Source organism: Micromonospora sp. LOL_024, from assembly GCF_048060415.1.
In the GTDB taxonomy this organism is placed as follows: Bacteria; Actinomycetota; Actinomycetes; order Mycobacteriales; family Micromonosporaceae; genus Micromonospora.
In genome coordinates this window covers 56,641-103,561 of the sequence record NZ_JBHMIS010000019.1, presented here as the reverse complement: position 1 = coordinate 103,561, position 46,921 = coordinate 56,641, and the positions used below count along the sequence as shown (strand labels likewise).

General features: G+C 65.8%; 30 protein-coding genes. 11 read left to right on the top strand and 19 right to left on the bottom strand.

Annotated elements, in window-relative coordinates:
• The first annotated feature begins 152 nt into the window (after positions 1-152).
• Entirely contained in the window at positions 153-317 is a 165-nt protein-coding gene (locus ACFHWY_RS19360) for a hypothetical protein (protein WP_416581623.1), read from the top strand.
• A 266-nt stretch (positions 318-583) separates the two neighbouring features.
• Positions 584-1,468: an SAM-dependent methyltransferase gene (locus ACFHWY_RS19355; protein WP_416581622.1), complete on the top strand. Its 885-nt coding sequence runs from the start codon at positions 584-586 to the stop codon at positions 1,466-1,468.
• A 36-nt stretch (positions 1,469-1,504) separates the two neighbouring features.
• Here the strand turns inward: ACFHWY_RS19355 and ACFHWY_RS19350 are convergent, their stop codons facing one another.
• From ACFHWY_RS19350 to ACFHWY_RS19315, 8 genes are all read right to left on the bottom strand, one after another.
• A complete protein-coding gene (locus ACFHWY_RS19350) occupies positions 1,505-1,654 on the bottom strand; it encodes a hypothetical protein (protein ID WP_416581621.1) in 150 nt (49 codons plus the stop codon).
• A gap of 721 nt (positions 1,655-2,375) precedes the next feature.
• Positions 2,376-4,304, bottom strand: coding sequence for an AAA family ATPase (locus ACFHWY_RS19345; protein WP_416581620.1), 1,929 nt, complete (start codon positions 4,302-4,304; stop codon positions 2,376-2,378).
• Positions 4,301-4,873: a hypothetical protein gene (locus tag ACFHWY_RS19340; protein ID WP_416581619.1), complete on the bottom strand. Its 573-nt coding sequence runs from the start codon at positions 4,871-4,873 to the stop codon at positions 4,301-4,303. Before ACFHWY_RS19340 ends, ACFHWY_RS19345 begins: the two co-directional genes overlap by 4 nt.
• The gene (locus ACFHWY_RS19335; RefSeq protein ID WP_416581618.1) at positions 4,870-6,207 is read right to left on the bottom strand and encodes a hypothetical protein; all 1,338 of its coding nucleotides are present in this window, start codon (positions 6,205-6,207) and stop codon (positions 4,870-4,872) included. The genes ACFHWY_RS19340 and ACFHWY_RS19335 overlap by 4 nt, the downstream gene beginning before the upstream one ends.
• A gap of 337 nt (positions 6,208-6,544) precedes the next feature.
• Entirely contained in the window at positions 6,545-6,793 is a 249-nt protein-coding gene (locus ACFHWY_RS19330) for a hypothetical protein (RefSeq protein WP_416581617.1), read from the bottom strand.
• A 3-nt stretch (positions 6,794-6,796) separates the two neighbouring features.
• Positions 6,797-6,937: a hypothetical protein gene (locus tag ACFHWY_RS19325; protein ID WP_416581616.1), complete on the bottom strand. Its 141-nt coding sequence runs from the start codon at positions 6,935-6,937 to the stop codon at positions 6,797-6,799.
• A 19-nt stretch (positions 6,938-6,956) separates the two neighbouring features.
• On the bottom strand, positions 6,957-7,619 hold the full coding sequence (locus ACFHWY_RS19320; RefSeq protein ID WP_416581615.1) for a DUF433 domain-containing protein: 663 nt from the start codon (positions 7,617-7,619) through the stop codon (positions 6,957-6,959).
• 267 nt (positions 7,620-7,886) lie between these two features.
• Positions 7,887-8,378 (bottom strand): hypothetical protein, encoded by a 492-nt coding sequence (locus ACFHWY_RS19315; RefSeq protein WP_416581614.1) that lies wholly within the window; start codon positions 8,376-8,378, stop codon positions 7,887-7,889.
• Positions 8,379-9,190: 812 nt separating this feature from the next.
• Here ACFHWY_RS19315 and ACFHWY_RS19310 point away from each other — a divergent pair.
• Entirely contained in the window at positions 9,191-10,381 is a 1,191-nt protein-coding gene (locus ACFHWY_RS19310; RefSeq protein ID WP_416581613.1) for an IS110 family transposase, read from the top strand.
• Between the two features lie 625 nt (positions 10,382-11,006).
• On the opposite strand, the gene ACFHWY_RS19305 is transcribed toward ACFHWY_RS19310, so the two are convergent.
• The gene (locus tag ACFHWY_RS19305; protein ID WP_416581612.1) at positions 11,007-14,039 is read right to left on the bottom strand and encodes a hypothetical protein; all 3,033 of its coding nucleotides are present in this window, start codon (positions 14,037-14,039) and stop codon (positions 11,007-11,009) included.
• A 368-nt stretch (positions 14,040-14,407) separates the two neighbouring features.
• Here ACFHWY_RS19305 and ACFHWY_RS19300 point away from each other — a divergent pair, with 368 nt between their 5' ends.
• Positions 14,408-16,186 (top strand): SIR2 family protein, encoded by a 1,779-nt coding sequence (locus ACFHWY_RS19300; RefSeq protein ID WP_416581611.1) that lies wholly within the window; start codon positions 14,408-14,410, stop codon positions 16,184-16,186.
• A 644-nt stretch (positions 16,187-16,830) separates the two neighbouring features.
• Here ACFHWY_RS19300 and ACFHWY_RS19295 read toward each other — a convergent pair.
• Positions 16,831-18,447, bottom strand: a complete 1,617-nt coding sequence (locus tag ACFHWY_RS19295; RefSeq protein WP_416581610.1) for a hypothetical protein — start codon at positions 18,445-18,447, stop codon at positions 16,831-16,833.
• Positions 18,448-19,284: 837 nt separating this feature from the next.
• On the opposite strand from ACFHWY_RS19295, the gene ACFHWY_RS19290 reads away from it, so the two are divergent.
• Positions 19,285-21,222 carry a DNA cytosine methyltransferase gene (locus ACFHWY_RS19290; protein WP_416581609.1) on the top strand — a complete coding sequence of 646 codons (1,938 nt, stop codon included), beginning with the start codon at positions 19,285-19,287 and terminating at the stop codon, positions 21,220-21,222.
• A 13-nt stretch (positions 21,223-21,235) separates the two neighbouring features.
• On the opposite strand, the gene ACFHWY_RS19285 is transcribed toward ACFHWY_RS19290, so the two are convergent.
• Entirely contained in the window at positions 21,236-21,703 is a 468-nt protein-coding gene (locus tag ACFHWY_RS19285; protein ID WP_416581608.1) for a very short patch repair endonuclease, read from the bottom strand.
• On the opposite strand from ACFHWY_RS19285, the gene ACFHWY_RS19280 reads away from it, so the two are divergent.
• Entirely contained in the window at positions 21,702-22,013 is a 312-nt protein-coding gene (locus ACFHWY_RS19280; RefSeq protein WP_416581607.1) for a transposase, read from the top strand. The genes ACFHWY_RS19285 and ACFHWY_RS19280 overlap by 2 nt on opposite strands.
• Entirely contained in the window at positions 22,010-22,909 is a 900-nt protein-coding gene (locus tag ACFHWY_RS19275) for an IS3 family transposase (RefSeq protein ID WP_416581606.1), read from the top strand. The genes ACFHWY_RS19280 and ACFHWY_RS19275 overlap by 4 nt, the downstream gene beginning before the upstream one ends.
• A 259-nt stretch (positions 22,910-23,168) precedes the next feature.
• On the opposite strand, the gene ACFHWY_RS19270 is transcribed toward ACFHWY_RS19275, so the two are convergent.
• The 6 genes from ACFHWY_RS19270 to ACFHWY_RS19245 form a co-directional block, all read right to left on the bottom strand.
• Positions 23,169-25,178: an AIPR family protein gene (locus ACFHWY_RS19270; protein WP_416581605.1), complete on the bottom strand. Its 2,010-nt coding sequence runs from the start codon at positions 25,176-25,178 to the stop codon at positions 23,169-23,171.
• Entirely contained in the window at positions 25,171-26,181 is a 1,011-nt protein-coding gene (locus ACFHWY_RS19265; RefSeq protein ID WP_416581604.1) for a PD-(D/E)XK motif protein, read from the bottom strand. Before ACFHWY_RS19265 ends, ACFHWY_RS19270 begins: the two co-directional genes overlap by 8 nt.
• The gene (locus tag ACFHWY_RS19260; protein ID WP_416581603.1) at positions 26,178-28,961 is read right to left on the bottom strand and encodes a Z1 domain-containing protein; all 2,784 of its coding nucleotides are present in this window, start codon (positions 28,959-28,961) and stop codon (positions 26,178-26,180) included. The genes ACFHWY_RS19265 and ACFHWY_RS19260 overlap by 4 nt, the downstream gene beginning before the upstream one ends.
• 57 nt (positions 28,962-29,018) lie before the next feature.
• Positions 29,019-30,494 carry an ATP-binding protein gene (locus tag ACFHWY_RS19255; protein WP_416581602.1) on the bottom strand — a complete coding sequence of 492 codons (1,476 nt, stop codon included), beginning with the start codon at positions 30,492-30,494 and terminating at the stop codon, positions 29,019-29,021.
• 408 nt (positions 30,495-30,902) lie between these two features.
• Positions 30,903-31,892: a hypothetical protein gene (locus tag ACFHWY_RS19250; RefSeq protein WP_416581601.1), complete on the bottom strand. Its 990-nt coding sequence runs from the start codon at positions 31,890-31,892 to the stop codon at positions 30,903-30,905.
• 370 nt (positions 31,893-32,262) lie between these two features.
• Positions 32,263-33,090 (bottom strand): hypothetical protein, encoded by an 828-nt coding sequence (locus tag ACFHWY_RS19245; RefSeq protein ID WP_416581600.1) that lies wholly within the window; start codon positions 33,088-33,090, stop codon positions 32,263-32,265.
• A 286-nt stretch (positions 33,091-33,376) separates the two neighbouring features.
• Here ACFHWY_RS19245 and ACFHWY_RS19240 point away from each other — a divergent pair, with 286 nt between their 5' ends.
• From ACFHWY_RS19240 to ACFHWY_RS19225, 4 genes are all read left to right on the top strand, one after another.
• Positions 33,377-35,167 carry an Hsp70 family protein gene (locus tag ACFHWY_RS19240; protein ID WP_416581625.1) on the top strand — a complete coding sequence of 597 codons (1,791 nt, stop codon included), beginning with the start codon at positions 33,377-33,379 and terminating at the stop codon, positions 35,165-35,167.
• Between the two features lie 28 nt (positions 35,168-35,195).
• Positions 35,196-37,142, top strand: a complete 1,947-nt coding sequence (locus ACFHWY_RS19235; protein ID WP_416581599.1) for an AfsR/SARP family transcriptional regulator — start codon at positions 35,196-35,198, stop codon at positions 37,140-37,142.
• Between the two features lie 355 nt (positions 37,143-37,497).
• Positions 37,498-40,509, top strand: coding sequence for a BTAD domain-containing putative transcriptional regulator (locus ACFHWY_RS19230; RefSeq protein WP_416581598.1), 3,012 nt, complete (start codon positions 37,498-37,500; stop codon positions 40,507-40,509).
• Positions 40,506-41,972 (top strand): hypothetical protein, encoded by a 1,467-nt coding sequence (locus tag ACFHWY_RS19225; RefSeq protein ID WP_416581597.1) that lies wholly within the window; start codon positions 40,506-40,508, stop codon positions 41,970-41,972. Before ACFHWY_RS19230 ends, ACFHWY_RS19225 begins: the two co-directional genes overlap by 4 nt.
• Before the next feature lie 304 nt (positions 41,973-42,276).
• Here ACFHWY_RS19225 and ACFHWY_RS19220 read toward each other — a convergent pair whose 3' ends face one another.
• A complete protein-coding gene (locus ACFHWY_RS19220; RefSeq protein ID WP_416581596.1) occupies positions 42,277-43,116 on the bottom strand; it encodes a hypothetical protein in 840 nt (279 codons plus the stop codon).
• A gap of 22 nt (positions 43,117-43,138) precedes the next feature.
• Complete coding sequence (locus ACFHWY_RS19215; protein WP_416581595.1) at positions 43,139-46,690, bottom strand: CHAT domain-containing protein; 3,552 nt, start codon at positions 46,688-46,690, stop codon at positions 43,139-43,141.
• Positions 46,691-46,921 lie beyond the last annotated feature (231 nt).

Below are 46,921 nucleotides of genomic sequence, written 5' to 3'. Positions count from 1 at the left end.
TCGGGCTTAGACACCACAATGATCACGAAGCTCGTGCCTGCTCTGCTATACACCCCAACCGGTCACTACCCGACCAGCCGCACGACCCCGGAACTTGCAACCGCCCTGACCGGGGGATGGTCGCACACAGCTGTCCTCCGGCGGGCGACGACATGCGGAAATTCTGCGCCCACGCCCGCCTCGTCGTCGCCCTGGGCGCCCCGCAACCCGGCAGCCGCAACGACACCATCGTCTACCGCACCTCCGGCATCGACCAGAAACTCGCAGGTAGGCCGGTCATAGCCGACAGCGCCTACCGCAGCAAAACCCCGACGTGATCATCCCTACCGAAACCCGCAGGCGGCAGCGAACTACCCGACTGGAAGAGAAACCTGAACAGGCATCACCGCACCGTCCGAGCACAGGTCGAACAGGCCCTGGCATGAAGACCCTGTACGGGAAGCCTGTGTCGTACTCCACTGCAGGTCAAGGGTTCGGTTGTTGGGGGCGTTCTGCGAGTTGCCAGACCGATCAAAGGCCGCGTGCTGGGTAGTAGGTGCGTGCGACCCTCCGAGCCGGAGGCCCGCCGTGATAGCTTGCGTCGATGAGTTCGACACCTGAGCGCGTTGCATCTGGCCACGTTGATCGCGTCGCTGACTACTACGACGACAACACCCGTCGGTTCCTCCTGGTTGCCGAGAGCCCAGGCAGTGACGCTATCCACCGTGGCGTGTGGACGCCGGATGTCGCGAACGTGGCAGAGGCTATGGACACCGTCAACCGCCTGATGATCGAGCGTTTGCGCGGGTACGTCCCTCCGGGAAGCGCAAAGGTGCTTGACCTTGGCTGCGGCGTCGGCGGGACGATGGTTCGCTTGGCCCACGAGGTGGACGCGTTCATTTCTGGTGTGACCATCAGCCGAGTGCAGGCCGAGATCGCAGCAAAGCGGTTCGCCCGCGAAGGACTGACTGAACGCTGTGACGTGATCTGTGCCGATTTCGCCGAGCTTCCCGCGGAACCACACTACGACGCCATGATCGCCGTAGAGGCGGTTGTTCATTCGCCGTCGCTGGAGGACCTACTCCCGTCCCTGGTGGATCGGCTGCGCTCTGGAGGCCGCCTTATCTTGTGCGACGACTGGATGACCGACAAGGATCGCGGGCTCGTCGTTCGTGAGCGCTGTCTCGACCAGTTCCGCGCCGGGTGGCGTATCGGAAGTTTGCACACTGTGGCCGAGCTGGTCGTCATGTCTGAGCGAGCTGGCTTGCGCCTGGTCGAGGATCTGGATCTTACTTCATATTTGCGCCTTGGTCGGCCACGCGATCGCGCGATCAAGCTGGCTATGGGCGCCACAGCTGTAGTTCCACGGCTTCGTAACCGTCTTGTTGAAATGCCCTTCTGGGCCAACATGATTGGTGGGTCGGCGTTGCAAGTAGGATTGTCGCGGCGTTGGCTGGAGTACCACTTGATCGTGCTTGAAAAGGCATGAGGCGTTGCTCGATCATTTGTGGCGTGTCAACCCGGCTCAATCGTCCAGATTCTCAATCATCACCTGTGCCCGCAGCCCATCCAACCTGTCCCCGGCCACCTCATCCATGGCGCCGTACAGCGTCGACGACAGCAGATCCCGCAGGCCCGCGACAGCCCCGTAGCCGCCCATTTCTTCCGGATGCATGCCGGCCTGCTTGGGTGTCTCCCAGATGCGGTCGACGTGCTGGTAGAGGGTTTCGAGGGCGTGCCTGTGGGCGGCGAGCTGCTCGGGGTGAGCGTGGCGAGGTACCGCCGGTCGTGGTCGGCGAGCGCGTCCCCGACGAGGGTGGCGGCGGCCTGGAGTTCGATTTCGGTGAGGTGCGAGGTGAAGTCGACGGTCATGGTTGCCCTCTGGGTGGGCGCCATCATCTCTCACCCTGAACTGTATGTGACCGGGTCATCGCTGCAGGGTCATCGCCCCGACCGCTGAGCCTCACCTCGGGCGTCCGACGTAGCCGCGCCGTTCAGTCGTGCACCGTTTGGTAGACGTCGGCCCTCTACACCTCCACCGACAGCGCGCCCTACCCGTACCAGCCGCTATCCGCCAACGCGATGTGCAGCCCACCGGCGGCGGCAAGGTGGTCAAGCTTCACCGCACTTACGCTGCTGATGTTGTACGGCCTTGCAAGGATCAGCGTCGGCTGCCCCTCCGAGTTCCACCGGTGACACGACCTATCCAGCGTCCGAGCGGGTTACACAAGTTGACCAAGCACCGCCCTTTGACCACCACCCCGACCAGTCAACGCAACTCCCCTTGGTAGCGTGGCCTTAGTCGGGCGATAGTTTGATTACTCAAAGTAGCCTGGCTGACGCGTGCTGGTTCGTGTAGCTGGCTCGGATAGATTGCGGTTTTTCGTGTGATAGCTCTACATGGCCTCGTTGTCGTGCATCGTCCGGACAGCGGACGGACCGGGATGATGGATGGTCGATACAGTGGGGTGGTCGTAGTCGAAGTCAATCTCTGAGAACTCGCGTCGCGCCGTGCTAGGCAGTTGGTTGTCGGCGACGATAAACTGCAGCTTTCCCGGGAGTGCGGCTGCAGTGTTCGCGAGTCGCTGGTAGAGGGCTGTCGAGATGTCGGTTGCCGCGTTCAACGCCATGCGAGGGCTATCAATAAGCAGAAATGACGGGAAGTTGGTGTCGCCGCGGGAGACCACCATGTAGAGGATCGAAGTCCAATAGGCTATCTGCGTGGCGGTGATGATGCCGCCGCCTTTGCTTGCTTTCGAGAAGGGCCGCCCGTTCAACAGTGGGAGGTAGTTCGTGGGGTGGATGGTGGCGGTTTCGATGCTCGGGACCCCGATGCTGCGCATTGCTCGGGCGAACTCGGTGTTCAGGTCATCGAGGATGGACTGCCGCCGCTTGTTGAGGTTCGTCTCGCGCTGGGCAAGGTCTGCCCGGACGCGATCGCGTTCAGCGCTGAGGCGCTTCTCGGAGGCGGCGAGGTCGTCCACACGATCCCACTGCCTTAAGATTGTCTCGAGTTCTCGTTGGCGGGCCCGAGCCTCGGCTAATTTGTTGGATGCGTCGGTGTATGCCTGCAGGCGGGGCGTTACCCGCTCTGAGGTACGCGTTTCAATCTCGAGGGTCAGGTGTTTGATCAGCGTTTCACGTTCGTCGACCGCCTCGTTGACGGCGTCGAGTTGACTGTCTAGGGCGTCGAGTTGCTCGTCCATCTCCCGTAGCTGGTCGGTAAGCTGGTGTTGTTCGTACTGATCGTCGTCAGGCCCGGTGGTGACGGGATCGTTCTGTAGGCAAACACGGCATGAACCCTCAGGGACCGGGCGGCTTGCCAGCGACTGTACGCATCGTGGGCATGTAATGAACTCGATATTCGCGATCCTGGCACCGGCGTCGCGCATGCGCTGCAGACGCGCGAGATCTGCCTCGACGCGGCTCCGCTCGCTGGTCAAGTCCCGGCGTTGGCGGGTTAGTGTCGTGACCGCAGCGCGGGCGTCGGCTAGTCGTCGCTCGGTGTCGGTGAGGAGGTCCCGCATTACTTGGGTCTCCCGGTCGGTGACCGGATTGATCGCTGCTCGCAGCACACGTAGTTGTGCCTCAGCGGCGATCTGATCGTTGGTGGCGTCCCCGTAGGCGTCGAGCGCCTCCTCCTTGCCAGTGGTGTTAGTGGTGTGGAGGAAGCTGCGGACGGTCTCGGTCTCCTTCTGCGCTGCGGCTACCTGACCGTGAAGCCGATTTGCCTTTGAGCGCAGCGATAGAATTTCCGCATCAGTGAGTCTGAATAGCAGCTCAAACACAGCCTTGCGCTTGGATTCCAGGTACGTGTCCTGGCTGCGGGCGATGTCACGGTTTATCTCAGATTGGGCGATGTACATGAACGAGAAGATGTCTGCGAAGGATATTCGCGTACCAGCGTTTGTGCTGCCCCCGGTCCGAGCGGCAGCACGCATGTTGTCGGGGAAGCCCAGCGCGCTCATGAGCAGCGAGTTCAGGCTGGGCACGTGATCCAGGTTGACGCTGTGATCCGGCAGCCGCTCCTGTATACGCAGGTCGGTCACTCGTACACTGCCACGCTTGTTGGCGTCGGTGCTACGCACAAGGAGGTAGCGGGCTCTTCCGATGGTCACATCGACGCTGACGTCGGTGACGCTCTCGGTAATGACGGGAGCGAGCATGCCGTCGCCGCCAAAGCCGAATTTGATCGCTTCTAACAATGTGGTCTTTCCGACGCCGGTTGGTCCGGAGAGAATCGTCAGATCCGTAGGGAACGCGTACCGCACCGGTCCTTCGATGGTGTCGAGAAGAACCCTGTTGAGGCGGAAGTTCGTGGTCAACGGATTACCTGCCGGTGGGGTCGGTCCATGAGGTCAGCCAACCTCTGGTAGATGAGTTCCTTCAGAGCGTTACCAGTTAGGCCGATAGACGCTTGCGCGATGGCCTGGCTACGGTCCGCGATCTCCGACCAAGCGGACGAGCGGGCCATCTCATCGGCCATTTCCCGACCGGCGGCTGTGGCTACGAGGGCCACGCTGCCTTTGCGGCCTCTGGTGTAGCGCAGTAATCCGCGGCCCACCAACGCGCCGATGATGGCGTAGTAGCGGTCGTCCCAAGGCCCGTACTTGTAGCGAGTCATCGGCGCCTCTACCGCAGTCGGCTCCCGGCGCTCCTCGTCGTTAAGATGCAGGCGAGGGTCGTCGCTGCCTAATGCGTCCAGAACCTGAGTTGCCAACGCTGGGTATCGCAGTAGAAAATCCAACTTCGCAAGCTTCGTCAGACCGTCGAGCTTGCGATTGTGTCCTGGCTCGGCTGCGGTGGCGGCTACCAGCAGCAGGACGCGTGCCTGGTGGTAGGCCAGATCCTCTCGCAGCAGGGCCAGCTCGGCGGCCTGGAAAGACGTCGTCACAGGCCCGCACCTCGTTCGCCTCGACGGTGAACCACCTCGGCATCGATGTCGAAGCTCTCGCTGAACCACACTTTGCACTCATTCGACAGGTCACACAGACCGCCGAGAGCTAGGTCTACATCGACCTCCTGCGGCAGCGTCGCGGCCTGCTGCTCCAGTTGAGCTTCGAGTTCGCGCCATAGCTCGGCACCCCAACTGGTGGCAGGTGCCTTCACCTTTGATGTTGCGACGTCGCTGATGCGAAGCAGTGCACGCCGTAGCCGCATCTGGTCTACGCGTGCCCGGGGATCGGACGCTGTACGGTCACGCCAGAGATCCTGGTAGTCCAGGCGAAGCTGCTCGGCTCGCTCGACGGCGTTGTCAGAACATCCGCCGACCTGCATCTTGATAGCGAGCCGGCTGGTGCGAACCATCCGTGGCAGCCTGGCGAAACCTGCTGGGTGGGCGATCGCGGTGCGGATGGCCACATCGATATCTCCGAGTGGCACGATCCGGCTCGTAAGTTCCTTCTCGCGCTCGACGACGCTCGGCGCAGCGGCACCCACGGGAGCGACCAGAACTGCTGGTAGGCCGCCTGCCTCCGTTGGTCCACCAGCTCGCATGCGGGCCCGGAACAAGGAAACCACGGCCTGCCACACCGACTCCGCCGCTACCGTGCTGCCAAGGCGGTTGAGTACTGGTTGGGCGTACATGTTGGGGGCCGCGAAGGTGACAACTTCCTTGGTCGGACTTGCTTGATACCTGAACATGGAGAGGAAACGAGCCATCTGCTGCCGGTGCTCAGCGGTCGGGACCGTCTCGCCTAGGCCACTGGCGTCGGCTTCCCACCGATCTGTAAGCCCGTCGCAATGCTTGAGCAGAGCCTTGCCGAAGGCGGTCAGCAGCTCGTCGAACTCGCCCGGTGCGATTAGCTCTCGCCCGGCCAAACGGCGGTCACGCAGCGTCTCTGCCAGAATGCCCAGATGCTTCGGTTGTCCATCACCCAGTCCTGGAGTGGTAACAAGCCGGCAGATCGACTTCTCCTGCATGACCAGCCAACGACCGAAGAGGTGTCCCACACCGCCGTCGTCCGCCAGAGAATTCAACGTGGTGTAAGCGCCGAACGACAGCCCCCAGTGCTTGGCTGACACTAGTTCGGCGTCCTCGCCGCGGAGCGTCACCCAGTCCTCATGCCGCTCACACAGCACCCGACAACCATCCGCTGACACCAGGCGCCCGCTCACGTCCAGTGAGTCGAGGTACAGCCGTAGGCCGTCGGCCGCCGCCATGACCGCCTGCCACTCGTACTGATCGGCAGTCCGCGCACCGGCATCATCCGGCGGCACCTCTGTCACGACCAGCTCGGCAGCCGTAGCCACACTCTCTGCAACCTGCAAACGCCACCCGCCCGGTCATCCGTGGCCGCTCGACCACTTAGCGTTCTGTGATCGTTCCGGAGTCTGCCCGACTGCTTGAGTGCTAACCCGTTCTCTGTCTCGTACTTGACAGCAGAGGGTCTGTCGAGCCTTCGACGGAGCGTTCTTGTCAGACGCCCACGACCACCTGAAACCCTGGCCTCGGCGTCGGCCGAACAACTCATGAAGTCGGCACCCTGCAGGTTGCAGCACGGCTACGGTCAGGCTGACAGCAACGCGTCGCGCGTCGTCGTCATGCCAGGTCGCAAGGGCCCCTCTATGGGCGGCGGCGGGAAATCTCAGCGAGGCGATCCTCGTAGCTGGTCACGCTGTTTCGCCTGAGCCAGTAGACATTCGGTTGGCGGGCCGACGCGAGCGCGCAGATCCGGGCCAGGTTCAGCCGCACCAACTCGATGATGTGGTCGCGGGCGGCGTCGCCGGGGAACAGGAACATGTGCACCTTGGCGTTGAGGAAGGCTTGCAGCTCCAGTTCCCGCTTGAGAATGTACTGGTCGCGGCCGAACACGACCTAGCCCTTCTCGCCGATCACTGGCAGCCAGTCCTCGTCCCTGACGCCCTGCTCCAGCCGTTCCCGGGTGAAGACGGAAGCGGGGCTGTGTACCTGGTAGCCGAGTTCGGTGATGCACCGGCGCAGCGACCGGCCGTGCATGTTCTCGTCGATGTAGAACTCAGGCGGCGCGGCCCAGGAGGACGCGTGCGGCGGCGCGGGCGTCGTGGATGTCGATTCCGAACTCGTCCGCGACTGTTTCAGCGCTCTCACCCGCCTTCATCATGCCGGCGACGTCCGCCACCCGGGTTCCCGTGGCGGCAAAGATCGGCTGCCCGAACGAGCGCCGCATGTTGACGATCACCTTGGCTGGCTGCCAGTTGGACAGCGTCAGCTGCTCGGGGATCCCTTCGCTGTCGAAGGCGATGTACTCCATGTGATCGGCCACGATCTCCTTGATCACATGTTGGTTGGTGCCACCAACAATCAGGCCCTCGCCGGAGCGGGTTTTGCTGAAGTCCCACAGCACGTCGATGCCGTCAGTGGCCAGATCGGGTGCGATGAGGACGTACTCACGGCCGAACTGCCGCTGGAGTTCCGTCAGGGCTGGGCGGATTTTCTGCGGACGCACGCCAGCGTTCCGCAGCGCCTCCAGCACGTGCGCCTCGGCTAGGGCGATGAACGTGACCGGCAGGACATCCGGATGACCATCGGTGACGTGCAGCAGCGGACCGCCGCGCTGGTAGCCGCGCGCCCACCGGTGGAAAGTCTGTTGCGGGACCCGGAGATGACGCCCGGCTTGGGCTAGATTGAGAATTCCTTCCGTAAAGCGGACATCGCCCATTTCTGCCCCCCTTTCGGTGCGTCATTGATTCGCTGTCAGCAGCATTGCATACGTGGCGTAGGGAGCGCACCAACGTGGAGGTGAGGCGCTCGTGGCGACGCTCGCCCATGCTCTGGGCGGTAGCGAGCCGAGTGGCGCCTGGGGTGAGCCTGCGGACGAGCGTGCGGCAATCAATATCGGGCAGGACTGGTAGGCCACCCGACTTGCTCGGCCACGCGGACAGGGGCATTCCGCAACGCAGGGGAGGTTTTCGGGGTCGAGCCGGTCCTACGTGCCAGCGGCGACGTCGACGGCGAGGGCGAGCAGGGCTGTGATCGCTTGGAGGACGGTGAGGGCCAACGCGCACAACGCGATACGGGCTTCGAGCGTCATGCGCTTGCCGGGCGTCTCGGATGCGACTGGCAGCGCGACGCTGGGAGCAGCTGCCTGCGCCGGGTGCAGCGGCAGGGGCGCGAACGACGGCGGCACGATGTGCAGCCGGTAGAGCCACGGATCGAGCCAGCTAGCCGCACCCAGGTGGCGAACCCAGGCCACGATCTTTTGTCGCCCGTGTTGCTGGCAGCCGACGAGGATTTTGCCGTCCTTCGTGCACGGCTTCCTGGTGGTCTTGGCCAGGACGAGGCACTTGGCGTTGATCCTGAAGCCGAAGTAGTAGCACACGTACAGGAAGAGACCCGCCGAGCAGAACAGGATGCATACGACGTTGTCCCAGAAGGTGGGTTGCGCTGCGGGCTCCGAGTTCGCTGCCAGGAGAAGCACGAGAGTGCAATCTACAGTAGGCAACCAACCAGGCTCGGACTGTGACCGCCCGATCGGATGATCGGCGAATGCGGGTCGTGATCTCGCCGCACTCCGACAAGCCGCACGGCACCGGCTGTCTGTCACGCCACACCAGTCCATGCCCAGGACCACGGGCAACCGAAGAGGGAGAAGTCGTGGGGACGCCCAGCACTGGGGCCCTTCCTGCTGGGACTTGGCGAAGCACACACGCTGTCCGCTCACGGCGGTGCTCCCGCCGGGACACTGGCTCACCGCGGGTGGTGCGACCAGCCGTGCCGTGGAAGGAGCCCACTACCCCCAATGGCCCTACATCCGAACGTCCCAGTGCGCGCCTCGTGTCGACGCCGACCGGTCGAGCCCACCTCGACCTCGACCCGCAGTGAGCGGCGAGCGTGAACAGTTCGCGCGAACTCAACCGGGCATCTGACGAGCACATGTAGGGGCGCGTGGGCCGGTGGGGAGCGGTGATGGCTCGGTGTGGTCCGCCGAGAATGTGGCTGACGAACGATGTGCCAACCGCTCCCCGCCCAGTCCCGTGCACCGGTGATCGCGACGAGCCGGCGGGCCGGTAGAAAGCTCATGCCCAGGAAGCGGTGGGCATGGCCGCACAGGTTTCGCCGAGATGTTGGCTGACGGTAGGAGATGCCACCCGCTGCTTCGTTCGTCTGCAGATCCGGTAGACCGCTGATGGAGACTCGCGACACGGTTCGCAGCTGAGAAGGTGCCGGCAATTCCGAATCCGCAGGCCAGGGCGACCCCGCAAAGATCAACCCCTGAAGAGGAGCACCCTCGTGGCGAAGTTGTGGATTGGTGTGGACATCGGAAAGGCCCACCACCATGTGGCCGCCGTCGACGGTGACGGCCGACTGGTCTACTCCCAGCGCGTCGCCAACGACGAGACCGCCCTGCTTACCGTCATGGCCGACGTCTCGGCCGTCGGTCGGCCGGTCTGCTGGGCGGTGGACATCACCACCGGTCTGTCCGCGCTGCTGCTGACCCTGCTGTGGCGCCGCCAGGTCCAGGTCCGCTACGTCTCTGGCACCGTCGCGTTCCACATGGCGGCAGCGTTCGCCGGAGAGAACAAGACCGACGCCCGCGACGCGGTGGTCATCGCCCAGACCATCCGCATGCGCCCCGACATCCCCGTCCTCGAACCCACCGACCGGCTCATCGCCGAACTGACCGTCCTGACCAGCTACCGCGCCGACCTCGTCGGTCAACGCGTCGCGACCCTCTTCCGGCTCCAGGAACTACTCACCGGCATCAGCCCGGCCCTTGAACGAGCGGTCGACCTGAACCGGAAAGGCCCGATGATGGTGCTGGCCTGCTGGCAGACCCCCGCCGCGATCCGCCACGCCGGCGTCGACCGGATCACCGCGCTGCTGCGCCGGGGCCACGTCCGCAATGCCACTGAGGTCGCCGACGCCATGGTCGCCGCCGCACGGCAACAAGCCGTGACCACACCCGGGCACCGCTCGGCCGCGGTCGTCGTCGGGCAGATGGCCACCGAGATCCTCGCCATCGAGCAACGCATCGCCGGCGTCGACGACCTCATCGCCGAACACCTCCACCAACACCCACTCGCACCGATCGTGAGCAGCCTGCCCGGCATGGGCACCCTGCTCACCGCCGAACTCCTCGTCCACACCGCCGGCATGACCGAATACGCCACCGCGGCGAAACTCGCCGCCCACGCCGGCCTGGCACCCATCAGCCGCGACTCCGGCACCACATCCGGCAACCACCGCGGGCCTCGCCGCTTCCACCGAAAACTGCGACACATCCTCTGGATGGCCGCGTTCACCGCCCTCAGAGAATGCCCCGCATCCCGCGCCTACTACGAGAAGAAACGCGCCGAGGGCAAACCCCACCGCCAAGCCATGCTTGCGCTCGCCCGACGACGCGTCGATGTCCTCTGGGCCCTCGTCCGCGACGGCAAAACCTTCACCCGACCCACCACACCCGCCAGCATCCCCGCCTGACCGATCCCCCACCCACCGCCGACGCCCAGGAGGGCGCCGGTCGCTGCAACCTGCCCAGAAAGATCATCCGGAGTCACATGGGGACTCCTAAGACGACGCTCTATCTGCATACAGAGGCCAACTACCTGCGGGTTCCTATTCTGTTTTCAGGTTAGCAGGTCGCACGTGCGCGTTGCTGTGCTCGCTTGCCGAAGATCAGCCGAACGGGCGTAAGTCCTGCTTAGGCCATGCTTCGGCCGCTTCGACGCGTCCTCACCGAGATCCGGTGAAGGTGCCGCGCCGCGTCAGTTTACGGTGCCACGAGAGCGTGGGCCAGCAGCGTGGCGAGTTTGGCTGCGCGTGCCGGGTGGTGATGGCCGACCCAGAGAACTCGTCCGATGAGGTATTGAGCGAAGTCGGGGTGGCCGGTCCGGTTCTGCGGGGTGAGGCCGGTGCGGGCGGCGTTGTGGAGGATGGCGCGAAGCTGGTCGTACTCGTCGTGGTGTGGCGGGGCGGTGGTCGACGACGAGTCCGGCGAGGAGTTGCCGGTCGGCTCGGCTACGGACGCGTGTCTTGGCTTTGTGGCCTCGGAAGCCCTCGTCGGTTGCGTGGTGCTGAGGGAGCCCGGGTTGAGGCGGCGTTGACGTCAGCCCAGTCCTTGCACCTCCGTTGGAATTAGGAGGGACACCGGAACGGACCGTCGGATGCTGAAGCGGGCGTCGTTCGAGAGGATCGCGGCCAGCGATTGTGCGAGGTCTGGGTCCCGGTTCGCGAGTGCTGAGCAGGCGACGGCGGCCTCGCCGCGTACGGCGTGGTGGTCGTCCTTGGCCAGTTCCTGCGCGAGCGCCGCCTCGATCTCAGGGTGGACAGCCATCAAGGCCGCTGCGGCTTGCCGCAGGGAAGCATCGCCGGACGACGCCAGATCTGCCCATCGCATCGGCGGAGGAAAGCCCCGCTCGGCGAGTCGGTAGGCGGCCTCTGCTGCAGCGAGGGAGTCTGCACGGTTCCCGGTGCGCAAGAGGGGGCGCGCTGCCTCCCAAACCCTCCGCGCTACGTCCTCGTCGACGGCTAGGCACGCTGCCGCGCGCACGGCCGCTCGTCGCAGTGACCCGGGCTGGTTGAACATCTGGAACGTGCCCAAGGGGTGGGTGAACCTGTCACCGAGTTGATCGAACGGGCTGAGGGGAGCGTCTCCTCGTGACGCTGGCAGCACCAACTCTGCCAGCTCGCGTCGGACCGTGTCGGGCAAGCTGGCTGCCAGAACTTCACAGCCTCGCATGGCTTGGGTTCGGTTGCCCTCGGAGTCGCCGCTCTCGAGGGCGCGCCTGACGAAGTCGCGTGCGAGGTCGACCTGCCGATCGACGGGCAGGCACCCTGCGACGTACGCGGGGAGAGCAACACCGACTCGCTCAGCCACATAGCCGGGCCCATGATTCGGTGGGCTTTCGATCACCGTCCGAACTTGTTCCTCGACAGCGGCAACCACCGCCGGATGTGTGTCGCCCTGGATGGCAAGGAGTTGCACAGCGATTGGGTTACCGGCTTCGGCACGCTGCCGAAGTGGTTCACGGAGCTGATCGAGGCAGGCTTCTACTGCGGCGGTTTCGTTAAGAAGCTCTCGGGCGAGATCGTCGGAAGCATCGAACAGGGCGAGTATCCGGCCGGAGAGTACCTCCCGACTTGCAGGTAGGTGCACGGCCAGCCCTGCGATGATCCGAACAAGCGAGTCGTCCACCCAGGTGTGCTCGTTGGCCTGCCGGGGCACGAGCGGGTCGACCGCATCGAGGACCGCATCGAGGTGGGACTCCTCGATCCTCTCGGCCAAGGCGGCGAGAACCGCAAAGCCCTGCACCCAGGGCAGAGGGCCGACGATCCCGGTCCTTGACCCGGTCGCCGAAGCCAGGGACCGGATGATCCAGGTTTCGACGTCCGCGTCGGGTACCAGGTCGCCCTGAGCAGCCGTGGCCTGCAGGGCTGCCGCCCGCGTCTGAGCCTGCGGGTGCTCAGCCAGTGCGGCGCAATCGACGAAGAAGGGTGTCAGACCCGCGATCCGTGCCGCCTCCTTGGCATCCCCAGCCATGACGTGGTGATGCACCGCTGCGGCTGGCTCACGCTCCGTCTTCTCGTACAACGTCCCCAGTCGACGATGTGCCTCGATCTCGTCTTCGAGGTGAGCGACCCGGACGCTGTCGCGTAGGTGTCGGCGTAGTTCTGGAAGAGCAGCCTGTAGCTTGCCCGCGAGCAGATGCTTGAGTGCCGCGGTCAGCGGGTCGTGGCCCCGCTGCAGCAGCCCGCCAGAGCCACTGGCGCGGACCGCAGACGCTCGTCTTACAAGATCCGATAGATCCCCGATGACCGAGGCGCGACTCAGAATGCGAGCACGAGCGAGCATCCACTGGGCAGCGTCCTGCCACAGCGCCGCTCGGCAGGCACGTTCCACCGCAGCCCGATAGGCTGCCTCGGCCTCCAACGGCTTGTTGTCCCAGAACAGGTAGCGCCCGCGGCGGGCATAAACAAGCGCAGCATGCTTGGTACTGATACCTGCTGAGGCAGGGGCCGCGCGGTCGATTAACCTCGCCCAGCGGGCCTCATCACACGCAGCCTCGGCCAACACCAGCTCGAGCCGAACAGCGATGTCCTCCTCGGCGCCGGCGACTGCTGCCTCCAACACCGTCCGGACCCGCACCACCGCCGCACGGTCGCCTGCTGCCAGAGCCGCCTCCACGGCGAGTGTGAGAAGTTCCTGCGCACTCGGATCTTCGGCCTCCACCACCGCGCAGGCCGACGTGAGCAACGAGGTGGACAAAACGCTGAGATCCCGGAACCACCTGTTTAACTGCGTGATGACCGCCGCGCGTGCGGGCAGCCACGCCGGGGCAGACGGTACGCCTCCGAGTTGCTCGAACGCTGAGGCGGCCTCGCGGCAGACAGGGGTTGACCCGTCCGACAGATCCTTTAAAACCAGGGGCATCCATGCCGCCGCTGCCAGCAGCGGCTGACGACCCTTGGTGAGAAGCCGAGCCTCCTGCAGCCGCACCGGACGCGCCAGACCCCCGTAGCCTTCAACCTCCAACCGCTCGGCGATCTCGCAGAACAATCGAGCAGCACCAACGGGGTCCCCATCCGACAGTTCCTGCGCCTGCGCGTGTTTCGCGGCAAGACCGAGGGCTTCCATCGGCCCCCGCAGGACGACATCAGGATCGACGCTGAGGGGCACGGCATCACGAAGAACGCCGACTCCAAGATCACTTAATCTCGAATCGAGCGATCGTACAGAATCGTCTACCAGCCGGATCTGGTGGCTGAGTCCAGCCTGCGCGTCGTCCACGTCAAGCGCACCCATGATCTCGGCTTGCACGGCATTCGCGAGGAGGCGAGCACGGGTGGATGCTGATTCGGCGACTCCTCGCCGCACCACCACCTCTTCGTCAATACGTAGAGCCAGGTCGGCGAGCGAAGTGGGTGACAGTGCCCAGAGAAGTGGCCACACGTCGGGCATCCTGACGAGCCGTCGAATCCCCCGCTTCTCCCTGAAGGTCAACTTGGGCTCAATCTGGTGGCGCTTCAGGCGGCTGATCAGCCGTCCAGGGAAAGATCTCCGGGCAAGGCCCAGGACAGCCGCTTTCGCTGCTGTAGTTCCCACCTTCTGCGCGAGGAGCAGCTCCAGACCAGTGGGCACGACGAGATCATGCCAGACAAGACCTCGTCGGACCGCCTGCGTCCTCGGCCGACACGATCCGGTCGTCAAGCCTGCCGCCCCGTGCGGTGCCGGCCCGTGGGACTCGATTGCCGCAGGTCCGATCACCGGACCGACGCCCGAGTGAACAAGCAAGTCCTGATCACGCTTGCAAAACGTGTGGACACGGCGTCCGTCATCCTGCGACCGATGCGGACGAAGTTTCCGATATGCCTAGAAATAGCCAGGGTATGAACTCGACCAGGGCGGCACGCCTCGGTGTTTGCCCGCCGTGGTGCGTAGAGGACCACGGCGGGGAAGAGTGGGGTAGCCGGGGTGTAGGTGTCAGACGCTGCCAGTACCGTCGCCCCATGGTTAACCCAGTTCCGGCGGCAGGCGGTGCACTCGACTCCCGTATCGCCCTCGCGACTTCCGTGCATGCCCAACCTGGTGTCTATGCCTTGCTGCTCGGATCCGGTACGTCGACCGGTGCGGGCGTACCCACCGGCTGGGGCGTCGTAACCGCGCTTGCGGCCAAGGTCGCTGCGGCCGCCGGCGACCAAGTCCCGACGGACTTCGATGCTGACGCATGGTGGAACAAGCACGGTGACGGCCAGCCATTGGGCTACTCCGGCCTGTTGGCGTCACTTGCCAGCACACCGGCAGCCCGTCGTGCCATCCTGGCCGGCTTCTTCGAGCCAACCGAGGATGAGCGTCAGCAGGGCCTTAAGGTTCCCGGAGCGGCACACCGGGCGATCGCGGCGCTGGTGGCGCGAGGCGCGGTGCGGGTTATCCTCACCACGAACTTCGACCGGCTGATCGAGCAGGCACTGGAGGCTGAGGGTGTCTTCCCGCAGGTCATCGCCACCCCAACCGCGATAGACGGTATGGAGCCGCTGGCACACGCACGTTGCACGGTGATCAAGCTGCACGGTGATTACGCCAGAATCGACCAACTCAACACCGTTGAGGAACTCAGTCACTACCCCTCGCCGCTCAAGGCGCTGCTGGATCGGGTTCTGGACGAGTATGGCCTAATCATCAACGGATGGTCGGGGGACTGGGATCACGCGCTGGTCGCCGCCATCGAAGGCACCCGTTCCCGACGCTATCCCCTGTACTGGTCGAGCTTTGCCGCTCTGGGGACCGCCGCCCAGCGTCTGGTGGCCCAGCACCGGGCACACGTCATCGGTGGGGTGTCCGCTGATCAGTTCTTCCCGGATCTCCTCAGCCGGCTGCAGGCACTCGATACCCTCGCGGACCCGCCGCTGACCAAGACACTGGCCATCGCCCGCCTCAAGCGCGTCCTACCCGACCCGATCAAGCACATCGAGCTGCGCGATCTTCTCGACGCCGAGGTTCAGCGGCTGCGGACCTACCTCGCCGGCCGGCCCCAGATGGCCCCGGGCACCGACGGGCAAGCGGTGCAGGACGCGCACGACGAGATCCGACAGCGGTGCGACACGCTACTGCACCTGGTGGCGCACGGGGTTTATCTCGACCGGGACCGCCAGCACACCGCGTTGTGGACATGGGTGATCGAGCAACTCATGAGAGCGCGACCCCAGCCCGACGGCCAGTTCCACCAGTTCTGGGTGTCGCTGCACCACTACCCCGCACTCCTGGCTCTTCAGGCAGCGAGCCTCAGCGCGGTCGCCGCCCAGCGTGACGATGTACTGCTCCGTCTACTGCGTGAGCCAACCTGGCGCGATCGCGGCAGCAGCGAGTGGGAGGTCCCGGCGCTCGACGCGCTGCACACCTACCGGGTCCTCGACCATGACGTGATCAACAGCTTTCCACGCTGGAACGGAACCAAATGGCTCTATCCCCGCAGCCGTCTGCTAAAGGACGAACTGCGTAAGGTGTTTCTTCCCCTGCTGGGCGACGAGGAGTCATACCAGCGGCTATTCCACCGGACCGAATACCGCGTTGCGCTTGCCCAGAAACGCTTTCAGACCTCGTACCGGTCCGCGCCCGGAGAGTTCATTGGAGACGGCCAGTGGCGCCGCGAGGGCTTGATCTGGGACGCCGATTTCCGCGCCCATGCCGACCTTGAAGTATGGGGCTGGACGACGAACGAGACCGGCACATTCAATCAGACGCTGACAGAGTTAGCCGCCGAGCTGCAGCAGAGCCGCCGCTACGGCTGACGACGGCCGGACGGCCGCCATTGACCTAGGCGATACGCCTTCCGCGGTCACCTGCGCTTGGACGGTAACGACTCGTCACCGTCGCCGCCTATGAACACGCCCTGGTCGAGGACCTCATCACACAGACCCCCGACCAGCCCTGGTGGTTGGCTTACCTCGACACCGGCGCCCACGACATCGTCTTTCCCCACGCCCCAGGGTGTCGCTCTACTGGAACTGGTCTTACGTGCTGGTCGAGGCCGGACCCGAGCAGGCCCTCACCTGGCAGACCGGCCATATGCGCCACGGCCGCGGATCGCTACCCGACCTGTTCTTCCCCGCCGATCGATCATGGCTGTCCGCAGGGGGCGAGACATCTGAAGATCACATCACTTGCAAAATACGTGAATCAGACGTCCTCTAAGGTCGAAGACGCGTTGGATGCGCTCCACCAGAAGGGGGCAGTCCTGGTCGGTGATGAGGAGCGACTGTAGCGAGGCTGGTCCGACTCCAGCTGGGTCGGTGAACCGGAGTTCGGCCGTCGCTTCCGCCTCGCCCGCGTGGTCGTAGTCTGGCTTCGTTCGCGGGGCGTCCGGAGGGCAAGCTTGGGCTCTAGACCACGGACACCTCCGACGCCAGGCAGCCCCGTCGTGCCGCCCACGCACTCAGGAGTTCCACCTTCGCGGCTCCCACCCCTTCTGGGTGAGTCCGATGGCGTCTAGGACCACCTTCTGCCGCCCGAGCAGAAAGTCGACGGTGTCGATCTTGAAGTCGACACCATCGACGGGCAGGTCGGGGGAGGTGAGCGTGTCGATGACGTCGTCGAGCGAGCGGGGCTTGCCGTGGCTGGCCATGTACCGGAAGGACGTCGCGTAGATGTCGTCGAAGGGCAGCGGCCGCAGACAGAGCTGCTGCGGCGTGGCCACGGCCCACGTCCAGGTGATTTCGGGGAACGCGGGCCAGCCCTTGGGCATCTCCACGACGGCACTGCCGGATGTCAACTCCGCGCGGAGGCGGTTGACTTGGGCGGCGGCTGAACTAACCCAGTCCTCGATCTTGGTGACTTCGGGAAGCGAGATGGCGTCGATGGGCCACTTGATTTCGAGACAGAGGCCTCGCCGCTGGCTCGGGTCCACCGCCACCACGTCAAGGTCGCCAGCCGTTTGGCGGTCTTGACGCCGGGCTCGTATCCGGTCGGCCACAAGGACTTTAGGTATCTGACCGAGCCAGTCCTTCCACTTCACTGCCCGGTTCCCCTGCCGTTGACCGACGGGCCCGTACCGGCCGGGGTCGTACGCGGAACTGCGCAGGATGATCGCGTCGATGACCCGAGGCGTGATGAGCGGCGGGCACACGATGATGGTGTCCTCGAGCTTTGCCAGCGGTGATACGCGGCAGGAGCGGCCTCTAGTGTAGGTGAGGCGTTCGATGGTGGCGTCGATGCATGCCGTCGGAACCGTTGGAAGCAGCTCAGCCGTCATCTCCAGCAGCGTGGTCCGACGGAGGCTCGCCAGAGTCGTCTCGGTGCGCTTGAGCATGCGCGCCGCCGCCTCGCACAGTGAGGCGAATCCCATGACGACCGACAGCACATCAGCGACTTGGCCCACGGTCAGGCCGCCATCGAGTTGGAAAGAGTCGGGGAGGTTGCCCTCCGGCAGCGCGTGGCGGTAGGCGTCGACAGCCGTTTTCGCGCGCTGCGCCGCCGCGCGGAGGACATCCGCCGGGGGGAGTTCTCGGGATGCTCTTGGCCGGCTCCGGATCCACGCCCGTTCGACCGACGTGATTCCGGGAACGTTGGCAGGGGCGGTGGCGTGTTCGAGGAAGGCGTCGGCCGCCTCGACTGCGGGATTCCAGCGGTGTCGGATCCGGAAGGCGTCGCCACGACGGCGAACCTCGTAACCACCGGCCCTGAGGGTGCCGCGGAGGTTGTCGAGGCGGGTCGCTTCCAGTGCGGCGAGGCAGATATCTGCGGCCTCTACGTCTTCACAGGGCCCTTCTCCCACGGGAATCTCGTGGTGCCACGTGATGATCTGGGCGAGGACGGACTCCCATGGCACATCGCTATCACGCACTTGAGCAATGTCCATTGCACGGAGGCGAGTCGCATGCTGGAGCAGCGTGAGCAGCCGCTCCGGCGCGGACCGCCAGCCGGGAAGATCGCGCGCCGCCTGTCGGCGGCTGTCGATGAGGCTCTGGAGCTCGTCGTCGGGTCTCACGTCGTCATCGCCGAGTCTCCCCGTCCTCTCGCTCCTGTCGATTTGGCCTTGTCGATTGTTCAGCATTGGCCTGGCCGTGGCGACCCCTCCAACGCCAGTGCTGCGGCTCCGCCGAGCCACAGTCCGCTGCGCCATCGAGGGCGCGCCGGCCGCGCTTGAGGTCAGAGTCGGCACAGGTTGCCACCATCGCCGAGCCAGGTTGTCGGTGCCAGCTGGTCAACTTGCCGGGCGACCGGATCCGTCAGGAGGAACGAGTCGTGCTGAGGTCCCGGGCCTGTTCATGCGCTCGCTTCTCATTCCGGTGCCTTCCGGTGTCAACGCTGGCTGAACTTTTCAGGCGGAGCCGATATTCCGGGTGTGCACGCCAGGAGGGGTCGTTCTTGCCGGACGGGCACGATACGGCCTGCACCAGCCCAGGTCTGCCGGGATCAGCAGCGTCGGACGCCCCATAGCAACGCCTGGAGTGAGCGTGCCGAGCTGGGCCAGAGGGCCAACGCGGTTGGTCGCGGTCACGGCTGCGGGGAGAGAGGTCCGAACCAACATCGCGCCGCCAACCCGATACCTCGTCCCGCGACACCGAACAGCCACTCGCCGATGGCATCGCCGAGCCTTGGCTCCAGCCAGATCCCTGGGTCAGCCTTGGGACGTACTGAGCGTGGTCCTTGACGGACGCTCTCGTCGAACCGGTGAACATGATGATCTCTCGGTCGTTTACGATTGGCCGTCCCAGAGTCGACCAGCGGTTCGGACCTGGGGCGCAGGACTGAGGACAGCGATATCTGGGGAGCACGACGGGTGAGCAGCGGGTTGTCCTGATGTCCACTGCGGCGGAATTCTTGCTTTCACGAGCGTGTCTGTGTTCTCCTGGTCCTGGTTGATGTCACGCGTACGAGGGGTTGTGCTGTGAAAAAGGGGCACTACGGCGTACCTCTTCAACGCAGTGACTACCTTAAGCTGGATCCGAACGAGAACAGCTGCACCCTGGAGGGTTTTCAGGACTGGCTGGAAGGCTTCGGCAAGGGCAAGAGGCTGGCTGTGGACCTCTTCTCCGGCGCCGGCGGCCTCAGCTCCGGCATCGAGCGGGCGGGATGGACCACAGCAGCAGCGGTGGACTTCGACGAGCGTGCGCTGGAAACCCACCGGGCGAACTTCCCGGGCCTTAGCCTGAAGATGGATCTCGGTGACCCCGCCGAGCGCGACAGGCTTGAAGGTATCCTCAGGCCCGCCAAGATCGATCTCGTCGCAGGAGGGCCCCCCTGCCAGCCGTTCAGCAGGGCGGGGCGCAACAAGATCCGCGACCTCGTCAAGAACCATGGCCGCGACCCGGAGGACCGCAGGAAGGAGTTGTGGAGCGCGTACCTTGACATGGTCAAGCGGATCAGCCCGCGCGCGGTCCTCATGGAGAACGTTCCCGACATGGGGCTCCACGACGACTTCTTCGTCATCCGGACGATCGAGGAGGAGCTGGAGGAGCTCGGCTACGCAACGCAGGTACGGCTCGTTGACGCGTGGCATTACGGCGTTCCTCAGCATCGGAAACGTCTCATCCTTCTGGCGAGGAGGGATGTCGACGACTTCACGTGGCGGAAGCCCGACTCTGTGCGCACCACCCTGCGCGAGGCCATCGGCGACCTGCCCGAGCTGGAGGTCGTTCCGACGGAACGGGTCGGAGATCGGGAGCTGAAGTACCGGAAGCCTCGCGACCTGTCCGCTTTCGCCGAGAAAATGCGGGAAAAGGCGCCTCAGGGGGTGGTCTGGGACCATATGACCCGGAGAGTCCGGGTCGACGACCACCGGATCTTCGAGGTCATGGAGCCCGACACCAAGTACTCGGATCTCCAGGAGAAGCTGGCCGAGGACGAGAGGAAGTACCAGCGCTACAGCGCGGAGAAGTACACGGACAAGTACAAGAAGCTGGCCTGGGGCAAGCTCAGTCGTACGATCACCGCCCATATCGCCAAGGACGGCTACTGGTACATCCACCCGCAGCAACTTCGGACGCTCACCGTGCGGGAGGCGGCACGTGTTCAGACGTTCCCGGACCATTTCCGGTTTGCCGGTACCCGGAGTGACGCCTTCCGCCAAATCGGGAACGCCGTCCCTCCGCTGCTGGGCGAGGCCGCAGCGGAGGTGCTGAAGCCTGTTGGCGACGCCACTGCCATGCCTGCCGGGCTCCGGCCCCATTGGCGTCAGGTCAGGAGTGGTCTCACGGACTGGGCGAGGCAAAGGTTGGTCGGTGGGGACTGGTATCAGTTTCCCGGCGAGAAGCCCGTACCTCTTCATGCCGCCGTGGTGGCCTTGGTCTCCGGCGCGAAGACCAAGCCAGCCGTGATGACGGAGTTTATGACGAACGTCAGGTCGTCGAAGACGCTCACCGTAGCCCTGTTCAGGAGGCTCATCGACGCGGCGCCCTCGGCGTCGGTCCGGGCCCGCGTGGACCGCTTGGCTCCGCTGGTGGACAGGTCCTATGACTGGCAGTGGAAAAAGCGGTTCGACGTACCAGCCAAGCTGGCCATGAAGCCAGCCGAGGCGGCTCTCTACCGGCTGCTGATCGGAGAGGATCTCATGCTGGTGGGCCAGAGCACGTTGAGGGTCGCGGCTCGGGTGAACGGTATCGAGCCGGATCACGCCAACCGCCTCAGCGAGGGCCGCGTCAATCTGGTGAAGCTCGTGGGCGCGGGCGAGGACGCACCTCTACGCATGGGCGCGATACGGTTGATCGGTATGGACCTCTGTAGGGAAGATCAACCTGTGTGTTGGGAGTGTCCACTCATCGCTCACTGTGCCAGCCGGAAGAAACTGCCCGGAGACCTGCTGACTCTGACCTTCGTTCGGGAGTAGCCGGTCGGCGGCGTCACTCCGCGCCGTTCGAGTCCGCGGTCTTGGCGACCCGCTGTGCGGCTCCCTCAACATCACGTCGGATCTCGCACTCCCAGATCCGAAGCACGGTCCATCCAGCAGCCATTGCTTGCTCGGTGTTGCGCGTGTCTCGTTCCCTGTTGGTTCTGATCTTCTCTCGCCAGAGTGCCGCGTTGGGGCCTCGGAACTCCCCGGGGGTGTGGTCGGGGCAGCCGTGCCAGAAGCATCCGTCGACGAAGACCGCGACGTGGTACCTGGGAAGTACAAAGTCCGCCGTGCAACGCGGCGTCACGCTCCTTTGGAGGCGGAACCTGAGACCGAGCCGGTGCACCGCGGTCCTGAGGGCGATCTCGGGCTTGGTATCCCTTACCCGCCGACCGCGAAGGTGTTCTGGGCCTGCCCCGTTTTGACGGACATCCGAGATCAGGGGACCTGGGGTCTCCGGGAGGATGTCCAGCATCATGGAGAGTGTGGGTAAGAAGCAGGCGCGGCCTCGACGGTCGTTCACGCCGGAGTTCAAGGCCGAGATTGTTGAGCTCTGTCAGCGTGGAGACCGCACGGTCAGGCAGGTCAGTCAGGATTTCGATCTGACCGAGACTGCGGTCCGCGAATGGGTCAAGCAGGCAGAACTCGACACCGGCGCCCGTGGCGACGGGTTGACCTCGGATGAGCGGGCCGAGCTCGCGGCGTTGCGCCGGGAGAACCGCAGGCTGCGGGAGGATGTCGACATCCTCAAGCGGGCGACGGCTTTCTTCGCCAAGGAGACCCGGTGAACGTGTTCCCGTTCATCGAGGCGGAGCAGGCCGGCAAGCACAACGTCAAGCGTGCGTGTGAGCTGATGGAGGTCTCCCGGTCCGCCTACTATCAGCGGCAACGCGGTCTGCCGTCTCGGCGCGAGAGGGTCGATGCCGAGCTGACCTTGCAGATCACGCGGGTGCACGCGGTGTCGAAGGGCACCTACGGAGCACCGCGGGTCCACGCCGACCTCGCCGATGCCGGGCTGCGGCACGGCCGTAAACGCGTCGCCCGGCTGATGCGTGCCGCCGGGCTGTCGGGCAAGTGCCCGCGCCGGTGGCGGACCACCACGATCCCGGACCCGAACGCCGGCGAACGTCCGGACCTGGTCGGCCGTAACTTCGGCGTCGATGCTGCTGCGGTCGATACCCGCTGGTGCGGCGACATCACCTACATCAACACGTGGCAGGGCTGGCTGTATCTGGCCACTGTCATCGACCTCGCCTCCCGCCGCGTCGTCGGTTGGGCCGTCGCCGAGCACCTCAAGACCGACTTGGTCGACGCCGCGCTCACCGACGCCCTCGTACGGCGCCGGCCCGCGTCCGGGCTGACGTTTCATTCCGATCGCGGCTGTCAATACACCAGTGCCCAACACACCCGTCTCGCCGCCGAGCACGGCGTGCGGCTGTCGGTCGGCCGGCGCGGGCAATGCTGGGACAACGCCGTCGCTGAGTCGTTCTTCTCCACGATCAAGACCGAGCTGCTACACCGGCAGCCCTGGCCCACCCACACCGCCGCCCGCCAGGCAATATTCGAGTACATCGAGGGGTGGTACAACACCCGACGGCGACACTCGACCCTGGGCTACCTCAGCCCCGCCGCCTACGAAGCCACCTACCACGAGAACCTGCCACCAGCACGTCAAGCCGCCTAAATAAGATCAACACATCAACCCTGTCCGTCGAAACGGGTCAAGCCCAGTTCCCCTTCCGCAGTGGTTACCCACTGTCGCCCTGGCGTCCCGCCACCTCCGGCCATGATCACATCCCCGGCCCGTGAACGTCATCCGACTGCGGGAGTGCCACACTCTTCCCGCAGTTCGAAACCCACCCGAACCCGTCACCTGATGCGGAAGCGAGGACGGCCTGGCAAGTTGGTGGGCGCGTGACGAGCACGCCCAACGCACGCGCAGCCTACATGCCGGGGTTGAATCCCAACCGTAGCGCCTCGCTACGAGCATGCAGGGCTTGAACGGCATGCGTCTCGGGAACCTCTTCTTCCAACTCGAGTCGCCTCCCCACAAACTGGGCCAACTGTCGTTGCCAGGGTTCGAGGTTGCGAGTCTCCTTGGCCCAACGCTCGATCGCGTACCACTCGTCGACCGAGATGAGAGCTACCTCTTCACCCCCTCCCTCTTCAACACCGGCACCGCCAGCGAGCGCCGCATCGTCAAGGGCGTGATCCAACAACTCCACCGCCAGATCTCGGGGAGTCTTCCAGGGCACCCTGGACACGGCGTCCCAGCATGCCGCCTTCTTGGCCCACTCGCCGACGTGGTTTCCCTCGTCCGGCTTGAGGACCGCATCCATGACGCGGGGGCACAGGTCGTGGAGCGCAGCCTCCAGCGCGGGTGAGATGCCCTGTTCTCGCCAGATTCGATCAAGGTCGACGCGGCGGTCGGTCGCGAGCGACAGGCGAGCAACGGTATACGCGGTCACCAGGCTCTTGTGGCTACCTGCCCGGTGGATGCCGGCAATTCGGTCCACCGCCTTGAAAAGGATGGCCATGGCGATCACTCTCTGGCAGTACCGGACGTCGACACGTGGCGGCAGCTTGTCCACGTTGAGCATGAACTCGACAAAGTTTTTTTGTGCCCCTCGGCTCACGTGGTAGGGCATTTGGTTCCACGAGTGGACGAACTTGGCAAGGTCCGCCTTGGTGAACTTCTGCTTTGTGGGGTTTAGCTTCTTGAACTGCCGTTGCCGTGCTGGGGTGCGGGCCTTGGCCAGTTCGTCCGTGTACTGGCCCCGCGCACGCTCGTAGAACCAATGGGTCTCCTGGCCGCTGCCGTCGACCGCTGGGGCCCAGAGGGACCGGGTGATCCGCTGCATGTCCACGTGGTAGTCGTGGTTGGAGCTGAAGTCGACCTGGGTCACCCGGTTCTGCGTGTTGGAGTACTCCGAGATCTTCGGAACAATCTCCGCGAGTCGCTGGGGTGCTACCTCCGTCAGCTTCATCTGTACTCGGACGTGCGACAGGTCTGCCTTGTCGCGGCTCAGGGCGTGATGGAGCGAGGCCGTCGTCTGGCCGCCGTTCACGATCTGGAGGCCGTGCACCGCGGCGATGTGGTTGGGTTCGCCGTCTGGGCCCGTCACGAACTCGACCCGTGAAGCGGTCGCGGTGATGCCGTTGTTGTAGGCCAGGAACCGTCCTGGTGCGTTCAGCAGGGTTTCCCGGATGCCCCGGTTGACCGCACCGCGGGTCTGGAGGAAGGAGCGAACGTTGAGTTCGAGGAGCCGGGTACCGTATTCGGCGTACAGTTCGGCGAGCATCTGACCGGGTACGACTGCTAGGACCACTGAGTGGTCCTCCTCCGAACTCGGCGCGGAGACGCACGGCAGTGGAGGCTTGAAGGGCACCACTATGGGCTCGCCGAGAGCGCCCGACGTTGCATGGCGGTGCAGTCGCGCGAGGTCCCACACCTCGTGGGTCACCGGCAGCCCGTCGAACTCCGAGACTGGAACCTCGTTTGCGGTGCACGCCCTGTTGCTGAGCAGGAAGAGTCTGATCCGGCGCACCTCGGAGAGGGCCTTCTCGACCGCCTCGCACATGTCGTACACGTCGAACGACTCGTCGATATGCTGCTGCAGCCCGTCCCGGCAGCGCTGCACGAACACCAAAAGCCGTCGGAAGGACGTCAGGGTCTGGGCCCTCGTGAGCTTGGTCTCCAAGGGTTCCAGCTGGAAGTCCGTGATGAACAGGTCCAGGGACTCACCTGAGTCGCCGATACCGTATCCGTGAACCTCATGGCCGTGCATCTTGTGGTAGGCGGTGAAGGTGTTGGACACGACGCCGGCCTGCTCCAGGTCCTCGAGAACACGGCGCGTGAACGCCTCGGGGGTGGTGGTTCCCTCGGCATCAGCGGTTGCTTGAGTGTCAGCAACGACGCCCCGCGCGAACTCGGTCAGGTCGAGTTCAGCCACGGGATCCTCCGATCAGTTCCTTCACCGCATCGGGTGTGGTGCGGTAGGCGTCAAGACCCGAGGTGCTCACGTGGTACGTGCAATCGCCGACGCCCTCTGGCAGATTCGACTCGACCAGTCTGGGGAAGCCCTCGCGTACATGCCAGAACCGCAGCTCTCGAAGGGTGTACCGGGGCTCTTCGTAGAGGTCAGAACGCCCGGGTAGGTAGCCGACCTGAATGAGCAGTCCGTCGAACCTCGCCCGGGCGGCGGGGCTCGTGAGCCGCTGTCGAATACTGTCCACCCTTCCGTTCAAGCTCTCTCCCGATCCGCCGCGTCGCTCGTCGAGGCTGGCGAGCGCCAGGAACAGCGCAGGCGTACCGGTTCCGTCCAGCTGCCTCTCACTGGCGATCCGTACGCTCGTCGGTCGCCTCGCGACGCTGGCCTTGGTCTCGATGGCCAGCTCGGGCAGCTGGAAGTCCTGGTTGGTTCCCGTGGGACCGGTCCACGCTCCGACCGCGTCGGACTGGTTCAGGGAGGTCAGCAAAACATCCCCGAGCACCAGAAGCTCGCCGTAGAGTCCACGCCGCGCCTCGGCGCTCAGCCCGTCCCTGCTCACCGCACGCAGCAGTTCCTGCCACCTCTCGAACCTGTCTACAGCGGCTGCCAGAGCCTGCGCCGCGGCGCTGGCGACCCTGGCGGTCTCGGCAACGTCGGTGACGAGCGGGTTGAACACCTCACGGAGCCCGTCCGCCGTCAGGATTACCTGCAGCTCGTACTCGGTCCGCGACACCGCGCTCAGGCTCATCTCGATCCCGGCCGCTGTGGGGAGTCGACCCACCGACCGCACGATCGGGTCGACGGAACGCGCGTCCGCTCTGAACACCAGCATGCGCTGTCGGCCGGGGTGAGAGACGGAGAGGAAGATGTCGAGCGGGGCATCCGGATGCAGACGGAGGCTGGATCGTCCCGGGACGCTCTGCGGGCTTTCCAGTTCCCGCCACTCATCCTCGGTGACCGTCACGCCTCGTCCTCCTCGTCGATGGTGTAGATGTCCTCCTGGAGCCAGACGGTGTTGGCGATGTACTCGGTCTTCGACTGGTGCTCGGAGTGCGGGAAGCTCACCTGGAAACCAACAAGGACAAGAGGTGGTGCCGTCGGCTCCCCGTCGTCAGCGTGCGGCACCTTGATGGGGTAGATCAGTAGGAGTCCCTGGTCGGTCCGCCGCCGCCGTCGGATGTGCGGGCCCGCCGGCGTTTTCGGGACTGACGGTTTCTCCTTCTCCTCTGCGGATCTTCTCGCGGCGTCGGATGCTGCAGCCCGCTGCGCCTCGTCGAGATCGATGAGCTCGTCTGGTGGGCTGAGCACTCGGCGAATCGTGTACCTGCCCTCGGTCCTGAAGCCGGGATTGAGAGGCTTGCGGGTCACGAGGCCGACGGTATGCCCGGCAATGGGCAGTGAAGTGGCCTTCGGCGTCGTGTTACTGACCAGGCACACCGTCCAGTTGCTCAGCTCGCCCACCTTGGCGCACTGCTCCACGTACCTGGCAATGAGTCCCGGACGTACCCGCTGAGCCATGCGGTCGGGCTCGTAGGAGGTGAGGAACTCGGAAACGACGCCAGGGGGCACTCGTTGCCACCGCACATTACCTGCCGGGGGACCGGGTACAGACTCCGCGACAGCGTCCAGACGCCGAACAAGGGCTTCGAGAGCCTTGAAGTTCTTCTCAACGGCTTTGTCCGCAAAGTTGAAGATCACCGTCTCGGGTCCCTCCCCCGAGTAGCTGAGGAGGATCTTCGTGCCCTGCCGCATCTTGTTGGCCGCAGTCACGGTGAGGCCCAGCGAGGAGGACCGAACCTTGAGCCCGAACTCCCTCGGGGTGAGTCTGAGCGCCGCCATCTCCTCGACCTCCCTGCGAAGTTCGTCGGTTGCAGCCGTGACCTCCGCGTAGGCCGCCTGAAGCGCGGGCGTTGTGTACAGACGGCACATGTCCTCATAGCCGGGCCGGTACCCGAACCACCGACCCATCTGCAGGAGGGTGTCGTATGTCTTCGAAACACGCAGGTAGTAGCTGACGGTCAGGCCGTCCAGGGTGAGGCCACGGGAAAGCTTCTGTCCCCCGACGGCGATCACGGACAGGCCGTTCCGCCGGTTCTCGTAGTAGTCGAGCGCATCCTTGGACGCCCCGTTCACGGTCTTGACCTGGATCTTCCTGAGAGCAGGTAGGAGCTGCTCCGATACCTGCTCCCAGGTCAGGCGTTGGGCCTCGTCGGCCGGGAAACAGGCTGTGGTGGCAACAAAGTCCTGCTCCCAGAGAGCCCTGAGTTCGGCACGAAGCGCAGGGCCTTTCCCGTACCGGTCACGGAGCGTTTCCACGATGAGCCGTAGGTGGTCGTCGACCTGGTCGCGTACCAGGGTCTGCACGGCGGTGAACCGGGTGACGTGCACTAGCATCGAGTTGTGGACCTTCGTCTGGCCCCGCGCCCGACGAGCCGCGCAGGCGAGCACGAACGAGGAGATCGCGTCACGAAGGGACTGCGGGAGTCTGTCGCCGGGGCTGTCACCGGACCTGTGCTTGGTAGGGAGCCAGGTGTCCGTGTCGTTCACGTGCCGTACGAGCGGCAGCGGCTCCACGTCGTCCTCGTCCTCGTCGTCGGCCTGCAGGCCGAAGACCCGCTCAGGACCCAGGTAGTTCGATGGGGACGGAAGAGTGCGGATGAAGCTGTACGGGAAGAGGTCCTCCCCGACGGTGTCGTGGTCGACGTCCGGGTCGATGTAGATGTTGGCAAAGGGAGTGGCCGTGTATCCGACGTACGCGGCCTTGTCGAAGCTCTTCATGAGCCTACGGATCGCGTCGTTGGTCTTGGTCGGGTCTGCCTCGGGGTCACGGACCGTATTGATCGAGGCGTTGTCGGCCTCGTCGTCGATGACGAACAGGGGAAGGTCCTTCACGACCTTGTCGCCGTGTTCGCCTTCGGTCCCGTGGACGTCCGTCACCCACTTGCGCAGGTACTCGAGAATCTTGTAGTGCTTCTTGACGACGAGGACGACGGGGAAGCTGCCGAGGGGGAAGTTGATGGCCTTGGCCGTCGCGAGGCCGAAGTCGCCCTTCTCCGCGCTGCTTGTCGGGGACGCGATGTCGAGCCTTTTCGCGAGGGGCATGGCACCCGCACCGATCGCACGTGAGCGGCCCTCCTCGTTGGACCTGCTCTGATGCTGGGTGTCGAATCCCAGGAGTCCCTCGTCGATTCGCAGTTGTGTCTGGCTCCGGAGGTCGTTGTGGATGCCGGCAAGAACCACGATGAACCGGTATCCCGCGTCCACGGCCTTCGCGGCGAGCCCGATGTACTGGCCGGTCTTGCCCGACTGCACCTGGCCGATCACCAGGCCCTGCCGGCGCCAGGGGCCAGGTCGGCGCGGATCCTCGATCTGGCTGAGCACCTCGTCGGAACTCTGGTCTAGCCGTCTCACGACCCACGGGGGAAGGTTCACGACATCCTCGAGGTACCGCCGGTAACGCTCCCAGAAGTCCCACGCTCGGTCGTTCTTCGCCTCAGGCAGCCAGGGTTCGTGCCCCTTGGGATCGACAAGCGCCATGGACCGCTCCTGGAAGACGGCGGTCATGGCCTCTATCTCCTTGGCCAGTTGGTCCCGGTCAAGGTCCACCCCCTGCGCGGCGAGCATTCCAAAAATCGCGTTGACCGCGGTCTGTACCTCCTCCGGCTTCGGCTGACGATCCTGAGGCAGGAATCCGAGAACCAGGCGCGTGGCCTTGGCCATGGGCTCGTCGACAGGGGCACTCACGTGCAACCTCCAGCGGAACGTAGGGAGCAGGAACGGCCGCCGACAGCGGGTAAGGGCTTATCTATTCCAGAAACCCTGCAGTTGGTCGAAAGGGGGCATAGTGCGTAACCTCTCGCGCGCGGCGGCGGGCGAGCGTCCGCCCAAAACGAGCGACTCGTAGATGCGCTGTGCTACCTCGGTCGCAGCCTCGCCGGCGGGCCCTGGTCCCCCGAACGGTTCCGGGTCGTCGCTGGTGTCCGTCTCGTGCATCACGCGCAAGGCAGCGACGGGCACCGTCTCCTCCAGCAGTCGAACCAACGCGCGTACGTCCGCAGTGTTGCTGCCACCAGGTCTCAACGCGGCTTGGACCAGTGGATGGTTGCGGTTGATCCGACAGGTGACCCTGCCGTCCGTTCGGCGCAGGTTCCAGGCGTACGAGAGAGGATCGCCGTGAGTACGCGCAGCGACCTGTCCGCGGTGCCGCAACACGTCCGCCGCTGACGCCCGGGCCTGTCTCGCGATGCGATTGAGGTGCTGCCGTAGACCGACGGGCGGAACGACGCTGGACTTCCTCACGTCGACGCTCCACTCGGCGTCTGTTCCCGCCGGGATGTCGACGGCAATACGCGCCAGGTTGTACTTCTCCTCGCGGCGCATGCCCCTGTGCCCCAACCAGTCGCCCGCCAGAATCAGCCGATTGCGGCGGTAGACGTAGAAGCCCTGCTGGTCGAGCCACCCCTGCGGTCCCGCAGCTGCCTCATACTCCTCGGGTGTTAGCCGGTGGGCGCTGGGAAGAACGAAAGCCTCGACCCGTACGGAGCTGGCCGCGAGGGGCAGGTTCTCAGTGGGGAGCCGCTGTACCGAGGGGTGGTTGCTCATGAACGGATCCCAGGGTTCCACCGCGCTCCCGGACACTCGCAGGTTCCGGCGATGACTCCCAGTGAGGAAGCGGGCAAAGACCATTGCGAGATGCGACTCCGTACGGGCTGCCTCGGCATAGAACTGCCTCTGGGTGCGCTCGTCGTCCTCGCTCACGCGATCGCCGTGGTAACCGTTGAGCCGACGCCAGAGCACGACCGTGCCGTGGCCAGTGGCACTCCGAAGTCTGTCCAGCACGGTGGTGGTGTCGACATCCGCCCCGTGGAGCAGCCGCCACTCGCCAGTCTCCTCGACGACGTCGAGATCCCAGGTCCGTACGTGCCAGTCACCGGCCGTGGCGGTGGCCACGGAGAGCTGCCGCGACTGCGAGAACGAGGCCGACTTCAGGCCCACTCCGAAACGGCCCAGGTCAGTGGAGGCGCGTAACGTCGCAGGCCCACGGGCCGCCACGGTCATCGCCGTTACGAGCTCCTGGATGCTCATACCCCTGCCATCGTCGACGACCGCGATCCACGAGTCTCGCCCGGCCCAGGTGAACTCGACGTCGATGTTACGGGCCTCCGCCGAGACGCTGTTGTCTATGAGATCCGCGACAGCCGCCGGCAGCGAGTACCCCAAGGAGCTGAGCGAAGCAACCATGCCCGCGGGTTCGGGGGCCGCGATGTCGTACGTCATGGACCGTAACAGCCTGCTTCCCTGACAGGGCCACTGCTTGGTGTGCGGCTTTCGCGGATCTAGCGGATCGTGCAGGGGGCACCGCAAAGGTCGGGGGATGCCTCAGCGTCGTCGGCCTACGCACGCGGCACTCCCCTCACCGGGCCGATGGTAATGGAGGCACGGACGCCTGACGCTCCCCAAATTGAAGCACTGTCCATTGCGAAAGGTGGTTTGAGGGTTTACGTCCGTTCCGGGTTGGGTCGGCCTCGCACGGCTGCGTGCATCGCCCGCCGTGCACCGGGATATCCTCGCCGCAGCCGGTCTCGGCCCCAGGTTCGCCGCCCAGCTCTCCAGCGATGAGCACGGGCTACGCAAGCCGGACCCGGCACGGCAGGTGGCTGCCGCTGTTGGTGTACAGATCGACCACTATGCGCGGGTCAGGCTGCCGGCATTACCGGCTGGTGGGAGCGAGGTGCGGTGGCGACCTGCCGACGTGCGCACCATGGGTAGATGTCGGGTGAGAGTCCGGGCGTAGTCGGCGAGGATGTCGGTGGTCCGGTCGATGTGGTCGTAGAGGGCCTCGCTGTCGGAAGCGCTCTCGTCGTCTGCGGTGTCCCGAAGGTGGCGTGCGGCAGCGAGGACGTCATCGACATTGGTGGTCGCGGCGCGTATCTCATCGGTCGCTGTAGGAGGCAGCCCGATACGGTCCAGGACCTGACCGAGTTGCTCTGCGGTGAGCAGTGCCGGCATCTGGTGGTCGGTCCAGGTGTCGGTCCACAGTCGTGGGAGGCGGGCGTTGGGATCGATGGTGTCGTCCGCGACGACCATGCCGCCGTTGGGCGAGGGTTGCAGGGTGAGTCCGGCCCGCGCGACGTAGTCCGTTATGACGGCGTGCAGGTTGTCGTCGGGGTGTGGGCCCGGTGTGCCGGCGAGGGCGGCGGCGAGGCCAGCGAACTGCCGCTCCTCGGGCGTGGGGTACGGCAGGCGCCGTAGTTCTTCCTCGTCGAGGATGGCGCTGGGGTCGGCCGCGGCGGCGCGGTACGCGGGCACGGGCTGGCCCGCTGCGGCGGACAGTGCGGCGTAGGTGGCGAGGTCGGCCCACCAGGCGACGAGGTGCCTGCTGGCGTCGCGCAGGTCCCGGGCTGTGCGGCAGGCATGTGCCAGGCGTAGCTTGGTCAGCGCGCGGTTCGGGTTGGGGCGGCTCCAGTAGCCCGGACCGACCTGCCCCAGCACTAGTGAGCGTTCGTTGTCGTCATTGAGGACGCTCACCGCTTGTTCGGCGGTGGCGGTGTCCGCGATGAGCTGGTCGGCTACGGCAGCGAGGCCGGCCAGGACGGCATCGATGTCCTCGTCGGTCAGGCTCTCGGCGGGTGCGGCTTGTGCTGCGACGGTGCCGTCTGGGTGCTGGTCATTCACAGGCGTCCTCCGAGGGTGGTTCAGCCAGCGGCGCCTTGGCTGATCGGCGTTTGAGGAGACATGGTGGCGGTGTGGGTCGCGTTCTCTGTCGCACTCGGTGTCCGTCATCGTGGCGGGCCGCGTGCTCACCGACCTGCCTTCTCTGGCTAGTTCGTCGGGTCGACCATCAGCGCAGCTGGGGCGAACAGCCCTTTTGCCGGCAGAGTTGCGTGGCCCAAGGAGCCCTACCGTGAACAACGGTGGTCGGGGTAGCGAGTGTGCCGCGATCGGTGCCGCGCTGGCAGGTGGATGCGGCCTCATCTCCTGCAGGCCGGTTCGTCAGCTCGAGGCTTGTGAGTCGTGAGGCAGGCTGTGGGTGCCCTGGCGAGGGTTAGTACAGCGCTGGCGAACGTGCCGCTGTCTTGGCCAGTCGTTGGGCTCTGGCGTACAACTCGTCCCGGGCTACGGTCGGGGGAGCCCAGCCGTCGGCCCAGGCGGCGAGGAAGCGCTCGGCGGCAAGTTTGCGAGCGGCTGCGGACCCAGCCCGCCGGTAGGCCGGATCGGTCAGCAGATCCGCCGCGAACTGCTCGTAATGGTCCTCGATGTCTGCGTACCGCTGCCGGGCCATCTCGTCGGCGCGGTCGCAGGCCAGCCTGACAGCCGTGTGAATGATGCGCTCATCGATGTCAGCGGGCAGGTGGCGTTGCGCGAATCGGTGCCGGGCGCCGCCGGGCTTCTCGCCGCGGAACTCGGGCATGGCCAGCAGAGCCTGCACGGAGGGCTCTGCCAGTTTCTCGCGCTCGCTCTCGGTCAACCAGCGTGGCTGGTCGTCCGGGTCACGGTCGTCAACAGCGGATCTTCCTGCGGCGACCAGCGCCTCCCACTCGGCGTACCAGGACGCGGTGTGCTCCCAGAAGTGCACGACGCCGCCGGCGACAAACGCCACCTCGAGCCCGTACAGCTGTCCGCGCCGGGCGAGCAGATGGGCGGGCGGATCGACCACCTCCTCCGGATCCGCATCGAACGAGTCGACCTCCAGATACAGCGCGGGCGCGCCCATCCGCTGCGCCAAGGCGAGAAAGCCTGGCAGGTCGATGACCTCCGCGTCGAGCTGCACCTCAGGTCCGAGGTTGTGTAACGGTACGGCGGGCACCACAGTCATCGCGTGCTGCTCGGCGAAGGCGGTCGCCGAGGACCGCAGGCTGCTCACATCGTCCACGTCGCGAAAGGCTAATCACCCCGTACGACAAACCCGTCCACCACGCCCGGGAACTCCCTTTGTCGGGGAAGCGGCGTCGGCGAGCCGACCGCCTGAGATGCCATTGCTCGACCCGGCCGCCGTTACATCCGACAGACTGCGGGGTGTAGTTGAGGCGTGACGTGAATGTGATCCTCATGTTTGACTGTCGGGTATGCGACCGGGGCAGGCGCGGCTGGCGATCGATTGTGGAAGCGCCACGACGACGGCGGTGCTGGCGTGGCCGGACGGATCGTGGGCACCGTTGATGTTCGATGGTGAGCCCGGGCTGCCCAGTGCCGTGCTTGTCGCTGCCGACAAGTCGGTGGTGACGGGGCAGCGGGCGTGGCAGGCGGCGGCTGCCGATCCGCAGCGGTTCGTTCCCCACCCTCGCCGTCCCGCCGACGACCAGGTCAGCGTCGCCGACGTGCAGGTGGCCCCGGCGGATCTGGTGGCGGCGACGCTGCGGCGGGTCGTCGACGAGGCTCACCGGGTGGCCGGCGGTGTGGTGGAGGATGTGCGGCTGGTGGTGCCGGCGGGGTGGGGCCCGCGCCGGCGTACGTGGCTGCGGCATGCCGCGCATCATGCGGGGTTGCCGCAGCCGCGGTTGGTGGAGGCGCCGGTGGCGGTGGCGTCGCATGTGCTCGCCTCGGGTGTGCAGGTGCCGGTGGGTTCGGTGGTGGTGGTGTGTGACCTGGGCGGCGGCGCTGAGGTGAGTGTGCTGCGACGTAGCCCGGTCGGGTTCGAGGTCCTGTCCACCCTCGCCGACACCGACGCTGGCGGCGACGCCATCGACACCGCGCTGACGAGCGCCCTGGCACCGGTCGACATGCCGGCGGGACACGGGTGGACGTTGGCGGTGAGCCTTCGCAGCGCGAAACATGCCCTGGCGGGGCATCCGGCGGTGACGGTGCCGATGCCGTCCGGGCCGGCGGTGGTGTTGAACCATCTGGTGGTGGAGCAGGCCGCCCGCCCGGTCCTCGTGCGGGCGGCGGGGTTGGTGCGGGACGCGATCGACGCTGCCGAGGTGCCCCCGGCGGGGGTCGCGGGGTTGTGGTGTGTGGGTGGTACGGCGCAGATGCCGCTGGTCGCTGATGTCCTGGTCGCCGAGACTGGTCTGAGTCCGGTGTTGGTGCCGGATCCGCTGCTCGCGGCGACTCGCGGTGCTGCTGACGCCGGCGGCCTCGCCACCGACCGGACCAGGACGGCGGTGGGGGAGCCGTTGCCGACGTTGTGGCGGGCGGTCGCGATCGCGGTGCCCGGGTTCGCGTCGCTGGTGCTGGTGTCGCACGCGCTGCTCAGTGCGGAATGGAACTCGGGGCTGTTGCAGCCGTGGGCGTTCATGAACTGGGGTGAGGTGGCGATGGCGTCGGTGTTCGCCGTGCTCTCCTGCCTGGCTGCCGGCACCGTGCTCGGTTCCACCTTGGCGTCTCGTACCGACAGTGGCGTGCCGTTGTCACCGGGGGCGCAGGTCGCCACCGGCATCCTTACCTCCGCGTGGCTCGGCGTCGCCATCGTCGGCATGTACGCCGTGGTCGGCAGCCAGTACATCACCACCGAGCTGGGGGCGTTCCTGCGCTGGACCCTGGTGCCGGTCATCCCGATCCTGCTGATCGCCTCGCTGCTGGCTTTGATCGCGTTTCGCCAGTGGCGCACTCCGCGGGGTGGCTGGTCGGAGTTCCTCGCCTTCCCCGTCTCGTCGGTGGTGACGGCCACGGTGGGGATGATCCTGGTCCAGTGGTCGCTGCCCGCGTCGTATTCGCCCGGCATGGAGGTGTGGCTGGGACTCGGCAGTCGTCTCGGTGGGCTGCTGATCGGTGTCGGGGTGATCACCGCGTTGGTGTCCGGGCTGTGGCTGCGGCTGGTGATGGGGGTGCCGTTCGCGATCCTCACCGCCACCCTGGTCGGCCGGTACAACACCGGGACCGTGGCCGGCCTCTACATCGTGGCCGTCACCGTGTGGTGGCTGGCGCGCCTGTGGACCCGCATCCTCTACACCACACCAGCCTCCACCGGCCCCCGACGATCCCTTCTTCCACCTGGCCCACCACGCTCGTGACGCGCGCGCCGGTAGGGGGTGAGCACTGATGCGGTGGCCGCGACACGTCGCGTCGCTGCTGCTGACCGCCGTCCTGCTGGTTGGTCCGCCGGTCGTGCTGGTGCAGGTGGTGGGCTGGCCGTCAACGAACCCTCCACGGGTGGCGCTGTGGCAGTGGGTCCGCGAACCACTCACCGAACAGAACCTGATTCTGCTGCTGGTCGTGTTGGCCTGGGCGTTGTGGGCCCTGGTCGCCTACCTCGTCACCGCCACCACCGCGACCCGGCTGTGGGCCGGCGTGCGATGGCTACGCCGGCTGCCGTTGCCCACCCCGTGGCAGGCCACCGCCACCGGCATGGCCGGCGCCGCCGCCCTGACCATCGCCACCCCCACCCCCACCCTTGACACCAGCCACCCGGACACGACCACCAGCACCACCCACACCGACCACGACACCGTCGAACAGGCCGACCCCGCCGACGGGGTCAGCGTGCCCGGCGGATGGCTGCCTGACGGCCTCGCCGAGCAGGTGAGCGTTGCGGCGGGACTGGTGTGGCTGCGCCGCCGCCGCGCCTACCTCCCCACCCGCCCACACCACTACACGGGGGACGCGGACGATCTGGCGCCGCTCCCGGCCACCGTCACCGCCATCCAGACCTCCGCCGGCAGCCAACCCACTCCACCGGCGCCCGCACAGGCGGCCGGGATGCCACCGTTCGGCTTCCCACCCGCCGGGGTCGGGCTGACCGGCCCAGGCGCGGTGGACGCCGCCCGCGGACTGCTGATCACCGCGCTCCTAGCCACGATGCGGCAGCCCACGGTGGAGGTGGTGATCACCCGCCGCGCCGTGGACATGCTGCTCGGACCAGCCGCCCCGCACCTACGACCCGGAGTGGGCTTGCGGATCGTCGACACCGCGACCCTGCCGGCGACACCTGACGCCACGCCGACCCCGTCCGACAGGGCCGATGGCGGTCGGTGGGTGCTGATCCTCGACGAGCCGCCCGCAGGCAGCCTCGCGGACACCCTCACCACCAGCGGGGTCACGGCGGTCGCGCTGGCCACTTGGCCGCACGCGACGACGTGGCACGTCGACGCCGACGGCCACACCCACGCCGACTCGACGAGGGCGGGGCCGCGGGTGTGTGTGCTCGATGCCGTCGCCACGACGGACCTGCTCACCGTCACCGGCCACCTCCACCCACCGACACCCGACACCCCCACACAACCTCAGCCACAGGTACGGGGGCGGGTACCGCGTCAGACAGCCCCACACCAGGACACCATCCACCCCGGCAAGCGGGTGCTGGTACGGGTTCTGGGTCAGCCGGCGCTGCTCGTCGACGGCACGGCCCTGGCGATTCGGCGCACCGCGGCCCGCCAAGCTCTGGTCTTCCTCGCCGTACACCCCGACGGGGTCGACAGCGGCGTCATGGCCGAAGCCCTCTGGCCCGGACTACCCGGACACCGGCTCACCGCACGCCTCTACACCACCCTCAGCGAACTCCGCACCGCCGTGCGCACCACCACCACCGGCATCCACCTGATCGACCGCACCGGCGACCGATACCGCCTGCACCCCGACCACGTCGACGTCGACCTGTGGCACCTACACACCGCCGTCGACCACGCCGCGGCCACCCTCACCGACCACACCGCCGCCTGGCAGGCCGTCGTCGACGCCCACACCGGCGACCTCGCCGCCGGACAACCCTGGGCATGGCTCGACCCGCACCGCGAGACCACCCGCCGCCACATCCTCGACGCCTACGCCGCCCTCGCCACCGCCGCACCCCACCCCCGCCAGGCACTGGCCTACCTACAGGACGCCATCCGCGTCGACCCGTACAACGCCGACCTACACCACCGCGCCGCCACTATCCTCACCAGCCTGGGCGAACAAGCGGCCGCCGCCGACCTGACCGCCCGGTACACACGGCGCCTCACCGCCGCCGGGCTCACGCCCGACGGCACGCTCGTGCCCGGCGGCACCTGAACCCATCGCCTCCGTCCCGCCCTCGCACGCATCCTGCCGCCCGAACGGCCCCTGGGCGGGCCCACTACCCGTCGGCCAGGCCCCGCCGAGAAGAGCAAGGGGACCAGCGGCCTGGTCGCTCCACGCGGGGGGTGCTCCAGCCTGTTGTCAGCAACAACGACGGCCCTCGGCGGCGAAGCCTTCCTGACAACGACCGCACGGCGACATGGGGCCTGACCTGGGGTTGTAAGGTCGTGTTAGGTGCTGTGAGGTGCTGTTAGACCACATCCGGCCTCAACCACCCGCCTTTCTCCTACGTTCGGTGTCACGACCACATCGGTCGCCACAAATGAACGACGGAGGGAGGAGGAAAGGCGTGAAACAACAGGTCTCGACAGCGGTTGTCGCCGTGGTCGTCCTCGCGGCTGCGCCACTCGTACTGCTCTACCTGGCAGGCTGGCCGACACCCACCATGCCGTCCCAGAGCCAACTGCGGGCATGGATACACCAGCCCCTGACCACCGGCTTCCTCACCACACTGCTGCAGACCAGCGCCTGGCTGCTCTGGGCCATGCTCGCCACCGCCACCGCCCGACACATCCACCGGGCCGTGGCGGCTCGACTCAGATGGCGCATCGCCCTGCGCATGCCCCGACCGATGCAGGGCCTCACGGCCGCCCTGCTCGGAGCCACCGCCGTCACCTCCACCGCCCTACCCGCCGCCGCCCAGACCACCACCACAACCGACACCTCGCCCGACAGCGCCCCCCGAGAGAACTCCCTCGCGTCGGTGAACAGCGGCCACACCCACGGCGGCAACGGGAGCGGTCAGAACAAGGCCGCCCGGCACGACCCGGTCGCCTCTGCCAACGGCTCCACCAGCAGGACGGTGCTGTCGACGACACGGCCGGCGGAGAAGCCCAGGGACAACGCAGTGGCAGGGGCGGCTCACACCTGTGTGGTGCGCGACGGCGACTCCCTCTCTCTGATCGCGAAGCGGTGGCTCGGCGACCCCGACCGCTGGCCCGAGATCTGGGCACTCAACCGCGGCACGCTCTTCGACACCGTCGGGGGAACGTTCACCAACCCCGACCTGATCCACCCCGGCTGGACCCTGGACCTACCCGCAGACGCGACCCCACCAGGCGCGGCCCACCCGATCCCCACGATGCCGTCGAAGCCCGACACGCCCCGCTTGCAGGAGCCGCCAGTGCCGGTCGAACCGACCAGCGCCCCGTCCACCGGCGAGGACAGCGAAACGCCGCCGAGCCCCACCACCGCTCCCAGCGCCGCCGCCACATCCGCACCGTCCACCACGGGCGGCACCCCGAGCGGCCACGCCACCCGTACGCCGGCGCCGGCCAACAACTCGTCGGCCGAGTCATGCGGCCCTGGGGGCATCACGTTGGGGACCGGCAGTTGGCTGGACCTCGGTCTCGCCGCCGCGATCGCGGCAGCCGCAAGTCTGGTCTGGGCGTGGCGTCGGCACCGCTACCGGCCGCGACCGCCCGGCCCGCACAGCCGATCCGGCGATCCCGACCTCACCCCGCTGCCCGCGATCGTCACACACATCCGACATGCCCTCCGCCGGCCGACAAAAGACAACACCGACGACCTCGACATCCTCGACCTCGCCGAATCCACAGAAGCCGCTCCCGGACACGACCGGCCCGCGATCGACGACGACACGGCCGAACAGACGCACGTCGCCAGCCCCGACCTGGCCGACCAGCCCGAGCCGTACGCCAAGCCGGTTCCCGTGGTCCCCACGCAGGACCATCCGTTGTACGAGGTGTGGCCGCCCGCCGGGCTCGGGTTGACCGGACCCGGCGCGGACGCGGCCGGGCGCGGATTCCTCACCGCCGCCCTCGCCGGCCGGGTGGACGCCCCCGACACCGGCGGTCGGGTCGTCATCCCCGCGGCGACCGTAGCGGCCCTGATGGGCACGGCCGCAGTCCTTCCCGAGACTCCCCGTCTCACCGTCGCCGACGACCTCGCCGACGCCCTGGACATCCTGGAAACGCAGACCCTGCACCGCAGTCATCTCGTGTACCAGCACGAGGTCGACACCCTCGCCGACCTGCGTCACACCGCCCTCCACGAGGAACAACCACCACCCATCATCTTCATCTCCCACGCGTCAGCCCGCCACGAACGTGCCCGGATCGCCGCCCTCCTTGCTCAAGGCCGGCGCCTCGACATTCACGGCGTCCTGCTCGGCGCCTGGCCTGCCGGCGACACCATCGTCGTCGACACCGACGGCACCACCCGCCGGCCGGACCGGGAAACCCGCCACGGCGCGCATCCCGCCGTCGTTGGCCGGCTGGCCGTGCTCACCCCCACGGAGACGATCGACCTGATCACCACACTCGCCGAGGCACACACCGGCGAACCTCCCACGACAACACCCGCACGGCCCACCACCACCACGACCACACAAGGCCTGCCACCGCGACCGGAGGCCATCCCCGACGCCGACAACCCCGCACCGCACGGCACCGATGCACCGATGCCCGCCGACGGTGAGGCGCCGCCTAGGGAGGTCCCCGCCGCCGACATCGCCCCACCGGTTACGACAGACAGCCGCCCGGAAGACGGGCCAGGAAACGACGGCCCACAGCCGCAGGAAAGGGTCGCGGTACGGGTCCTGGGCGGCGCGCGGATCGTCGACATGGACACCACAGTGCCGCTGCGCGCCAAATCCCTCGAACTACTCGTCTACCTCGTCGTCCACGACGGCGACGCCACCGCCGACGCGATCCTCGACGACCTGCTTCCCGACGCCCCACGGTCGAAGGCCCCGCACCGCCTGCACACCTACGTGTCCGCGCTCCGCAAGACCCTCGCCCGCACCGGCGGACCCGCCAGCTACCTCACCCACCCCGGCCGCCGCTACACCCTCAACCGGGAAGCGCTTGACGTCGACCTGTGGCGGATGCGGGCCGCGCTGCGCGACGCCGAACAGGCTACCGACGCCACGACCCGGCTGACGGCATTGCGCGCCGCGGTCGCCGCCTACCGCGGCGGACTCGCCGAGGGCTTCGACTACGAATGGATCGAGGTCCACCGCGAAAGCATCCGCAGGCAGGCCCTGGACGCCCACCTCGCCCTCGCCAACGCGACCGGCGACCCGGCAGAGGCCCTCACGGTGCTGGAAGCGGCAATCCGCCACGCCCCGTACACCGAGGCCGTCTACCAGCAGGCGATGCGCGCCCACGCCGCGCTGGGCCACCACGACGAGATCCACGAGCTGCGGCACACCCTCACCCGCCGACTCGAAGAGATCGACGCCACGCCGAGCAGGGACACGATCGACCTCGCCCACCGGCTCACCGCCAGCCCGCGACGCCTCGCCGCCGCGCCGCACGACGGGCGAGGACGCCGATGACACCGCACACTCCGGCAGAATCCGCGACACCCCACAACGGACCGTCCGACCAGCACACCCCCACCGACGCCGCATACGCCCACCTGTCGCACAACGGCCGCGGGAGCGCCGTACCGGTGGCGACAGCGACGACCACCAACGGACGTAGCGCAGCGGCAATCCGCCGCCGGGCGGCGTCGGCGAGTCACGGCGGCGGACCGTTGACCCGCGACGCGCTCGACGTCGACCTGGCCGACGCCGTACGGCGCACCACCCGCATGCGCCAGGCCTTCTACCTACTGGTCCTGCTCGTTGCCCTCGTCGGACAGGCCACCGGCGCGGTCCAGAGCCTGGACGTACCGATGCTGATCGCGGTCCCGGCCGTCGCGGCACTCGAACTCGGCGGCGTGGTCGTCATGGCCAACGCCGACGTACGACGCCGACTCGGCGAACGGGCCATCGCCTCACGCCTGCTGTCCGCCGCGATCGCCGCCGCGGCCGTGGCCTTCAACTGGGTGGCCCACCCCGACCACCTCGTCGGCGGCTTCTACGCCGGCATGTCCGCCCTCGGCTACCTCGTGTGGCTCATGCACGCCGGCAACCAGCGCCGCGACCGGCTCCGCGCCACCGGGGACCTGCCACCCACCCCACCCGCGTACGAGGTGCTCGCCCACTGGATCCGCCACCCCCTACTCACCGCGCGGGCACGCGCGATCGCCAAGGCCGACGGCCTCGACCTGTACGAATCCCTGGACGAGGCCCAAGCGGTGACCGCCCGCCGTCGCCGCGACGCCGCGATCGCCACCGTCCTGCACCGCAAGATCCGCGCCGCCGTGGACCCGAGCACCGCCGACATCGCCGTACGGGTGTACGACCTCGACGAGATCGCGGCACGCCTCGCCGCCGCCGCCGACTACCACGGGCTGACCACACTGCTCGCCGCCGACCTCGCCCCAGAACGCATCGTCACGGCCCAACGTGTCCCTCGACGCCGTCGCTGGCACAGGCGAGACAACCGAACCGAGGCAGCCCGGGCACCTGTACCCATCCGTTCCTCGGCGCCTATCCAGCCGGTGGCAGACACCCCACGTGATGGCCGGCAGGAGCCAAAGCCGCCGACGCGCCACGCCAGTCCCGATCCGTACGACGACCGACAGCAGCCGGCCGACCTCCACGACCCGGTCCTGGCCCACACCGTGCCGTCGGGCGGACCAACCACGACGAATCCGGCCGTCGTGAACAAGCGCAGCGACGACAACACTGACACCGACCAGAGGACCGGCGGCGAGGCGGCCGACGGCGGACATCCGCAGGTGCCCAAGACGACCGCAGAGGCGGTGGCCTACTGGCTGCGCCGAGAACCGAACCTTGATCCCGAACTGCTCGCCCAAAGAATCGGCAGATCCCTGCGGTCGGTCTACCGGTACCTACCACCGGACTACCCCCGCCGACCAGGCATCGCCAGGCAACGAACCCGACGATAATCAGGGCCCGTACGGCCCACGCACGCAGCGAATGGCCACCCTCGCAACGCCGTGTCGGCGTACAGAAACGAATACACTGGTAGCTAGGCCGAAGGGTACACAGTTAGATCTGCTAGAAGAATCAGCGATGCTTGTCGAAAAAGCTCCATGCCGAACTGAAAGCTGCCCACCGCACTGCACTCCGCTATTTCCAAGGGCGGGGGCGCTCACATCGAATTGCGGCTATGGAAGTGCGGCGCCGACTCTGCTCACAGGGCCTCGAACAATTCCAGACACACATCGAGCAGCCAGTCTGAGACGTCCCTCACGAAGTTTGGCTGATCCCGATCATGAAGTAGTTGAGCGGCATAAGTTGTCCATCGGCGTTCACAATCTGGCCCGTGTGCGTGTCATAGGTCCAGTCCGACCAACGCCACGACCGCTGGAAAGCCTCTGGCATCTGCACGGCGATGTAAGTCCCTAACGCCAGCCTGGCCCCCGACTTTGCGCCGCCGAAATCAAGTCCAAGATAGACGTCCTGTACCGGCACGTTCCGGTGTCGCTCGGCGATGGCTTTGGTCATCCCAATGGCGAGGCTCGACAATGGCGCAATGGCCGGCTGGGCAATGGTCGCCAACCGGAGTCCCACCTTGAATGTTTCGGACTCCAGCAGGTTTAGGAAACTTTCGTCAACGTCGTTCTTGACATTTACCGTGAAGCATCGAATCACGAGTCCGGCGTCAGTGGGATTAACCCCAAAAAATATCGGATAGTTCAGCACTGCGGCGCTGCTGCCTTCCCGCACGCGGTAAGTGGCGTTGAAATTGACGTCCTCGACACCGGTGTCTGTCCTGTTTTGTACGAAGAAATTAAAAAGTACCCGATGAGTTCCGCCGCCGGGATAGTCCGCGATTCGTAATCCGTCCAGCGATATCCGCAAAGTCGCATGGCGCAGCATTGGATCGGCGGCAATCTCCCCGACGCTGCGGATCTTCTCATTCGCAGAGGCGTCCGCCGGGATAAATCCGAAGCTGTGTGAAGTGTGACGCCAAGCGGGCGTACCCATTAGCCATGTAAAGCCGAACCGGCCATCGGTGCTGTGCGGCCGCGCTAGCGGAGTGATGATCGGCACGCCGAGGCGTTCGGTCAGCTCGGCGTCGCTCATGGCTGCGGCTAGCCGGATATCGTCAAGCATAGAACTCATTTCGACACTCCGGATGCTCGGCCTCCAGGCGTTGGAGGAATTTACGAATAGGCGTTGCGTAAAACAAATTGCTATCCATTGCGGAATGGAACGCCACGCTGGCGAGCTCGTAGCTCTTGGCGATCCAACCACGGCTATAGAGTAGTTGTGCGAATTCCCAGTAAACCCGCCAAACGGAGCGGTCCTGGAGATCGACCATAATCTGCACACATTCCTCAAAATGACTGAGAACCGAGGTGAGATCGCCCCGCGACAGGAAGACGTAGGCCCACAAATTGTGAACGTGGGCGCGTATCTCCGGGTCAGGCGAATACTCTGCCTTCCTCAGAAGCGTCACCGCCTGCGCCTGCATCTCAGCGGCCGCTGTCGCTATACGAATCCGATCCTCGTCCTTGTCGACCTTTATCCTGAGGTTGGCTAAGTTCAGAAGTATTCGGGCGTGCGCCATGTGGGACCAGGTTCGGCCGAGGGTATCGCCGCGCAAGCGCAGTTGTTCACTTCGCTGCACAAGCCACCTTGCTACCTGCCAGGTCCGGGGACTTTCAGCGTCAAAGAGGTACTCGGCAGCTAGGCATTCCAAATCGCCAGGCATATAGCTGGGAGCAGCCGACGGCTCCTCGAGCTCTTTGAGGAACGCTAGCCCGGCCTCGTGCCGTCGGTTGACAGCGCGTAGCCAAAGGCCTTTGGCGTAGTGGTTTTTGGCAGGCGGCATCAGGGTTGTGGCGTGGCGCAGGAAATCGTCCCAATGACTGTAGGGCCAATACGCGTTGATGCGGATCGCTTGCTCCCAGACACGGAGGCCTATTTCCTCATATCCGGGGCGTAGGCGACCGGTGCGGCCGTCTACGTACCGCAGCAACGCACGATCGAGCGCGCGAATCGAACGGTCGACCATGCCTGCATTCCAATGGTATACACAGAAAGCTTCGACCAAGTGGGATGCTTCCAGGTCCTTCTTGTTGTTGAGGGCGAGCCACATCGCCTCGGCAATGTTCTGCCGATGCATTCGCAGAGTCTGTTCGGTTTCGAAGCCTTCTGTCCGATATTTCGCCATGAGGCTGGCACATTTCTTGGAAACTACATCCACCATAGTAGCGTCTAGGTTCTGCTTTTCGAAAGCATCCAATCTGGATAATGCCAGCTCAAGCAAAGGATGCAGGAACCAGTCCGCGTCGCCCCAGGAAAAGGCGCCGCCGCGTTTAGCCAGACCGCATGCTGCCACCTTCCTCGCTACGCGTTCAGCCTCCTCGGGTGTCACCTCTGAGCCTCTAATGGCCGTCATCAAAACCGCCACAGAGGCAATGTCGCAGCAAATGTTGAACCGGGAAAGGGCCGGGATCAGTCGTAGTTCATGAGGTTCGCACACCTGTAAAAGCTGCTCGGCGGCCGACACCACAACTTCCTCTAGCGAAGGGATGCCAAACCCCGGGTTTCTGCTGAGGCGACCGAGCTGCTCCCAATCGCAATCTCGTCCCAACCACGAGACCACTTCGGCATCGTCAGCCTGCCCCGACTCGATCAATTCTCTGGCTGCGCCGAGGAGTAGGAGGACCACGCCTGGGTGCCCGCCCGAGAAATAGAGTAGCTTGTAGTACCTTGCGGAACTGAAAGGAATTGCCAGGGCCTGTGCCCATCGATGACCAATTTCCGCACGTTCCGGAAGTAGAAAGTTGACAGGTTGGCATGCCGGTGTCTCAGCGGGTAGCCAAGGTAGTTCTTTTGTGCGAGCGGTGACAATAATGCGTAATGATCGATTCCGGGTGGCAAGCAAGTCACGCAGGAATTCTTGGGCTGGCGGACTCAGGTGGTCAGCCTGGTCAAGAACCAAAATTCCTCGAGTGATTGCAATCAACTTGGAACGCAAACTATCCGGGTGGGTGTTAGGTGAGAGTTCCACGTAGTGGACCTCGCCGTCCTGCGTGGGCGACGTGGTGGCCACCCACCTAGCAAACTCGACGGCCAAACGGCTTTTTCCGGAGAGCAGCATTCCATGAATCAAGACAATTGGGCTTCGCTCTATCGCCGCTTCGAGTTCCATTATCTCTCCGCCAAATCCTACCAGCGGCGGGGCATTTAAGCGCTCCGGAAACTCGAAAATGGCATGATTCCAGCCCTCGGCATCTGCGAAGACCGGTCTGGTGTCGGCTCGCTCCGCGACGACTGGGACCGACCAGTCATCGACAGGAGCGCTGTGCTCGCGAAACGCTCCTGCAGATAATGGCTTGTGATGCATCTGGGCGCGAGCCTTGTTGGCGGCCAGGCCGATACTGCAACCCTCAAACAGCTGGCGGTAAAAGGCACTATAGAAACGTGCTGCAGTTTCAGGGAAGACCTCCCGCCGCATTCCGACGCAGGCTGGTACTCCGGCCTTAATGACCTCCTCGGTAATGGATGCCTGGCCTTTGGTGGCTGGCCTTAATCCGTCCGGCCCCACACGTAGTCGGCGGTCCCCGGGTTCCGAATCTGCCGAACGGCAAGCGTTCATCGTGAACAGCGAGACACCAGATTCCTCAAGCAGTCGACCGATCGTTCGTCCATCTACGTATTCGAAGTCTTCGCCGTTGCCGAAAAGGAGGTATCCCTCGCCATGAGAGCCGAATGGGTCGACGATAGTGCCGTGTCCGTCAAAGTGCACCGCCGCGAAAGGTGCTCCGCACTGCGCTGCCTCGAACAGGCGTTCCCGAAATGCATCGAAAGTCGGTGGGCGAAGCACCTCAATACGAGCACCTGGCACCTCCAGCAGCGTCCGCCACAGATCGTAGGCGACGCTCCAGTAGTCGAGATCCACAAACCTGCCCCGCCGGCTGATCAGCAAGAGAAGGCGCGGTGCCGCCATGCGAACGGCTGGTTGACCGTCTGCCCCGGCGACAGCCCGTACAAACTCGGTGGCGGTGAGCGCCAAGAAGTTGCCCGTTGCCGGGTCAGCCATCAGCTCCCATGGCACGGCCGCCTGCGGGACCTCGTCGACGATCTCGATCCGCAAATCCTCTCGTGTATCAAGATCGATACTCAGGTCAGTGAATATTGCTGAATATAGGATCTCGCCGATTCGCCGCGATGCCCGTTGGATTCGGCGGACCATTGCATCAGAAGCCACTTCCCATTTGTTGCGATAGTCCTCGTGATACCAGCGGGTATCTTCTATGTCGAACCGGTCGAACACCGGCGCAAACGGGCGCGTTCCGTGATGCTGCCCATCCTTGATGACCTCGATCGTGCCTGCCCCTTCGGCGTCACGGTGATGGATTCGGAGTACGGACATTCCGGAAGCCGGCCGCATGCGGGAAGGATAGTCACGGTCCTGGTACTGCATACTGTCGACATTCTGACCTTCCGGCTGTCGCCGGGCGGAGGTGAGATGCCGCAGGCTGGGTTGGATGTTGGTGCATCCGAGTGGGATCGACGAGGCGGGCATTTCGGCAGCGTCTCTCTTGAAGTAAGCTGCGCCGTCGCGCCGCGCCCGAAACGCCGCTTCTATCGCACTCTTCTCGGCTAGATCCGCACGTCGAGAACGGCTGGGCTCAGCAACACCCATCACGCAACGTTATCGGTGTGCATCGCTGCCTGGCCGAGGAGCAGTCGCCGGAAGTATGCCGACCTCGGCTTGGTGTGGACTTGCGGCTGGGGCTACCTCTGCACTCGGCCCTGTACGTCGCCCCGCCGGCAACGAGTGAAGGGCCGGCTTCTCGCTCGTCAGTCCCGCAGGTGGGTTGAGCGTCGATCCGCTCAACCCACCTCGGGTCTTGACTATGGCCGATCCGGACCG

Coding starts and splice junctions, on each gene's coding strand:
- ACFHWY_RS19295 (WP_416581610.1), bottom strand. CDS start 18,447: ATGCTGAACAATCGACAAGGCCAAATCGACAGGAGCGAGAGGACGGGG.
- ACFHWY_RS19350 (WP_416581621.1), bottom strand. CDS start 1,654: ATGCATCCGGAAGAAATGGGCGGCTACGGGGCTGTCGCGGGCCTGCGG.
- ACFHWY_RS19235 (WP_416581599.1), top strand. CDS start 35,196: ATGCGGTGGCCGCGACACGTCGCGTCGCTGCTGCTGACCGCCGTCCTG.
- ACFHWY_RS19215 (WP_416581595.1), bottom strand. CDS start 46,690: ATGGGTGTTGCTGAGCCCAGCCGTTCTCGACGTGCGGATCTAGCCGAG.
- ACFHWY_RS19280 (WP_416581607.1), top strand. CDS start 21,702: ATGGAGAGTGTGGGTAAGAAGCAGGCGCGGCCTCGACGGTCGTTCACG.
- ACFHWY_RS19355 (WP_416581622.1), top strand. CDS start 584: ATGAGTTCGACACCTGAGCGCGTTGCATCTGGCCACGTTGATCGCGTC.
- ACFHWY_RS19220 (WP_416581596.1), bottom strand. CDS start 43,116: ATGAGCGACGCCGAGCTGACCGAACGCCTCGGCGTGCCGATCATCACT.
- ACFHWY_RS19325 (WP_416581616.1), bottom strand. CDS start 6,937: ATGCACGGCCGGTCGCTGCGCCGGTGCATCACCGAACTCGGCTACCAG.
- ACFHWY_RS19255 (WP_416581602.1), bottom strand. CDS start 30,494: ATGACGTACGACATCGCGGCCCCCGAACCCGCGGGCATGGTTGCTTCG.
- ACFHWY_RS19225 (WP_416581597.1), top strand. CDS start 40,506: ATGACACCGCACACTCCGGCAGAATCCGCGACACCCCACAACGGACCG.
- ACFHWY_RS19240 (WP_416581625.1), top strand. CDS start 33,377: ATGTTCGATGGTGAGCCCGGGCTGCCCAGTGCCGTGCTTGTCGCTGCC.
- ACFHWY_RS19300 (WP_416581611.1), top strand. CDS start 14,408: ATGGTTAACCCAGTTCCGGCGGCAGGCGGTGCACTCGACTCCCGTATC.
- ACFHWY_RS19360 (WP_416581623.1), top strand. CDS start 153: ATGCGGAAATTCTGCGCCCACGCCCGCCTCGTCGTCGCCCTGGGCGCC.
- ACFHWY_RS19320 (WP_416581615.1), bottom strand. CDS start 7,619: ATGGGCGATGTCCGCTTTACGGAAGGAATTCTCAATCTAGCCCAAGCC.
- ACFHWY_RS19285 (WP_416581608.1), bottom strand. CDS start 21,703: ATGATGCTGGACATCCTCCCGGAGACCCCAGGTCCCCTGATCTCGGAT.